The sequence below is a fragment of the Dyadobacter ginsengisoli DSM 21015 genome (genome assembly GCF_059568735.1).
In genome coordinates this window covers 345,328-402,998 of sequence record NZ_JCANTY010000008.1, presented here as the reverse complement: position 1 = coordinate 402,998, position 57,671 = coordinate 345,328, and the positions used below count along the sequence as shown (strand labels likewise).

Genomic DNA, 57,671 nt, shown 5'->3' with positions numbered 1-57,671 from the left:
GTGAACAAACACCGGTCGTATGAAAATTGGTATATCGCAGTCCGTTATGGGCCAGACTGTCGATGTTGGGCGTCGGGATCAACCCTCCAAAAGCGGACGACGCGCCATATCCGATGTCATCGATCAGAATGTAAATGACATTGGGAGCGTCTTTCGGGGCAAAAACCTGATGCTCCGTGAAAGATGTCTGTGTTTCAGCGATCGTCTTCCCGATTTTCCCCTGCCAGGTTTTTTGGGGAGTATACTGGGCATGGGCCTGCTGCACATTCAGAACACCGGCGACAACGGTTGCCGCGAGGAAGTTTAATCCGAGTTTAGTTTTCATGGGAACTACTGTTTCCGGTGGGTTATATTTTTTCAATTACAATATCTCTGAGCCGGCCGGTGAAGTTGAAAGGTGCTTTGTAGGCAGGCGTCACCGTAGTGCCAACATCACGGCCGACCTCCAATCCCTCATAGCCACTGGCGGCATTGGCGATTTTGCCCAGATTCAGCGTTCCGGCCTTTTCGTTGTTGATGTACAACGTTACCGCCTTGTCCTTTTTATCACTACTATTCACCACCTCCGCTCTCAGGGTAATATTCCCTGCGGGTACCGCCTTTTCCGAGGCGAGTTCGAGTACTTTTCCCTCTGCGTTGTAGGCGAAAACAAGCTTGTTGTTTTTTACATAAAGACTTAATCCGGACAAAGTATTCCCATAGGACAACAAAACCCCCTCGGCGCCTTTGGCAGGTATCACGGCCCGGGCAGTGATCGTATAGGACGAGTTCGCGAAACGGAAAGCCGAGCTGCTGGTGTAATGCGTTTCAGGGTACAAAGTCACCTTCTTTTTGCCGTCATAAATACTCTGACTGGCTGTTTCCCATTTATCCTTCAATGGATAGACATTGTATTTCCACGCCTCCTGGTCGAACACCTCCGCGAGTTCTTTCACTTTTTCGGGATGCTTGTCCGCCAGGTCGTTCAATTCATTGAAATCCTCTTTGAGATTATACAAATGCCACTTTTCCTCGCTCTGCGGAATGCGCTTGGAGCGGTCGCGCGGGAAAGAGGCTTTCCAGCCGTCCTTGTAGATGGCGTAAGAACCTGTCATTTCATGATACTGCACGTTGTGGCGTTCGGCCACATTATGATCCTGCGCATCGATCGAATAGGCCAGGCTTATCCCTTCAACCGGCTGTTGCGCATATCCGTTGATGACAGCCGGTACCTTCGCACCCGCCAGTTCGAGCGTTGTAGGCAGAATGTCGCTTACATAGGAATACAGGTGACGGATGCCGCCTTTTTCCCTGATTTTATTCGGATAAAAAAGGATCAGCGGATCGTGCGTTCCTCCTTCGAAATTGCCGTAGCTTTTGTAAAAACGAAACGGTGTGTTGGTGGCGGCTGCCCAGCCATCCGGATAAAGTACGGATGAGTTTTCTGTCCCGAGCAGATCGAGGTTTTTGACATACCTGGCCACTGTTTGTGCCTCGGTTTCATCGGGCTTGTTGGCTAAAAAACGGCCGATCTCCCGCCCTGCACCTTCTGCCCCGTTGTCCCCGACCAGCACCACGACCAGTGTGTTGTCCAGCTGCCCGATTTCTTCGATGTGATCGATGATCCGTCCGATCTCATGGTCGGTATGCGAAACAAAACCGGCGTAGACTTCGATGTACCGTTCAAAAAGTTTCTTCTCGTTCGCCGAAAGCGCATTCCAGTCTTTCACACCGGGATTCTTCGGGGGCAGTTTGATATTCGCCGGAACTACACCCAGTGCCTTTTGATTCTTCAACACGATCTCCCGGTACTGGTCCCAGCCGATGCTGAACTTACCCTTGTACTTGTCGATCCATTCCTTGCCCACCTGCAACGGAGCGTGAACCGCCCCGGGAGCAAAATACAGGAAGAAAGGCTTGTCTGGCGCCGCTGCTTTCTGGCCGGAGATATAGTGAATGGCCTCATTCGCAAGCAGTTCGGTAACGTGTCGCCCTTGCGGGTCTTCTGGTTCACGTTGCGTGTCACGGTACAGGGTCGGGTGCCATTGATCGGTGGCCGCGACTTCCGGCGAGAATCCGAAATAATGGTCGAATCCCCGGCCGGTAGGCCAGCGATTAAATGGCCCTGCCTGGGTGGCGTCCGCGGGATGCGTGAGATGGTATTTGCCCAGTGCAAACGTATTATACCCATTTTCCCTCAGAATTTCGGCTATCGTAGCCTTTTCAAATGGAAGGTAACCATCATAGCCGGGCGTATTATAGGAGTTGCTGGCAAAGAAGCCAAAATGCACCGAATGCTGGTTCCGCCCTGTCAACAGCGCCGCTCTGGTGGGCGCGCAAAAGGCCGTCGTATGGAAGTTGGTATACCGTAAGCCCTGCTTGGCCAGGCGATCAATGTTAGGTGTTTCTATCAATCCTCCGAATGCAGATATCGCCCCGTAACCAATGTCGTCGATCTGGATCCAGACAATGTTGGGAGCGCCTGCCGGTGCCTTGGGGTTGTTATTGGGGGCTGATTCGGTAGTGGCTTCAATGGCCTTTCCTATCTTTCCCTGAAAAGCGGGCGTCGGACTATGCTGCGCTAATGCAGTGCCCGTCAGTAAAACTGCTAAATACAAAAATGCACTTTTCCCTGTGGTGATAATTCGATTCATATAGACAGTTGTTGGTTGAAATACCGGAATAAAACTTGATCCCCTGCTACGCATTCGGGCATGCGAACACGAGGGACGCCCTGTCGTTATGCCGTGTCGCTTTGCGCGCGGAGCCATGGACCGGCCGGACAGGTGTAACGATAAAATATATACGTAACTATTCCCGACAAATAATGCCCGGGCTCACAGCTTTGGAAATAATATGGTCATCCGGCGACGCCCCAACGGCCAGGGCACAAGCCTTTCCGGGTGTATCAACCGAACAGAATCCGGGGATGAAGAGCGCCTTAACAACTACAACAACGTCGCCGAGGCGTAAAGAGAAGAACATCGAGACCGCCCCTGGAAGGCGACTTTGCGTGGAGTAGCGTAATCAAATTCATGTAAGAATGGTATTTGGATTATACTCAGCCTCGGGTGGTTCGGTGCTATTTGAATTTATCTATTAAACTTATAGACAAAGTAAGCTAATAAGTTTTGTATTCCCAAACGATCGGAAACAACTTTGCGCATTGGAATTAATCGCCCGGAATGAGCGATAGTTTAATCCTATCGGGTCCTGGGATCAAAATCTGTATCACATTCGTAACCACACCAGCGACTACTTCCTGAGTAGCCCATCTGCATTCACCTTCTGAAAATAGACCTGTTCTTTATCCTCTGCTGTCTTGCTGCCGGAATACGCGATAATCAGATCGCCGTTAATCAATTTGATCACGGGAAAAGATGCAAAACCTGTTTCGGATGCCAAATAGGCTGTTTTGCGCTTTTCTCCCGTCGACGACCGGATTTCAAGTCCTATCATGCTTCCGTTTTCGGTTCTTTCGTCCCAGACGATAGCCTGGTTGCCTTCTTTCAAACGCTGGATTTGCGGATGTTTGCCAGCGGTGCTGTTGCCTACCGCATTCTTTCCGGAGAATGTCTTCCCATTGTCTTTGGAGGAAGCATAGAAAACCCCTTTTCCCGTACCCATTGTGTACCATACGAACGACAGTCCGGCATTAGTCTGCGCAATGGCCGGGCCGGTGTGCGGGCATCCGTTGATCATCCAGTTGTCGGGACTGATGCGAACGGGCGATGAAAAACTTTTTCCTTTATCTACCGAAACAATGTGCACCATGTCCCTGATCGAATCGTTCAGGATCTTCCGGTAAGCTACATGCAGATCGCCTTTACTGTCGGCGAACAGGTCGGTGCGGCAGCATTGGCAGACGGTTTCGTCAATGGCCTTTTCTCCTTCGAAAGTATTACTCTTGCCGAACCTGGCGAAATAAAGCGACGAGCCTTCCTGCTTTGTGCCTTTCCGGCTATCGAGCCACACGACACCTATGCTTCCGTCGGCAAGGATTTCCAGGTCGAAATAGCGCTGGTCGATGCTGTTCTTATCGGGGCTCAGTGGAGCCGGCTTGGTCCAGGTTTTGCCTCCGTCCGCCGACGAACTGTAAAAAATGAGTCCGGAATATGGGTTCTGCGGGCCGGGATTCGCGGCGCCCCAGGCGGCCAGGATCCTGCCATCCGGCGCAATGACCACCTTGGGCAGGTTTTCTCCATGAGGCTTTACATTACCACTGCCCGGCACCGTCACAGTTTTAGTGAATCCATTTCCACGAGACACCTTATAACATAACATGGCCTCGGAATCGGAGACCGTGCGCACCCAGCTGAAAACTACCATTGTATCGCCGCTTTCGAACAGGTGGGGACAAGCGCCACTAAATGAACTATCCGCCGTACTTTCCTGGCCTGCAACCACATTTTCGGGGGATTTCCTTCGGGCGAAACACGACACCAAAAGAAGCAGCGACATACTATAAATAAAACTTTTCATCCGGTTTTAGTTGAGTTTTTGTACGCATTCCGACATGAATGCTCGGCAGCTGCCCCGGGCCGCAGATGTTCGCAAATGTACCCCAGACAATAATAGCGTAGCTTTCATACGCAATATTCATGCAATTTCTTCAAACTTCAATGGTTTTAGGTGATAACCGGCCTTTGCATCAAAACAGGAAGGCCCTTGTGCTACCCGGCCTGTGTCGGATTTGTGCAGAGCCGGATGGAAACTAATAGTCTTTAACCGATAGGTTTTATAGATTATTTTCCCATATTGGGTTTATCGTCAATGTTACACGAGCACCTCCTTATGAAAATCAAAGCTTTGTTTCTCTTCACCCTGGGTTGCGGTTGGCTGTCAGCCGATCCTGCCATAGCACAAACCCGTATTAAACCGAATGTGCTTTTTATCATGGTGGATGATCTGCGGCCCGCATTGGGCTGCTATGGCGACAAGTTCGCCCACACGCCCAATATCGATGCGCTTGCCAAAACCGGCATACTTTTCCGCCGCGCATATTGCCAGCAGGCTGTGTGCGCTCCCTCCCGTACGTCCATTCTCACCGGCCTCAGGCCTGACGCAACGCAGATATGGGGCCTGAAAAAGCCTTTCCGTGAAACATCGCCCAATGTGGTAACGATGCCACAGCATTTCAGGAACAATGGGTATGTAACAGCTCAGATCGGCAAGATTTTCCATGATCCGGCTACGCATCAGGACAGTGCTTCGTGGTCGGGACCCGTTTTATATAATGTGACCGGCAACAAAAAAGGCCACAAGTACTTGCTGAACGAAAATCTCACAGCCGGTAAGGGCGCGTCTACCGAGCGGCAGGTTGTGGAAGATAGTGCCTACATCGATGGTAAAGTAGCCGAGGCATCCATTCAGGTATTACGACAGATTGCAAAGCAGCCGTTTTTCCTGGCAGTAGGTTTCCGGCGACCGCATTTGCCATTTACCGCTCCCGACCAATACTGGCGGCTTTTCGACAAAACCCATTTCCCGATCCCGCGCAATGCCCGTCCTGCCCATGCGCCCGACATAGCGTTCCACAACTCGCAGGAGCTGCGCGGCTACCGGGACATTCCACAGGAAGAATCCATATCGGAACAGCTCGCGCAGCATTTGTGGCAAGGGTATTATGCGGCTGTGAGCTATACCGACGCCCAGATCGGCAAAGTGCTGGCAGAGCTCGACCGGTTGAAGCTCCGGCAGAATACCATTGTAGTACTCCTGGCCGACCACGGCTATCATCTCGGCGAGCAGGATCAATGGGCTAAATCGACCAATTTTGAAAATGCGGTACGTGTACCGCTGATTATCTCCGCTCCCGGCCTGGGGATATCGGCCAGCTCCCAGGCGATCGTAGAGCTGCTCGACCTCTACCCGACGCTATCCGAGCTTTGCGGACTGCCGCCCCGACCGGAATTGCAGGGCAAAAGTCTTTCAAAATTGCTTAAAAATCCCACTGCACCCTATAAAGGCGTTGCATTGAGCCAATTTATCCGCCCATATTCGGCTTTGCAGAATGAAAGTACAATCCATACCATGGGCTACACGATCCGCACGGACCGCTACCGCTATACGGAGTGGTACCCTTTCAAAACGGATTCGGTCATCGCCCGGGAATTATATGACCATCGCATCGATTCAGAGGAATCCCGAAACACCGTGGTACAGGCACCAGGGCCATTACTCGATTCGCTGCATGAACAATTGAGAGCGCTGCGCGTCCGGCAGTAGCGGGATAGCAGCTATGTTGCTATTTTTGATATTGATAAACCAATAACTGAATTCAGAATATGCGGCACCATTGCATTTTCGCGATACTATTCCTGGCTTTTGCCATGAGAACATTTGCCCAGCAGCCGGTTAACATCATTTTCATCATAGGAGACGATATCAGTTGGGACGATATCGGTGCATACGGCAATACCAAAGTCAAGACACCCAACCTGGATCGACTGGCTAAGGAAGGTTTGAAGTTCACCAATATGTTCCTCACTGCCAGCTCCTGCAGTCCCAGCCGCGCCAGTATCCTCACAGGCCGCTATCCGCATAACACCGGCGCCGCAGAACTGCATTCGCCGTTACCCGCCCATTTGAAATTTTTCCCTGAACTGCTTCGGCAAAAAGGATACTTCACAGCACTGGCAGGCAAATGGCACGAGGGACCCGCCACGAAACGTGCGTATGATACTTTATTGGTAAATCAGACGCTGAATGGAGAAGGAGGTGAAGAACAGTGGGTAAATCTGCTGAAATCCCGTCCGAAGCAGAAGCCATTCTTTCTCTGGCTCTCCCCCTACGACGCACACAGGCCCTGGTCAAAAACGACCAGCGGCCCACAACACGATCCCGACCGTGATATACAAGTGCCCCCAACCCTGATCGATGACCGCGAGACGCGGCAGGACCTGGTATCCTATTACAATGAAATTGCCCGCCTCGACCATTATGTTGGGCTGCTTGAAAAAGAACTGGCCGCCCAGGGATTGTCGCAACACACACTCCTCATTTTTACCGCGGACAATGGACGCCCCTTTCCGGGTAGCAAGACGAGGCTTACCGACGCGGGCATTAAAACACCTTTCCTCGTCAAATGGCCCGCCGGCATCAGACCGGGTCAAACATCGCAAGGCCTGGTAAGCGCCATCGATATCGCCCCAACTCTGCTGGAACTGGCTGGTGTTCAAACCGGCGAGACCTTTCAGGGACGCAGCTTTGCCAAATTATTCAAAAATCCAGGCCAGGAATTTCGAAAGTATGTTTTCGCCGAACATAACTGGCACGACTATGAAGCCTACGAACGGGCTGTACGCACAAAAGACTTTTTATATATCACCAATAAAAGAACGCACTTCGACAACGGCGGCCCCATCGACGCCAATCAGAGCCCCGCCGCCAAGGCATTGAAAGCCGCCCGGCAAAATGGTAAACTTACCCCTTTGCAAAACGACGCGTTCAGAGTGCCCCGACCAGCGGAAGAGTTTTTCGATAATTTCAAAAACCCGCTGCAAGCCTTGAACCTCGTAGGGAATCAGGCATACGCCAGTCAGATCCAATCCCTAAAAAAGGTCCTGAACCAGTGGACCCGGGAAACTGGTGACACCGTCCCGAAGGAGCTTACACCCGACTGGTACGACCGTGCGACAGGCGCACCATTACCAGCGAAGGACAAACGGGGCGAGATGCCGGGAGCCGCGAAACACGCCGACCGCATCCATGCAAAGGGCCCATTTTAACGGGGTACATTCAGGCGTGCCGCGTGATCAGCCTATTTCACCAATACCAGTTCCACGGCACGTATGTCGGCAAATTGCGTTCCCTTGATATTCGTGGCGCACAATGTCAGCGCTCCCCGGCCCTTTTGCAGTTGAATATACCCCACTTCCAGGGTTTTAAACTCCTTTTCGTAGGATTCGGCCTGCCGTTTAACCCGGTCGGGACTGGCAATGAGCGGAGGATCAAATGCATCCAAGATCTTTCCGGAAATATGGCTCTCGTTGAACGCGATGGAAAAAGCATCACCCGGCCGTGGACTGGTATACCGGATGCTCACGCGGTATCTCCCGGTTGTATTGACATCCACATTCCAGCTCACATATGAATCGGTGTCGTTCCAGTTAGCGATCCACGAGGAGTTCGGCGCAGCGGCACTGAATGAAAGCGTCCCCCTCGCAGACTTGTGAAGAATTACGTCCTGCGCGGGCAGGATCGTGGTCGGGAATTGGGCATAACCTACCGGCAACCAGCGAACGGAGTCGATGTTTTTGTACACTTCGTTATACCAGTTGTCAAATGCATGGCGGAGGCTGTCTACCAGGGCCGGATGTTGTGCAGCAATGTTATTTTGCTGTGTTGAATCTTTGGAAAGATCGTATAAATCATCCCCCTGATACAGATAATGCCCTTTTCTAACACTGTTATTTTTATTAATGGACAAAAATAAGGTCCGTTCCTGCACACCAGCTGCTTTTCCCGTCAATACGGGTTTCAGGCTGAGCCCGTCCAGAGGTTTGGTCCCTTTTACCGATATACCCGTCAGGTCGGCAAGCGTAGGCAGCAGGTCTATGTAAGCGGCGTTACCTTCCACCACTTTTCCGGCGGGAATCGCGCCTGGCCAGCGGATCAGGAATGGTACCCGTACACCGCCTTCGCCATTGACACCCTTTCGTCCCTTCATTCCGCCATTCCACCGCCGGGAGTTGGGGCCGTTATCGCTGAGGTAGATCACGATCGTATTCCGGGCCAGTTGAAGGTCGTCCAGCTTTTTCAGGATCCGTCCCACGTTGTCATCCATGTTTTCGGTCATTGCCAATGCAGAAATGGTCACTTCCTCATCCTCTCCTTTTTTATGATGGCCGATCTGCCTGATACCTCTTGCCTTCACACGGTTATAGTATGCATCGGGCACCTGGAAAGGAGAATGCGGCGTATTATACGGGATGTAGCAGAGGAAAGGTTTGTCTTTATTCTTTTCGATAAATCCGATCGCCTGGCTCGTCAGATCGTCGGCGATATAGCCTTTACTTTTCACCGGTTGCCCGTTGTGATCGACAGTGGTGTTGAAATAATTGGCATAATGCCCGCTAAGCATGCCGTAAAACTCATCAAAGCCGCGGCCATTCGGGTGATAAGGGTATTGACTTCCATTATGCCATTTTCCAAAACACCCGGTGGCATAATCCGCCCTTTTGAACAGGTCGGCCAGCGTCACCTCGTCCAGGTTCATAAATTCCCGCGAATTGGAAACACCCCACACGCCGGTGCGGTAGTGGTACCGCCCTGTAAGCAGGCCTGCACGCGTGGGCGCACAAAGCGGCGATACATAAAAACGCGAAAAACGCGCTCCTTCCCGCCCGATCTTGTCGATATTCGGTGTCCGGACGTTGTTATTCCCGTTCAGGCTCAAATCACCCCAGCCCTGATCGTCCGCGAGTATGAGCACGACATTGGGGCGGGACTGCGCGCACGAAAAGTAGCCCATAAACGAAAGGCAGATAAACAGCCATGTCCGGGCGGCCGGAATGTTCAGATTCAGCATAAATTACTTCTTGTAGCCGGTTTAGCGGTGAAAACGGTGCTTTAAAGCGTGACCGCTATTCTCCCCGCCGTCTTCAAAGAAAATCAAAAATTAAATTAATCCATAGACCTTATAGGTAATATAATCTGACCGTGTATAAATGGATAGATATACATTATAAAGGCATTAAACCGAAGGAATTATGTAACTTCAATGGGTACTGCCGGTTCAACAAGCGTATTTTGAAATGGGTACACCTGCCCTACAATACCCATCGTTCCAATTTTCTTCTCCGGATTCAAAGATCTTTATGTCGGCATTGATAAAACTTCACCACAAAACTGTTTACAGCTACGACCGCAGCGTCTTCCTTTCCACACATCTGTTCAGGCTCAGGCCAGCCGCCCATTCACCCGCTCAGATTGAACATTACAGCCTGGTTGTTGAACCCGCAACCCATGTGATGTACTGGCAGCAGGATGTATTTGGTAATTTCATCGCACGCGTCGATTTTGACGGACCTATGCACGGTATGAGCGTGGAGGTGAATTTAACCGCAACCCTGAACACCTATGACCCGTTCAATGTCCGCATTGACGACTACGCGCAGACATTTCCGTTCAGTTACCTGCCCAATGTTCTGAAAGACCTTCATTCCTATCTCGAAATCGTGGACCAGGGCCCCGGAGTCGCCGCATTCGCAGCGATGGTCAATAGTCCGGGTCAGGACATTCTCGGGTTTCTTGTCAGGCTCAACAACACCGTTTACCAACAAATCAGGTATCTTCAAAGAATGCAGGAAGGAGTCCATACTTCCGAGCAGACCCTGGAATATGGTACCGGCTCGTGCAGGGATTCGGCGTGGCTACTGGTTCAGGTAATGCGCCATCTGGGACTGGCCAGTCGATTCGTATCCGGTTACCTGGTACAAATAGCAAACAATACCGGGCCAGCGTCCGTGGATTTGCATGCCTGGGCTGAGGTGTTTATCCCGGGGGCAGGCTGGATTGGCCTCGACACCACTTCCGGACTGTTTACGAGTGAGGGGCATATTCCGCTTGCCGCCACACCCCGCCCGACAGACGCAGCCCCGGTCACCGGTACAACCAGCCCCTGTATATCGTCCCTTCATTATGAAAATACAGTTATTGTAGGCTGATATACGCAAATGCAGTATTACCCCGATCTGATCCGGGATAATACTGCATTTAATTTCTCCGGCTACGGACAGGCAATGTAAAAACAGGTAAGACAGCTTGTCTCTTTGACGAACCACTTACCATGATCGATATCGAAGTGACACCGGACCAGTTGAAAGCTATACTTCCGGAGAGATTTCCTTTTCGAAGTACGCATACTCCGTTTCTGTTCCGTCGGTGGATCTGCAATAATAGATCCTGTCATAGTAACGTCTGATGATCAGCCGTTGATTCGGATTGATTTTGGCATATACCCGCTGACCATCAATGTACTTACTATCTAAACTGGGCGCTTTCATGTCTTTGAATTTAAAAGTCGGGTGAAATTGGCTTCAATTTCACAGGCATTACCTGTTATGCGGTACCGGAAGCTTGGCGGGTTGCATTGCAGCAAGTTTTTTCTCGTCGTCTTCGATACTGGCTTTCAGTGAACTAATGTCCTTTTCAAGTTTTTCAAAATTGTAATTGGCCTTTCTTGCTTTCTTGGCATCGGCCTGAGCTGAGCCGGCGCTGTTATTCGCTCTCCTGGCTAACTTGCGGTCCTGAGACTGCTCGCCGAGCTTGTTGGCCGCCTCCTTATTGGCATTAGCTGATTTTTGCGCATTGTCAGATGTTTCCGAAACAGCCACTGCCTTTCCCTCCCGTTGGTTTTCAAGTTTCGCCAGCTCCATTTTGTTGTCATTCAGCCTTTTACCGATTTCCAACATCTGCCTCTGCTCCTTTAAAACTGTAAGGGAATCCTTCGTAACCACCTGGGCGGTTAATGTCACCGAGATTACCAGTAAGCTCAGTAATGCTGCTATACGGTTAATTTTCATGATAGTGCCTTTAAATACAACTTGCATTATAAACTCAACCCTCATCGGTCTGTATAGCAAGGCATTAATAGTTGCCCTCTGTCCCACATCCTTCTGATGATACGGGGGCCGTGTTCCGCCCCGAACAGAATTCCGAGAACCATGCACATAAATGCTCCCAATACGGACCCAAGCAATACTTTTTCAGTTTTCATAAAACTTTAATTTATCAATTTTGAAAATTTGTCTCTTCGTATTTACCTGTTTGACATTCCAGACCTGCAAAGGTCGTCACGGAAAGCGCCTGCTTTGTTACATAAGCAACTCTAAAAGTTACATTCTTCACTGATTCCCGACTCAGCCAACAGGGTGTGGCAATGATCCAATATCCTCTTTCCTGTCCGTTCAATCAACGGGGTCAATAGCAAGCACCTAATGTTTTGACAACCGATCAAAGTGACAAAACCGCCACCTCATATGTTTTCCAGATTGCTATACCGTTTTTGTCTGAGCTTCTTGTAAAATGACGGGGGCAGGCCAGTGACCTTTTTAAACTGATTAGACAAATGCGCGACGCTGCTGTAGTGCATTTTATAAGATATTTCTGTGAGATTAAGGTCCTCATAGAGCAGCAGTTCTTTTACCCTTTCAATTTTGTGATTGATGATAAACTGCTGGATGTTTATCCCTTTCACTTCTGAAAAAATATTGGAGAGATAGGTGTAGTCGTACCCCAGCTTTTCAGCGATGTAATCGGAGTAGTTCGTTTTGGGCATGTCGTCCTGGTAGTGAATCATTTCCACGATGACATTTTTGATTTTTTCAATCAGAATACTTCTCTTATCATCAAGTAGCTCCAATCCGGAATGGAGCAGGTTCTTTTTGAGTACCCGGCGCTGGTCGGCCGTTATATTTTCGAGAATCTCAACGCTGCCTAAATCCACTACTGCATAGTGTAAACCCAGCTTTTTCAATTCTTCTTCCACCATCATTTTGCATCGCAAGCTGACCATGTATTTGATATACAACATCATAAAAAGTATAGTCCGTTTTATATCGACAACCGACGCCAAAAACCGCGGGACTACAATATAGCGGATTGCACGAGACTTACAGCATGAAATCGACCGGTTTATTACATGTTTCCCCGCCAAAATCACAGGCCCGTCATGTTCGGGGCGCTGCCTGACCTACGGCGGCTGCGACATTGCCGGATTAAGAATCGTCACCGATTGGTTGTACTGCCAGGAACTCCGGCGAAGCATTTGAACAGCATCTGCCCCGCCGGGTTCCTGTCGGTAATGGTTAAATGCTCGCTTTGGCCACCGGCAGGCAAACAGGCATCTCATGGTTGTGACCTTGCCTGAAGGTCAGCTTTTTAATCAGCAGCTTCTCGGGTTCGGCGGCTCCTTCCCGAATCCTGATAAACTGATTGACAGCAATGTGCCGCAACTTTTGCACCTTCCCGCTGCCATTCCACCGGATCTCGATTTCGTCGATCATCCGGGCTTGTCCCAGACCAATCTCCCGCTTGAACGGCGCTGACCCAAAGCTTCCGCCCGAAGTGACATTCCGGTAAACGCTTCTGGTCTTGCCGTTTTCAGTGAAAGTGACCTTGATCCCCGAACCGACGGCCGCTTTGTTTGCCGTTACGCCTTCCAGGTCAATGGATATCCAGTTATTTTCGTTTTGTCCCGGGTTCATAAAAAACGAGTTCTGGTATGCATCGCCAATGTAGGCGCCCCCCATTTCGATGTAAATGTCCTGATCACCGTCATTGTCCATATCGGCAAAAGCTACACCGTGCCCCTTCTGCAAGCTGCCCACCTGGGCCGAAGTGGTCACGTCCGCAAAGCCCTTACCTTCAATATTTCTGAACATTTTATTCGGTATCAACGATTTATAGCTCGGATTACCCGTCCCGATGAATATGTCGAGATAACCATCATTGTCGATATCTCCGAAGTTGCCTCCCATGGCAAAACCCGTTTTATCCAATCCCATGGCTTTGGTGACGTTGCTGAATGTACCGTCATGGTTGTTATGATAAAGCACAGGTTGGCCATGAAATTCGGGAGAATTCCCCAGTCGCTCGGCAGCTGCGTAATAGCTCAGGTTATAGTCCATCGTGTAGTCTCCGCAAAGGATGTCCTGCCAGCCGTCGTTGTCATAATCCCAAAACCAGGTCGCAAAACTGCGGTTCTGATCTATATCCAGCGTTGCCCTCTGGGTCATGTCTTCGAAACTGATGCCACGGCCATTATTACCACTTCCTACCCCTTTGTTCCGCAGTAAAAAACGGCGTCCGCTTAATGTGGAAATGAACAGGTCGTTCCAGCCGTCGTTGTCATAGTCGGCTGAATTGACACCCTTTACAAATGCGGCGATATCGGAATTTGTTTGCTTCGCAACTTCGGTGAAGGTCCCGTTTTTATTGTTCAGGTACAGCTCGCAGGGATGGTAGTTCGCGCCGATCGTCGTTTCGTTTCCGATGAATACATCCAGCCACCCGTCGTTGTTGAAGTCGTTCCAGGTAGCTGTCTGGGTCGGGTGCATCGACAGCAAGCCGCTATCGATGGTCACGTCGGTGAACGTGCCGTCCCCGTTGTTCCGGAGCAACGAATTCGGCTGCTCGCCATACGGACCGCTTAACCAGGCGCCGCGTAGTACGAAAATGTCCTTGTTACCATCGTTGTTGTAATCGGTTTGCATCATATGCAACCCACCCGTGAACTTGCTCAAACGCGACTGTTCCGACCTGTCCGTAAATGTTCCGTCACCATTGTTTTTGAAATAATGCATCGGTTCGCTGAGATCCCAGCCCGACATGGCCAGATCCAGAAACCCGTCGTTATCGAAATCCTCGGAGATCACACCGCCGGCCATATTCTTTACGTCCAGTTTCAAATCGGGCGCAATGTCCAGGAAGGGCTTTACGGCATTGGGATCCGGGGCGTCCATGGCGGGGATCAGCATTGTCTTAGGCACGCGTGAAGGATACTGACCCAGGGTCATATACGCAATATTCAGCAGCCACAATGCCTCAAAATCGTCTGCCTTTTCGGACAGCATTCTCTTATAAATGTCAACTGCGCCCCTGGAACCCTTGGTATTCTGATGGACGCCGCCATTTTTGATCGGCAGGATACACGCATCCACGGAATGGTTGTTGATACAGTTGATCTGCTCACCAAAGCGCAGGTAAGCTACCGCCATGTCATCACTCACTTTGCGTAATACCCCTGGCAAGGCCACGAAAGGCCCCGGGTTGCGTTCCAGGTTTTTCAGGATACCGATCGCATCGTCGGGCTTACCGAGCTGTAACAACACGTTGGCCTTGAAATGCTTGATCCTGAACCGCTGTGCCACTTCGTTTTCCGGTATTGCTTTCAGCAGTGAATCGAGGTACAGCAGCTGTGCGTCCGGGCAAAAGTTGTTCTGGTAGTTGAAAGCTCTTTGCTTCGACTCCTGCAACAAACTCAGCATTTTATCCTCCGATGTCGGCTTCGTGCACAGGCTTATTGCCATCGCACTCAAAAGCACGACAATAAACAGTAAAAGTTTTTGCTTCATTTTCTTAGCGTTACTCTGATTTTTTGAACAAAACAGCATGTACACGCAGCATCCCCTATCTGCCGGTAGGAGCAGAAAGGAGTGTCATGTACAGGAATATTTCCAAAAAATCACCTCGGAGGTGGAGAGGCAATGTATAGAAACAATGAAGGAAAAGTCAACAAAATGCTTTTGAAGCTGGTCTGCTTCTCGATCCAGTCGATCACAAAAAAACAGTGCTTTCTATTGAAGGTCAGGTAATCTTTTAAAAAGTTTTTGAGCAATTGCGGGGTCTTGCCCTTGCCATCCGCGACACCACCTTTTACGTGCTTGTCCACGTGCGACACCAGGTCGAGGTACCGGTCCTTCGCGGTTATATCGAGCTTGCATTTCACGTACAGCGTGTCATTCCGGAGTTGCTGTTCGATGATCTGATAAAAATCATCCCCTTTTCGCAAGCGCCCTTCTGCCGGCTCGGCGACCTGCCAGTCGGTTTGGTAAGGGATCATGATGGGAATCTTAAGGATCAACAAATCCCCGGCCGATACCGGTGCTGGTGAAATATCCCCGCTTTCTCCCATTGCCCAATACTCTCCTACCCAATACACAAGCGGGAAGCCCATGATATTGTAGAGGAGTAATCCGCACAGGAGTATGGAGAAAACCTTTTTCAACCGGTTCGTTTTACTCAAATGTAGGGTTTTAAAAACATTAAGTCATATATATTCTACTAATATTTCCACTCAGCAGTAGCCGTTATATGCAGAATGCCAAAGCAGTGGCGGCAGTTTTTCTGCCAGGAAGCGGCGCCCCTGGCCGGATGACAATACCTATTCTAATTGAAGCCTCCGAACGACGCCGATCACACCATCGGGATATACACCGAGCCAGATCAGCGCGAAAGTGAGGACGGACAGGACAACCATGCTGATGCCCAGAAAAACAGGGTATTTCGCACGGGGCTCGCGCACATCGCCTCGGGTTCCGGAGAACATGCTCGTGATAACCCGGAGGTAATAGTACAGTCCGACGACGCTGCTGAGTACGAGCACAACGGCCAGTAACCAGAAACCCTGCCCGATACCCGTAGTCAATACGTAAAATTTGCCGGTAAAACCCGCTGTGAGTGGTATGCCTGCCAGCGAGAACATCGCTACGCTCAATATAGCGGCCAGTGCGGGATGCTTCCAGAACAATCCCTGGTAACGACTAAGCTCCTCAGCGTCCGACTCAGCACGCGAAAGGATCGTAACCACTCCGAACGCGGCAAAAGTGGTGGTAAAATAGGTGAGCAGATAGAAGCTGACCGCCTGCGGCACCACATAGCTTCCCGGTATAAACGCCACAAGTAAGTAGCCCAGGTGCGCAATGGACGAATAAGCGAGCAGCCGCTTAATATTTGTTTGCCTCAGTGCCAGCAGGTTACCTACAACCATCGAGGCAATGGCGATGGTGATCAGGACTACCTGCAGTTGTTCGGAGCGAAAGCCGTCGATGGCCACAAAAAAACGCAGCAGTGCCGCCACCACTCCGCCCTTCGAGGCGGTGGCGATAAATGCGGTAACCGGTACAGGGGCACCCTGATACACATCGGCAGTCCACATGTGAAAAGGTACCACGGCGAGTTTGAAACCCAATCCGACAAGCATCAGCCCCAATCCGGTGATCAGTAACGGCGGGGCGCTTTGTATCGCCAGCACGTCTGCCATCCCTGCAAACGACATGGTACCCGTCTGCAAATAGACCAGGGCCATTCCAAACAACAGGAATGCGGATGAAAACGCGGCCAGAACCAGATATTTGATCCCGGCCTCTATGCTGTGATTCCTTTTCCGCAGGTAGGCAATAAGCGCATACAGTCCCACCGTCAGGATCTCCAGACCCAGGAAAACCGAGACAAAATGATCGCTCACTGCCAGCACGCACGCGCCCAGCGTACACAGGAACAGCAGTACATAATACTCCCTGGGCCCTTCCTCTTTTTCCTGAAAATAGATGTAGGAGAATACATTGACCACCAACCCAGAAAATATGATCAGTCCGATCATGAAAGCGCCGAAACTATCCACTATAAACAGCGGGGCTATCCGGTAGGGAAACATACCACGAATATTGACCAGCGAAGCAAACGCTACCAAAAATAGCAATAAGCTCACGATCTGGATCACGCGGTGGCTCAACCGCGCCACGATCAGCAACATCACCAAAACCGATGCGCCGGCCAGCACCAATAGCGGCATCAGCGCGTAAAAATCATTATTTGACATAAGACTGGTCGTGTGAGGTCTCATTTTGAATATGCATTAAGCGGACGAGTTCCGTAATGGCAGGCCTGGCGGTATCGATCACTGGTTGCGGAAACAAACCCAGCCAAACCACGGAAACCGTGAGCGAGGCCATGATCAACATCTCCCGAAAAGAAAGATCGGGGACAGCTTCCGTTGCTTCGCGGCGACCCAGAAAAATTTTCGCCACAATGCGCAGGGAGTAGACAGCCGAGAATATCAATCCGGACGCAGCAACTACGGTGATCCAGGGTTGTGCCTGAAAAACACCCAGCAGGATCAGAAATTCGGCGACGAAGTTTCCTAACCCGGGCAATCCAAGTGACGCCATCGCAAACACCAGCCCAATGGCACCCATCCGGGGCATCGAACTCCAGAGTCCGCCCATCTGTTCGATATCGCGGGTATGCAGCCGTTCCTTAATCATACCGGCCATTAAAAACAGTGCTCCGGTGCTCAGGGCATGGGTGACAAGCTGCATCACGACGCCTTGCAGCGCAAGTTCATTCAATGCAAAAATCCCGGTGATTACAAAACCCATATGGCTGACGCTCGTAAATGCAACCAGCCTTTTCAGATCGGTTTGCGAATAGGCCATCACGGCACCGTAAATAATCCCGGCCACACCCAACACCATAGCCGGAACGGCCGCCTCTTGGACCACCTCCGGAAACAATGGTACTACAAACCGGAGCATACCATACGCGCCGGTCTTCAAAAGCAGTCCGGCCAGGATCAGGCTTCCGGCAGTGGGTGCTTCGCCGTGCGCGTCGGGCAACCAGGTGTGGAATGGGAACACGGGCAGTTTGACGGCAAAGGCAATCATAAAACCCGACATCAGCCAGACAGCGGCTTTGAAAGGAATAACAGTATTGACCAGCTCAAAATACCCGAACGTGTACACCCCTGTGTTGCGCCCGTGAATAAAATACAGACCCAGTATCGCCAGGAACATCAGCAGGCCGCTTGCCTGTGTAAAAATAAAGAACTTATATGCCGCATAAACCCTGTTTTCACTTCCCCATATCCCGATCAGAAAGTACATGGGAATGAGCATCACCTCCCAGAAAAAATAGAACAGGAATAAGTCCATTGCCATAAAAACCCCGGCCACACCGGCCAGAATCCAGAGCAGATTGAAATAGTAAAAACCGGTCCTCTGCCGGATTTCCTCCCAGGAACACAGCACAGCCAGAATACCCAGAAAAAATGTCAGCGCTAATAAAAGCAAACTCAGGCCATCCACAGCCAGGTGAAAGGTAATGCCAAAGGTAGGGATCCACTCTTTCCGAAACTGCATCAGCCATTGCTCTCCGGTGACAGAAAAGCCGGGACGGGAAGGATCAGCCCACAAAAACAGGACCATAAACAGGCCGGTAGCACAGGCCGTCAATGCGATCCAGCGGGGAACGTTCCTATTCCATTCCCCGGCTAGGACTGCCAGCACAGCGCCAGCCATTAAAACCGTGATCATCAGGACCAGTATCATAACATTATCTGAATACCCAGTATGAGAATTGCACCAATCACCAGACCCATGATGTACCACCGGAGCGAACCGGATTGCGTTCGTGAAAGCAGCTGGTACATTTCCCCGGTCATGGAACCTATGCCGGTATAAAGCTTATCCGTAATATCCGCTTTGTTGATCCTGGCCATAAAAATGAATGGCCTTACCAGTATACGGTCGTATAGTGCATCGAAGCCCCAGCCCGAGAACCAGAACCGGTATAGTTTGACCAGCAAACCATTTTGCCGGAGACTTTCGATCCGCGCTGGTTGCCGGTAATAGTAAAAGTATCCGAGCATGATGCCCCCCAACGTCGCCAATGCAGCCAAAAGCTGAAACAGCCATTCCGAACCGGCATTGTCCCGCAACACCGTTTCAGGCATTGCAGGATGTAGCAGATCTGAAAAGAGGGTGAGATGCCCGAAATTATGTGGTAGCTCCACAAAGCCGGCAAAAACCGAAAATAAGGCGAGTATTACCAACGGAATGGTCATGCGTTTGCCCGGGTGGTGCCCGACCGGCGTATGCGGTTCACCCCAGAATGTCAGGATCATCATGCGGGTGGTATAGGCAGCGGTGATCAGTGCACCTGATAAGGCCACGGCCCAAAGTATTGGGCTGCCTCCATCCGCCGCCCAGGTATACCAAAGGATCTGATCCTTACTGTAAAACCCTCCGCTGATCAGCGGCACAGCGGCAAGTGATATGGCACCCGCCAGAAACGTCCAGAAAACAACCGGCATTTTATCTTTCAGTCCGCCCATTCGGAACATATTATGCTCATGATGAAGCGCTTCTATAATCACCCCTGCGGCCAGGAAGAGCAATGCCTTAAAAAATGCATGGATCATAAAGTGGAACACGGCTGCCGTCCAGGCACCAACGCCGAGCGCGAGGAACATGTACCCGATCTGGCTGATCGTCGAATAAGCCAGTACCCGCTTAATGTCGTATTGGGTAAGCGCCGTCAACCCGGCGAGCAACAGGGTCGCCGCTCCGATGATCGCCACCACCAGGAGGGCCGTCTCGGAAAGGGCAAAAACCGCATGCATACGAGCAACCAGATACACCCCCGCGGTTACCATTGTGGCTGCGTGGATGAGTGCGCTCACGGGGGAAGGCCCCGCCATCGCATCCGGCAGCCAGGTTTGCAACGGAAGCTGGGCCGATTTGCCGATGCCGCCCGCCAAAAGCAGCAGCGCGATCACGGTGACGACGGTGCTGTTCTGCTGCCAGGTCTCCGCCGCCCCTGTTGCAATATCCGAAATGACAAGAGTACCCGACTGCTGAAAGATCATAAAAAGCCCGATAGCCATGGCCATATCCCCTATCCGGGTCACCGTAAAGGCCTTTCGGGCCGCATTGCCATTAGTGGGTTGTTCATACCAAAAGCCGATCAGCAGGTAACTACACAACCCCACACCTTCCCAACCCAGGTACATCAGCAAAAGATTGTCTGCCAGCACCAGCACGAGCATGGAAAAGACAAACAGGTTCATACTCGCAAAAAAGCGGGCATAATCCCTGTCCTCTTCCATAAAAGCAGTTGAGTAGATATGAATCAGCGCCCCTATGAATGTGATTACAAAGACGAAAACCAGTGAAAGGGCGTCAAGCGTCAGGGTAATCTTCGCGTTGAAGCCATCTACCTCGAACCAAGTCCATAAAGTTTGTGAATATGCGCCGCTCACGGGCATGTTGGACAGCAATGCGGCGCTCACGACAAATGCGGCCAGCGCGGAAAGGCAGATACTGCCTGCTCCCACAAGGGCTACCCATTTCCGTGGCAGGTAACCTCCCGCGAATGCGAGGATCAGGAATCCGCCAAGCGGAAGGGCGGGTATGAGCCATAGATACTTGTCCATGTGCTTTCAGTTAACGGGTTACCTACCCATTCATTTCTTTCAGTTTATCTATATCCAGGGATTTGTGCTGGTGATAGATTTGCAGGATCAGCGCCAGGCCGATCGAAACTTCCGCCGCGGCCATGGCCAGAATGAACACGAACATCACCTGCCCGTCGGGCTGTCCCCACCGGGAACCTGCCGCAATAAATGCCAGGCCGGATGCATTGAGCATGATCTCAACAGACAAGAGCATGAAAACGATGTTCTTCCGGATGATGACGCCGACGATCCCCAGTGCAAACAGGAGACCTGCCAGCAGAACGACCATTTCAACGGATATTGATGATTTCATAGCACCGGTTCTTCTTGTTTCTCTTCTTCTCTCTCCTTTTCTTCCTTCAAAAACCGGTGTAATACCAGTCTCTTGTGGCGGCCGATATGCGCAGCGCCCACAACAGCCGCCATAAGCAGCATAGCCGCCAGCTCGACGCCGATCAGATATTGCCGGAACAACGCAATGGCCACTTCTCTGGGTGGTACCGTTGCCGGACTGTAGGTACTTTGCTCCGACGATAAAACAAGCACCAGAAATTCGGCAAACAATATGGCTGCCAGCAACGACGGACCCGCCCATACTTTCGTCCTGAGCCATTTACGCTCCTGCTCTGCCGTCTCTTTTCCCAGGTTCAAAAGCATCACAACAAAAATGAAAAGCACCATGATCGCTCCTGCATAAATAATGATCTCCAGCAAAGCCGCAAAAGATGCACCGAGCAAATAAAAGAGCATGGCGTGCGCCAGCAGCGATACATTCAGGTACAGCAGCGCATGAACGGGGTTATGCCGTGTAATGACCATCAACGTGGCAACCAGGGCAACAGCGGCGGCGATGTAAAAAGCGATTTCCATCATCTAAGGGATCAAACTGCGTATATCCACCGGCGGCTCTTCGTTCTCCCCTTCTCCCTTTCCTTTCACTCCCGCAGCCAGCCCGGCCACCTTGTAGTAGTTGTAGCCCGGATATTTCCCCTGACTGTCGATCAGCAGATCTTCCTTCTCGTATACCAGATTCTGCCGGTTGTATTCCCCCATTTCAAAGTCAGGAATAAGCTGAATGGCATAGGTCGGGCAGGCTTCTTCGCAATACCCGCAGAATATGCATCTCGAAAAATTGATCCTGAAAAAGGCGGGATACCTTCTGCCATGCTCGTCCTCGGTAGCCTGCAGGGAAATACAGTCCACAGGGCAGGCGGCGGCACAGAGGTAACAGCCCACGCATCGCTCGCCCATATCGGGGTCGCGGGTGAGCACGATCCGCCCTCGCCAGCGCGGGTGCAGCACCACTTTTTCTTCAGGGTACTGGATTGTCTCACGTTTTCTGAACATGTGCAAAAAAGTGAGTCCTATGGATCTGAGTAAGCTGATCATGACGCATTGGGTTAATGGTTAGTCTTTCAGCAATGTAAATGCACCGGTTATGAGCAGGTTGAGCAAAGCAATGGGCAGGATGATTTTCCAGCCGTATTCCATCAGCTGATCGTACCGCGGCCTCGGGAGCGAAGCCCGCAGCAGGATAAAGAACACAATGAAAACAAACGTTTTGAGCGTAAACCACACCAATGGCGGCAGAACCGGCCCCAGCCATCCTCCAAAAAAAATGGTGACCACCATCGCGGAAATCAGGATGATACCGAGATATTCCCCAATGAAGAACATGCCAAACTTCATACCCGAGTATTCCGAGTGGAACCCGGCCACGAGCTCGCTTTCCGCCTCCGGGATATCAAAAGGTAGTCTGTGCGTTTCGGCTATTCCGGCTGTCAGAAAGAGCACAAAACCAACGGGCTGCGTCACCACAAACCATAAGTCCTTTTGTGCCAGCACGATATCTGTCAGCCGGAATGAACCCGAAAGCATCACCACACCCATCAGAGAAAGTCCCATAAAAACTTCATAGCTGATCATCTGGGAAGCACCGCGCAATGCTCCGAGCAGCGAATATTTGTTATTGGAAGCCCACCCGCCCAGCACGATGCTGTACACGCCGAGCGACGACATGGCCAGAAAGAACAGCAAACCTATATCCAGATCGGCTACCAATATGTCTGGCGTAAAAGGCACGACTACAAAACTCAATAATACGGACGCCGCTACGATTGCGGGAGCAAAAACAAAAACTGCCTTCTCAGCGAACGGCGGTATCCAGTCTTCCTTAAAAAACAGCTTGATGGTGTCGGCCGCGACAATGAACAAACCGAAAGGTCCCGCCCGGTTTGGGCCGTAGCGATCCTGCCATAGCGCCAGCATGCGACGTTCCAGCCAGATCAGCCAGGCCGCAATCGTGGTCAGCGTAAAGAGGAGGATCACGATCATCAGTACATATTTCAGAATCTCGTTCATAACATTGCTTTGGTTAAAATCCCTTTCGCAGGCCAGGAGATGCCCGACATCAGGGGCAGATTGTACGGTAATCCGGCAAGGCCTTCGGGAAGCTCGTCCTTCCTCATTACCGGCAGGTCATAAACCAGTTCGCCTATCCGTATTTGCAACACATCTCCTTCGGCAGCCTGCAAGCGCTCCGCATCCAGGCTGTTGAGCGCAATATAGGGACGTGGTGAACGGCTTTCCACAGAAGGAGAATGCGCACTCAGCTCATCAGAGCCGTAAATGTGAGGTAACGGCACCAGGGTCATTTCATTGGGATTTCGTTTGAAAGCAGGCGGGATAGTTCCCTGAAAGCCGTTCTCAAAAAATAATCCTTGTCCCGACAGCCTCACACCGGGATCTCCCCCCTTTAATGATCCACCGGTCTCGCTCTGGTATTTATGAACAGACTGTCCCGAATTCCATCCGGGCGACCAGTAAAACGGTGTCAAAGGCGCAGGCGGGATGCCACGGTAGCCTTCCATGGTAAAAGAAAATGGTGAATCCGTGTCTTCCGGCGGTTTGGGTTCGCTCACGGCCACATTCGCGAGCATGGCGGTCCGGCCGCTAAACCGGTGCGGTTCCCTGGGTATGCGCTGTCCGTGGATCCGAAAGTCACTGGGAGGCGCTGCGGTTTCGATTCCTTTAAATTGCGGCATGTCGGCAACCAACTCTTCCAACAGGTTGTCCAGCTCCCGCAGGTTTTCAGGCTTAGTCCCGTCACGGAATTGTCCGAGCTCGTCGAGCCACCGCCAGCTTTCCCTGACATTTTCATTTTTAGGCATAAAAACCTGGAAAAACCGCTGTGCCCGGCCTTCGTTGTTGACGAGTGTTCCTTCTCCTTCGGCGAAGGTGGCGGCCGGTAGCAGCACTGTCGCTGCACGGGCAGTATCATGTGCCAGGTGATCCAGTACAATAATGTGCTTGAACATACCTAAAAAATGATCGGTTTCAGCCCTGTCCGCCCGACGGTAAAGGTCGTTCTCCAGAATAACCGCCGTAGTGAATTCGCCGCTTTCCTCAGCTTTCATCGCCGTCGCAATGGAAGGTGCCTGCATCATCGCCAGCCCTGCGGAATTGCATTCGGGCAACACAAAACACAAGCTGGCCTTTTCATCCTCTTTTTCCAATGCCAGCCCAATCTGATAGGCCGCCCGGATAATGTCTTCATTGAAAAGCGTTGTGCCCGACAAAATCAGCGGTCGCCTGGCCTTTTGCAGGAGATCCGCGAGCTGCCGGGCCAATTCCAGCGTTTCCGTATCCATGTCTTCCGGCTGGGGTAAATGGCTATCCAGGTAGTGGGCAATCGCAAAACCGAAACGCGCAATGTCTTCCGGGGCGGCGTGAAGCGTACCGGATGCCACTTCGTCCAGTTTGGTCCGCACGGGATATGCGACAAAAAGTGCTCCTTTCTCGTCCTGGATCATTTCCCGGACAGCAGCATCGTGCCAAAGCGGGATATTCGACCCGGCCATATTTTCCAATGGCTGGCTCCGTACCGCCTGCCGCAATGACAGAGCGAGCCGTGGGGCCGAATTGGTGGGGTCTTCGCCCAACACAAGTACCACATCCGCAAATTCAGTTTCCTTTAACGATGGCGTATACACATGCCCGCTATACTGTATCTCGAGTATTTTGCTGATCAGCCGGGTTTCATTTTCCGGAACACCCTGGTAAAACTGTTGTTCCCCAACCAGCCGTCGCAAAGCGAAGTTCGCTTCAAGCGATGCCCTCGGGGAGCCTATGCCGATCATGCTGCCCTGCGTAAGGATGGAACTAAGGGTCTCGAACAGGTTTTCCCCTCCATTTTCCATTCTCACGACCGGTTGCCTGACCCTGTCCGGGTCATTGACGAACTCATAGCCATATCGACCCCGGTCGCAAATAAAATAACCGTTTACTGCGCCGTTGAACCGGTTGGAGATCTGCCGCAGCTCTCCATACCGCTCACCGGCAATGATATTGCAGCCCAGGCTGCAATGCTGACACACCGAAGGGGCCATGGTCATGTCCCATTTCCGGGTGTAATGCTCTTTCAGGGTTTTATCTGTAAAAACACCGGTCGGACATACTTCGGCCAGGTTGCCACTAAATTCGTTCTCAAGAATACCATCCTTTTCCCTTCCGAAATAAACATGGTTGTGGGCAGCAAATACATCCAGGTCTTTCCCGCCTGCATAATCCTTGTAAAACCGAACGCAACGGTAACACTGGATACAGCGGTTCATTTCATGGTGAAGGAACGGCCCCAGGTACTGGTTCCTATAGGTTCTTTTCGGAAACCTGAAACGCCGGTACGCGTGCCCCGTCATGACAGTCATGTCCTGCAAATGGCAGGAGCCGCCTTCATCGCACACCGCGCAGTCGTGCGGGTGGTTGCTCATCAGCCATTCCACATTCTGCGAACGGAAATCATGCGCAGTGGCATCATTCACAGATACATACATATTGTCCCGGACGCCTTCCATGCAAGCCATCACGAGACGCCCCGTGCTGTCGTTTTCGTCCTTGAAAAGCTTCACGGCGCATTGGCGACACGCCCCGACCGATCCCATGGCGGGATGCCAGCAGAAATAAGGCAGGTCAAGACCCAGCGTGAGGCATGTTTCGAGCAGGTTTTTACCCGGCTTTACGTCATAAGGCTTCTGATCGATGTAAATGCGTACCATGATAATTTACCGCCAGGGGCATTTTTTTTGATCGATATGCTTTTCAAAATCCTCTCTGAAATATTTCAGTGCGCTTTGCAATGGCTCCATCGCACCAGGTGCGAGCGCGCAGAACGTATTGCCCGGTCCCAAAAAGCGCGTGTGCATTTCGAGCAGTTCCAAATCGCCCTGCCGACCTTCGCCGCGCTCCATCGAAAGCAGTATTTTCTCCGTCCACGGCAGTCCTTCCCGGCAAGGTGTACACCACCCGCACGACTCTTGCGCAAAGAAATGTTCAAGATTATGAACAAACCCGACGGGGCACGTATGATCATCCAGAATGATCATCGTACCGGTGCCCAGCCGGCTTCCCGCAGCGGCAACGGACTTGTAATCAAGATTTATATCCAGATGTTCCTTCACCAGGAAGTCGGTGGAGGCGCCTCCCGGCAATGCCCCCCGGAAACCATATCCGTTAGCCATGCCCCCGGCATGGTCCTCGATCAGCTCGCGCATGGAAACGCCCATTGGCAATTCCCAGAGACCCGGTTTTTTGACCCTGCCGCTCACGCCGTATATTTTGGTCCCGGCATCGCTCCCTTTCCCCAGGCTTTTGAACCAGTCGGGGCCATTATTGATGATGTGCGGAATATTGCAAAGCGTTTCCACATTGTTGACGATGGTAGGTTTGCCAAACAAACCGCTTACCTGCGGAAAGGGTGGTTTGGCCCTGGGCGTGGCCCTCTTTCCTTCCAATGCATTGAGCAAAGCAGTTTCCTCTCCGCAGATATAGCGGCCTACACCGGTATGCAGGTACATTTCGAGGTTAAAGCCCGTGCCCAGGATATTTTTTCCCAGATAACCGGCCGCGTAAGCCTCGTCGATAGCATGCCGGAGCAATCTGCCTGCTTTTTTATAGGCCCAACGAAGGAAAATATAAGATATGTTGGCCTGGATCGCGAATGCCGAGATGATCATCCCCTCGATCAGTTGGTGGGGGTTCCCCTCCATCAGCATACGGTCTTTGAATGTCCCCGGCTCCATTTCGTCGGCATTCGCGATCAGATATTTGACTGGAAAATGACCCTTCATCGGCACAAAGCTCCATTTCATCCCCGTGTTGAAACCTGCTCCTCCCCGGCCCTTGAGATCCGAATCCTGCACCGTTTTGGTGATGGTTTCGGGTGACAGCAGGAGCGATTTCCGCAAGGCCTGATAGCCACCGTTCTTTTCATAATCCCGGAGGTTATAACAGGGGCGGTCAAAGCTGATATGCTGGGTAAGAGGAGTTTCCATATCGTCAGTGGTATCGGTCCAGAATTTCATCCAGGTTTTCTTCCGTCAGGTCCCGGAACAACTCGTTGTTGATCATCAGGGCCGGCGCGTGATCGCAGGTGCCGAGGCAGGCGTTGGGCAGGAGCGTAAATCGGCCGTCAGGGGTCGTCTGCCCGAAACCGATGTTTAACCGGCTCCGGATCTGCTCGTATATTTTCTCATATCCCATTACATAGCAGCTGATGCTGTCACACAGGAGGATAATATTCCTTCCCACTGGTTTCCTGAAAACCAGGTTATAGAACGTGGCTACGCTGTCCAGTTCTTCCTGCGATACTTCAAGATAGTGTGCAATGGCACTCAGGCTGTCATCTGAGATCCAGCCCCGGTGCTGCTGCACGATTTTCAATGCCTCGATAGCTGCCGCCCGTCGAACAGGCACCAATGCGATCTCATGGTCAATCTCGGCCATTTCTTCGGGTGTAAGTGTCTCCTGGGCGGTCATGACAGAACTTTTTTGTTGGTTATCGGTCTATATCAGCCAAAACATAATCGATACTGCCGAGAATGGACAGCAGGTCTGCAACCGTGTAACCCTTACTGATATACGGAAGCATTTGCATGTGTGGAAACGACGGGGTCCGGATCCTGACCCGGTATGCCGATGTGCTGCCGTCGCTGGTCAGGTAGTAGCTGTTGGCACCTTTGGTCGCCTCGATGCAGCTCATCGCCTCGCCCGCGGGGATCACCGGCCCCCAGCTGACATTGAGAAAATGGGTAATAAGCGTTTCGATGTCTTGCATCGTGTTTTTCTTGATGGGCGGGGTCGTAAGCGGGTGATCCGACTTGTAAGGCCCTTCCGGCATATTTTCCAGGCATTGCGAAATGATTTTCAGGCTCTGCCGCATTTCCTCGACCCGTACCAACGCGCGGTCGAAGCAATCGCCGTTTTTCGCGGTAGGAATTTCGAAGTCAAAGTTTTCGTACCCCGAATAGGGCTGTCTTTTTCTGAAATCCCAGTCAAACCCGCACGCCCTTAGTCCAGGGCCGGTTACGCCCCATTCGATCGCTTCTTCGAGTGTGTATATGCCAATACCCACCGTCCGTGCTTGAAAAATACTGTTGCGAATGACCATCTGGTCGTATTCCCGAAGCCTTTTTGGAAAATAATTGACAAAATCCCGCACCAGCTTGTCCCAGCCGTTAGGCAGATCCTGCGCTACCCCGCCGATACGGAACCAGTTGGGATGCATCCGTGCCCCGCAAATGGCTTCAATAATATCAAAGATCTTTTCCCTGTCGGTAAACATGTAGAATACCGGCGAGAGTTGCCCCAGATCCTGGGCAAATGTGCCATACCAAACCAGGTGACTGGCTATGCGGAAAAGCTCGCATAACATCACCCGTATCACCTCGACGCGTGCGGGTACCCGGATGCCCGCCAGCTTTTCTACTGCGAGCAGATAGGCCAGGTTGTTCATCACGCCACCCAGGTAATCCACCCGGTCGGTATAGGGTATGTAGGTGTGCCAGGACTGCCTTTCGCCCATTTTCTCGGCCCCACGATGGTGGAAACCGATATCGGGCACTGCATCGACTATATCTTCGCCGTCGAGCTGCAAAATAATACGGAGCACGCCGTGTGTGCCCGGATGCTGCGGCCCCAGGTTGAGGAACATAAAATCCGCATCATCGCTATGCCGCTGAAGCCCCCATTCCTCCGGATTGAACTGCAGCGCTTCCTGCTCCCGGTCCTGCTTTTCCTCCCATAGCCGGAAGGGCCCCATTTCCGTCGCCCGTGCAGGATGTTCTTTTCTTAAAGGATGGCCGATCCAAGTTAACGGCATCAATATACGCCGGAGGTGCGGATGACCTTCAAACCGGATACCAAACATATCGAAGACCTCCCTTTCATACCAGTTCGCATTTTTCCAAAGGGAACAAATGGATGGAATGGAAGGATACTCGCCGTGCAATGCCACCTTGATGCGGATGAACCGGTTACGGCTAAATGAAAGTAAATGGTATACGACCGTAAAATCCGGAGGTACAGCGCCGTTCAGCCCGGCCTTTGTCCTACTGCGCTCATCGATGGCGCTGAGATCAAAGAGCATGCTGTACGGACGGACAATCGCCGTTTTCAGGTGCGTCAGTAGGGCCACTATTTGTTCTTTCCCGACGCGCAGTGTGGTTACCCCGTCTGTGGTAACTTGTATTTTAAACGCTGTTTCGCCCAATGCGGCTCTCAGCTCATTTTCGAGACCGGAATCGATATCATCCATGTCAAACATTGTCAGGCGTACGAAAATCAACGATCTTCTTCCTCTCCTCTCTCTTTTCTATCCGCATTACAGGCTTTTCGGGCCTGATAACGCCCTGGGGACCAATAGCCCAGCTCAACGGCCTCTGCTCCTTCCCTACCGAATCGGCCAGGAGCATCAATCCTTGCATAAAAGCATCCGGCCGCGGCGGGCAGCCCGGAACATACACATCCACGGGAAGAAACTTATCCACACCCTGCACCACGCTGTAGATATCGTACATCCCCCCGGAATTGGCACAGGAACCCATGGAGATGACCCATTTGGGCTCCATCATCTGCTCGTGAAGCCGTTTGATGATCGGCGCCATTTTCACAAAAACAGTACCTGCAATCACCATTACGTCGGCCTCCCGGGGCGTTCCCCGGATCACCTCCGCACCAAACCGCGCTACATCGTATTTGCTCGTCAGGCTGGTCGCCATTTCCACAAAACAACACGACAGACCGAAGTGAAACGGCCACATGGAATTCCGTCGCCCCCATGCAAGCAGGCCCTGCACGGTCGTAAGCATCACACTCTGCCCCACTGCCTCTTCGAATGACCCTGTTCCCTGCGTTGACGCGGTGGGATCCGACGGTTTACTAAGCCACCAGTTCATGGTACGGTTTGTCTTTCGGACAGTTTACGATATGCTTTGAGAATCTTCTTTCCGTCCGGTCCAAAGTTCAGCGCGCCGATACTCCATTCGTAGATCAGCACGGCAAACAGCAGTCCGATAAAAACACAAATGCCGAGGTATCCTGGCCATCCGAGTTCTCGGAACGCCAGGGCCCACAGCACGATAAATACAACCTCGATGTCGAAAATGACAAACATCATCGCGATCAGATAGAACTGCGCAGAAAACCGCAACCTTGCCGAGCCCGTTTCGAGGATCCCCGATTCGTATGGTTGGTCGGACGCTGTTGTGCGGTGACGTTGCCCTAAAAAGTAAGAAAGCGAAATAATCAGTGTCAGTAATGCAAAAACCAGTAAGGTATAGAGCCAAAACGGCCATCCTGGCGTGCCAGACGCATTTAAACGATCCATAAGCAATCCTATTAAAGAAAACGGGAACAGCTAAAAACTGTATTTTCTCAGATCGGCGTGATCAAAATGGTAAGATGATGGAAACGTGGAAGCTGCTTAGATGCCGGTGATGTAATGTTTCAGGTTGCCTATAATATACTCCTGATCTTCGATGATGTACTTCACAACGTCACCAATAGAGATGATACCTGTGAGTTTTTCGTCATCGATAACGGGGAGGTGCCTGATAAATTTGTCAGTCATGCAAGCCATGCAATCTTCAATAGATGTATCCGAAGATACCGTCAGGGGGTTGCTTGTCATGATTTCCCCCACCATTAAATCTCTAGAGGCCTTCCCTCTCAGGATAACTTTTCGTGCATAATCCCTTTCTGTGAAGATTCCGACAACCTGCTGTTCTTCCATGACCAGCAACGCGCCGATATTTTTTTCAGCCATCAGTTCCAAAGCTTCAAAAACAGTGTTGTCCGGCCGAATAGACACTGGTCCTGTTTTCTTTGTTTCGAGAATATTTCTGACTTTTCCCATAATTAACTCCTTCTCTTGACAGATTCAGTGATAAATTTTGGTTAATATAAATGTATCTATCAATCCGATAAAAAGCTAATATTCAAGCATTTTTTTATACTTTATATAGAAAAGCGCCACTGAGTACCCAATGGGCACTCAGTGGCGCTTTTGCGAATCCGACGTATGTGCTGCTCCGGCGGGAAAACCGGCACGAACATCGGTGTCCAGACCGAATCACAGCAGTCTCTTACCGGGAAGTAATGCGATGCGCATTCAATATGCGCTCATTTAAAACATGCCCCAAACCAGGCTGGTCGGGTACCCGGATATGCCCGTTCTGAAAATGCTCAGCGGGTGAAAGCAGCTCCGCGCGCCAGGGCACCTCCCCGTAAGCGTATTCCAGGATCGAAAAATTGGGTATCGACGCGCACACCTGCACGCTTGCGGCCGTGGAAACAGGACCACTGGGATTATGCGGTGCAATAGCCATGTTACCCGCTGTTTCAGCCTGGGCTGCGATAAAGCGTAGCTCCTGGATACCGCCGCAATGCTTTACATCCGGCATGATCACATCCAGGGCCCGGGTTGCGATGAGCGCGGCGAACCCCTGCCTGCCGAAAATGGATTCCCCGCCGGCCGACGTCTGCCCGATGGCCTCCGTAATCGCGCGGGTTTCGGCGGGATACTGTTCCGGGTTAATGGCTTCTTCGTACCAATACAGATTCGCCTTTTCCAGACGTTGCGCGGTGGAAATGGCCAGGTCTTTGTTCAAATGGCTGTGCACATCGATCAGCAGGTCAATATCCGGTCCAATGGTCTTGCGAACGGTCTCAATGCAATTCACAGCGTAGTCGATATCTGACTCGATTTGCTTTTGATCCGCAGTTTTCAAGGGTTTCATATCGTCGAACGGAGCCAACTTGACAGCCCTGAAACCACTTTTCAAGGCATTTTCCGCATTCGCCAGGAATGCAGGGATCAGGCGGCGGCCGTTGGCGTCACGCTCGTTGGTGGCGCGGTTGATATTGGCATACACTTTCAGCTCATTGCGCAATTTACCGCCGAGCAGGTCGTAAACCGGCACGCCCAAAGCCTTCCCTTTCAAGTCCCATAACGCGTGCTCGATGGCACTGAAAGCGGTAATGGCAATTTTGCCTCTTTTAAAGGCCTTTTGAAAGCCTCGCTGGCGGTATTGCTCCACCGCAAACGGGGATTCGCCTTTAACGAGTTGAAACAGGTTTTGCAGCTCGGCATGCAACTGGCTTCTTCCGTCTTTCACAGCAGCGGAAAAACCGTGGGATGCTTCGCCCAGACCCGTTAGACCTTTGTTGGTTTTGAGCTCCACAAAATGCCAGTTGCCCCGCTGATTGACCTTTACCTCATGAATGCGGATGTCGGTCACCAGCAACTTTGTGTCCGCAGGCGTGGAACGCGGCGTGAATGCGGGAAAAAAGGCTGAACTTTTGAGAAATTGACGGCGGTACATAAGGAAATAGGAGGTTAACTTTCGGGAATTTGAGATACCGGGGACTGTGGTGGCCGACAGTTGTTGGTAAGGATACCAACAACGGCGTTCGTTGGTAAGGATACCAACAACGGCGTTCGTTGGTAAGGATACCAGCAACGGCGTTCGTTGGTAAGGATACCAACAACGGCGTTCGTTGGTAAGGATACCAGCAACGGCGTTCGTTGGTAAGGATACCAACAACGGCGTTCGTTGGTAGGGATACCAGCAACGGCGTTCGTTGGTAAGGATACCAACAACGGCGTTCGTTGGTAAGGATACCAGCAACGGCGTTCGTTGGTAAGGATACCAACAACGGCGTTCGTTGGTAGGGATACCAGCAACGGCGTTCGTTGGTAAGGATACAACAACAGCGTTAGTTGGTAAGGATACCGACAACGGCGTTCGTTGATGAGGATATCAGCAATGGCGTTAGTTGGTAAGGATACCGATAACGGCGTTTGTTGGGAGAGGTACCAGCGACGGCGTTAGTTGGTAAGGATACCGATAACGGCGTTTGTTGAGAGAGGTACCAGCAACGGCGTTACCGGCAACGGCTTACGGGATCACTTCCTTTGCAGGGCGTTTGTATTGCCCCTTTTCATCCAGTGGCCGGGGATCGGCATAAGCCGGGTTTACGTAACCCGTGGCTTTTTCCTGTTTTCCCAGCTCACCCAGAAGCTGCTTTTTCAGCTTTTCACCGTTTTTTGCATGATAAAGGTTAATAGTCTCGCCTGGATCGCCCGAGAGGTCATAAAGTTCAGACCATCCTTCCTCACCCGGGTATTGGATCAGCTTGCCGGTTTCGGTGCGTACGGCCTTGATCGTCGGCGTATTGAAGCTGTTTTCATAAAAATACTCGTACAGAAACGACGTCCGCCAGTTTTTGTCTTTGTCTTCGATCAGCGGTACCCAGCTTTTGCCCTGAAACGACGCCGGGGCTCGAACACCCGCCAGATCCAGCAGCGCGGGTGCATTGTCCAGGTTCAGCACCATCTGGTCGATTTTTTTGCCTTTGGGAAAACGGGCTGGATAACGTACCAGCAGCGGAATGCGGATCGACTCCTCATACGCAGCACGCTTATCGCCCAGGCCATGTTCGCCAAAAAAGAAGCCATTATCGCTCGAAAATATCACAACCGTGTTCTGATCCAGCCGCAGCGAGTCGAGCGTATGGAGGATACGGCCGATATTGTCATCGACTCCCTTCAATGCACCAAAGTAGTTGCGAATCTTCTGGTCGTTGTTTTCGGTCCAGGAAGCACCTGCATTCGCTGCAGCATTGGTACCGGGGCGTTTGCCGGTGTCGATCTGGCCTTTGTAGGGTGACGACAGGTTTTCGGTTACCGGACGGGTCAGTACTACCTTCGCAAACGTGTCCTGATGACGCGCGGGTGGCTGAAATGGCCCATGCCCGGATTTGAATGCCAGCGTTACCAGAAAGGTATGATCCTGATGTTGTTTGATGTATTCAATTGCATGGGTCGTGGAAACATCGTCCACCCAACCCTTGCTTGGCTCCGCCTTCCCGTTAATTTCTATCGGGCAATCGAAATACTGGCCCTGACCGACAAAACTGGCCGAATAGTCGAAGCCCGGGCGCTTGCCGGTCTCCTTACCCATATGCCATTTACCAAAAAAGGCCGTCAGATACCCCGCCTTACGCAATTCGGTTGCATAGGTCACGGTTGTGTCCGACAGCCCGGTGTGATTGTTGGCGATTCCGTTCAAATGATTGTACCGCCCGTTGAGCATCGTCGAGCGGCTCGGCGAGCAAAGTGAGTTGATCACAAACGCATTCCGGAAACGAACCCCGTCGCTGGCCAGGCGGTCGAGGTGAGGGGTATTGAACCAGGGAAACCGGGCCTTCTCGCCCTGCTCCCGCTGTACGACGCTCAATGCATCGTACCGCTGGTCGTCGGTGTAGATCAGGATAATGTTAGGATGCGTCAGTGGCTTGGGTTGCTGAGCGAACACCAGCGTGGCATTTACAAACAGCAGGGTCGTGAATAGGGATTTCATTTTTGTTTCAATTTGGTAGTTTGAAGTACTTCGGCGGTCGGCTATCGGCCGCCGGTCCATTTTTGGTTCGGAACTTCCCAATAGCCAACTGCTGATTGCCGATTGCCAACAGCCCCCTACTTCGGGTCGATAGGTAACGGAACATAATCCCGGTTCAGGATCATCCATTCCTGCAAACGGGATTTCAGATCGTGTTCCGCTTCGCGCACTGCCTCGGTACCGGCCAGGTTGTTCGTTTCGTCGGGGTCCTTTTCTTCATCGTATAGCTCGAACATGGGTCGGCGGTCGGCGAAAAGCAGTTTATCATATTTTTCGGAGAGCTGGCCGTCTGCATGCTGCTGTTCGAGTTCCAGCCAGAAGGGTTGCGTCGCGAAGTCGACAGGATGGTAAGGAATTTGCCAGATCGCGTTGTAGATCAGCTTATATTTTTTGTTAAAAATCGTCCGCCCCAAGTCAAAATTCGAGGAATTGGTGGGTAGTCCCTGGCCATGCGCCCCTCGAACAGCAAAAATGTAGTCGTGTCCTGCATATTGCGGGTTGCTAAATGCGGGCGTCAGGCTCGCACCTGTAATATCTTTGGGGATCGGAACACCTGCAACCGTCAGAAAAGTCGGCGCAAGGTCGATACCCGAAACCAGCGCCTCACTCACCTGGCCTGGCTTGATCAGCGCGGGATGCCGCATGATCAGCGGGACGTGGATACCCAGGTCGTACAAGGTACCTTTCCCCCGCAACAGCGCTCCGCCGTTGTCGCCTATGAACACCACCAGCGTGTTTTCATCCAGGCCCCGCTTTTTCAGATCGTCCAGAACCCGGCCCACGTCGCCGTCAAGTCGCTGGATTTCGCCCAGATAGGATGCAAAATCGGCCCTGACACCCTTTGTGTCGGGCCAATGCCCCGGGAGGGAAAGTGTCCGGGGATCCGGTTCGAAATTCTTTGCATTGAAAACCCGGTGTGGGTCGCTGTACCCGACCTGCACGAAAAAAGGTTTGCTTTTCGGGGCATTGTCCAGAAACTCAGTGTACTGCTGGAAAATACTATCCCGGTTACCCGTGACGTTCAGGTAATCGACCCGGTTTTTGAAAGTCTCCAGACCATACTTTTCCAGGACCGTCACGGTTTCGGGAACGCGGCGGTTGCCGTCCAGGTGAAAGTTACGGCCCAGGATTCCGGTATGGTAGCCACCCTTGCGGAGCAGTTCGGGATAAGCCGTCACCGAGGCGTCGAGTGGTGCCGAAAAGCGGGTCATCTGCACATCCAGCGTGTTGCGGCCTGTCATGATCGCCGCCCGCGACAGTACGCATTGAGGCGCTGTGGTATACGCCCGGTTGAACCGGATACCTTCCAGCGCCAGCCTGTCGATGTTAGGTGTTTTGATCTGTGGATAGCCATAACTGCCCAGAAAAGGTGCGCTATGGTCATCCGAGACGATGAGCACGATATTGGGCGGTTGCTGTTTCTTCTTTTGGGCATACCCATCCCATTGCCCCAGCGCGATCAGCAGTGCGGCGAAAATTACCTTTTTTATCATAAAACATTATTTACAGATAAACACTTTTCAAAACCTCTTCAGCGGTGCTCCGCGACCAGCCCTCTCCGCCATGCCGCCAATTTCGCTTTCAACTCCACGACCTTTTGCGGTTGACCAGCCGCCAGATCGGTTTGCTCGGAAATATCATTTTTAAGATTGTACAGTTCCACCGTGCCGGTGTCGAAAAACTCGATCAGCTTGAAGTCACCGCTGCGAATAGCCCCCGCCGAGCGTCCGCCCAGGAAATGCGGTTTTGGTAACGGATAATGCCAATAGAGATTTCTTGGCTTTCGATTTTCTTTTCCCAGCAGCGCCGGCAAAAAACTGATACTTTCATCGGCAGCCCTGGCAACCGGCTGCCCAGCCAGTTCGGAAAATGTAGGGAACACATCCAGCGCACTCACTGGCGTGTCGGTCGTCGCCCCCGCTTTAATTTCTCCGGGCCAGCAGGCGATCAGCGGCACGCGGATTCCGCCTTCATAAAGCTGCGATTTGCCGCCCCGCAAAGGAGCATTGGAGGTTACCCTGGTTTCGCCTCCATTGTCGGAAGTAAAAAAGATCAGCGTATTCTTTTCCAGGCCCAGCGCGCGCAGTTCCCGAACGATCCGGCCGACTCCGTCATCGATGCTTTCCAGCATTGCGGCGAGTTCGGGATTGTTGTGATCCGTACCGGCTTCCGGACGGTTCTGATAACGGGCGAGCTTGTCGGGTTTACCTTTCAGTTTGGTATGGACCGAGTAATGCGAGAGATACAGGAAGAACCTTTTATCCTTGTTCCTGCGTATAAAATCGACTGCCTCGGTATTGAGCCGGTCGGTGAGGTATTCTTTTTCGCTTTTAGCGGCGAGTTCGGGCATGAAAAAATAGGGGTGGTAATAGGCCCCGCCGGCGATGTACCGTGTTTCGGAGCAAAGCACCTCGTCCCAGCCATGCTTTTCGGGAGAGCCCCGCTTTTTGTCGTAATCCCCGGTGAGATGCCATTTGCCGATCAGGCCGGTATGATAGCCCGCTTTACTGAGCTGCTCGTTCAGCGTGAGATAATCCGGGGAGAGGAATTTCTCATCTTTCGCGTCCAGGTAATCCGTGATGCCCACGCGCGCCGGATGCAGGCCTGTCATAAGCGCCACGCGTGTAGGCGAGCATACGGGCGCGGGCGCATATGCCTGCGTAAAGCGTATACCTCGGCGCGCCAGGTCGTCGAGCTCGGGTGTGTGGTTAAACCGGTTCCCGTAACTGCCCAATTCCGCCCAGCCGAGGTCATCGGCCATGATGTAAACGACGTTCGGCTTTTGAAAACCCTGCGCCGTCGCTTTCCCCAGGATCAGCAATAGTATTACCCAAACCTTTGCACTATAAGAGTTTGCCATTACTTCCCTGATTTTGCCTGACTGATTTCCAAATAGTACGGTCCCGTCACGCCGCCCTGTCCCTCAAACCAGGATTCGACCACATAATCCCCTTTTTTGAGCCAGACCCGCGAGATCGTAACCGCGTGTTCGTCTCCTTTGGCAACCGCACTCCGCTGCACCTGTCCCAGCCGCACCAGGCTGCGGGTTCCCCTCGCGATCGGGCCGATGTGAACAGACCGCAGGTCATAATGCCCGTCGCGTGCGATGGTAATGTTCCAGTAGCCCGTGGCTTTCTCGGCCAGCCAGTTGCTCATGGCCGTGCCGTTCAGGTCCTGGCGGGTGAGGACAGAAACCGGTTCATGGGTGGAACCGACAATAATGCGGCGCTGCGCGAGTTGAGGACTTGCCGCAATGTCGGTGAAAATGCTGTCGAGCCCCTTTTTCAATTTTTTGGCGAGTTCCGGCTCCGCGTGCACCAGGTTTTCCTGCTCGAAAGGGTCTTTTTCCAGATCAAACAATCCGAATGAACTCAGGTCCTGCTCATCGGCGTTGTAGGCGACAAACTTGTGTTTGCCTCTGTAAAAAGCGGCATTCCGGTAAGGCTCCGGCCAACCCCGGTTCCAGGCGTTATAGAAAATGCGCGGCGCCGCCGGTTGCTTTCCCTGAATGACTTTCAATGCTGGCTTTCCATCCGCTTTGACAGTCACCGGCAAGGATATCTTCACCGCTTCCAGCAATGTCGGCAGCACGTCGATATGCGCCAGCAATGCGTTCACTTCCCGCCCCGGTTCGAAAAGATTCGCTCCTGAAATCAGAAAGGGCACCCGGGTACCGCCCTCATAAGCCGAACCCTTCAATCCCCGGAAACCCGCGTTATAGCGGAGCTGCTGGTTTCCATTGTCGGTCAGGAAAATCACGATTGTATTATCTTCCAGTCGCTGCTTTTTGAGCTCGCCAAGAATGCGGCCCACGTTATCATCGATGTTGGTCGCCATCCCGTATACTTTCCTGGCATCGGCTTTATCCTTTTCCGTCATCGACGCCCAGGCCTTCCCCGGCTGTCGGTCCGCGTCGGTATCAAAGCGGAGGTCTTTATACATATCCTCATACTTTTTCGGCACTTGCAGTGGTGTGTGCGGCGCGTTGTACGACACATACAGGAAGAAGGGAACCGTCTTGCTTTCACGTAGAAATTGAACGGCCTGATCCGTAAAAACATCGGTACAATAGCCCTGCCGGGTCACTTTACGGTCGTTCTCCGATAAAGTGGTGTTGAAATAGCTGCTGTCCGTACGCACGAAATTTTCATAGAAATCCCCCGGCTGCCCTACTCCGCCACCACCATGTACCAGGCTATACTGAAAACCCTGATCCGACGGCCTGAACGGGTAATTATCTCCCAGATGCCATTTACCGACCATACCGGTTCTGTACCCATTTTTACCCAGGATTTCGGCCAACGTAGTTTCCTCCGCCGCCATGATGGCCCCGCCATTGTAGGTATCATGCACGCCCGTACGCTGGTGGTAACGCCCCGTGAGCAGGCTCGCACGCGTAGGTGCGCATACGGGAGAATTATGATAGTTGGTCAAACGCGTCGAACGGACGGCGAGCTGGTCGATATGCGGCGTTTTCACATGCGGGTTGCCGGTAAAACCGAAATCGCCGTAACCCTGGTCGTCGGTCATGATCAGCAGGATGTTCGGACGGGTTTTCTGCTGGCTGTAAGCAGGTACGATACAAGATGCACAAAGCATCAACAAGGCGAAAACACGCTGTTTCATCTGGCCTCCTGTTTTCTGGTATATACCCGATCGATGGAAGCGCCTTCGTCCCCTTGCTGCTTCATCCAGGCTTGGAGTTCTTTTTTCATGGAGGCAATGCGCGCGGCGTATTTCGGGTCGGCCGCCAGGTTAGCGAGCTCAAACGGGTCTTTTTCGATGTCGTAAAACTCAATGGCCGGACGGTTTACGAAGCGGTCGGTGATCTTTCTGGCCTGCGCATCGGCGGTATCGTCCACCCACGAGAACCAGACCGTATTGCGATCCTTACGCTCACGGTTCATCATAAAGCGATTGTAATACTGTTTGTCAGGCGTCAGGTTCACAATCAGCTTGTAGCGGTGGTCGCGGATGCTGCGGATCGGATAAGGGTCGCCTTCCGGAATGTTGTTGTGAATGCCGTAAACATAGTTCCTGGCTTCCCTGCTTTTGCCCGAAATGACCGGCAGAAAGCTTCTGCCATCCAGACCGGCAATGGGTTTGCCTCCCGCGATGTCGATCAGCGTCGGGGTAATGTCTTCATATTGTACCAGTGCATTGGTTTCCGACGATGCTTTTACCTTCCCCGGCCATTTGACGAGCATCGAACTCCGCTGACCGGTGTCGTACAGATTCCATTTAGCGCCCGGGAATTGCGCTCCCTGCTCCCCGAGAAAGATCAGGATGGTGTTCTGGTCCTGACCGGTTTCTTTCAGCAATGCGGCTATGTCGCCCACCTGGTTATCGAGTCTCCGCACTTCCGCGAGGTATTTTACATATTGCCGACGGGTAATCGGCGTATCCACCCAGTCGGCAGGTAATTTCAATTTTTGAGGATCAAATTCAGTGGTATCCCCTACCGTCCACGGCGCATGAGGATTGATACTCATCACGAAAAGGCAATACGGCTTGTCACTGCCAGTGATGTATTTTTTAACGTCATCGAGCCGGTAGGCGTCGGTAGGCGCAACGCAATTCGGCTCAAAACCATCGACGATATCGAACGGAAAGACATTCTTCGGCTTCGTCACATGGTCCTTGCCCGTCAGCCCCACACGATATCCCAGGTCACCCAGATAATGCGCGATGCTTTTCAGATGGTCGTATACCGGCTTGTGATTCTGGAACGAACCATGCCGGACCGGGTACAGACCCGTGAAAAGCGACGCCCGGGTAGGCACGCACATAGCTTCCGACGTGTAGAGATGGTTGAACTTCAACCCGTCCTTTGCCAGCGCATCGATATGCCTCGTTTGCAGGTTCCGGCCGCCATAACAGCTGAGTTGCCGGCTATCCAGGTCATCCGCCATGATCATCACGATGTTCAGTCGGGCTGTGTTCGGACGGGCCGCGTTCGGACGGGCCGCGTTCAGTCGGGTTCCATGCAATTGTGCTCCGACGGGCTTTGCCGGACGCTGGCGGCCATTGGATTGATCTTCCCGCAACAAAGTCGCATGAATAGTACCCATGGCGCCGAGCGACAGCAGCACGTTGAGAATAATGCAGATTTTGAAAGTTCTAAGCATGATGATGGGTAGTTTACTTCGGCTTTCGGCAGTCGGCTTTCGGCGGTTGCCTGTTTTTTGATTTTAATAGAAAAATACAAATCACCCTCATCCTACTCCCGAAAGCCGATTGCTGAAAGCCGACCGCCGAAAGCCGACTGCCCTCCTACCATCCCGGATTCTGCTTTCCCTGCAGTTTAGGATTGTTATCGATCTCCTGCTGCGGAATCGGGTACAGGTAATGTTTGGGCTGCACATTGGTTTTACCTGCCGCATGCAGGGACTTAATCAGGTACGCGTCGGGTCCATCGAGCGGTTTGTAGCGGATCAGGTCAAACCAGCGGGAGTACTCGAATACGAATTCGAGCCGACGGTCGATCCTTAACGAGTCACGGAACCGGGCCTGGGAGAGACCGGGTGTCAGATCGTTCAGCCCTGCGCGCCGACGCACCTTATTATAGGAAGCGTAAGCAGTCGCATTCGGTCCGTTCTGCTCATTCTCCGCTTCAGCATGGATCAGCAGCACATCGGAAAAGCGGAGGATCGACACATTGGCTGCCGACTGCGCGAGGTTGCCTGCCTGAGCCGGGTCCCACCATTTATTGAAATGCGGGTTGGGCTTGTTCTGCCCGGTAGCGGGGTCTTTCACGGTCAGTTGGTAGGTTTGCCCGTTAGCCGGGCTCACGATCGACGTGATGAAGGTCACATCCCTCCTTTTGTCTTTGGCAGCATACAATTCATACACGCGCGGCATCGGTTGTTCCGCGAAATTGCCATTCAAACCGGGAATGCCCGTAGGCGCCTCTCGCATGGCCTGGTTGTTTCCGTGCGAATCAGCATTAGACTCAAACTGAGCTGAAAAAATGTGCTCGACACCATTTTTATAGGCGGGCAAAAAAGCGTGCGAGTAATCCGCAAACAAGTCATATCCGAAAGCGCCGTCGATGACCTCCCGGCTTTTCTGAATTGCATTGACGTAGTCATATCGGGTCAGGTATACCTTTGCCAGCAGGGACCGCGCCGCGCCGCCGGTGGCACGTCCGGCATCGCCCGCGGCATACTTCGGACCCGATTTGGCAAATGGATCATGAGGCAACGCTTCTGCATCTTTCAGGTCCCGGATGATCTGCTGGTAAACCTGCTCGGCAGGCGTACGCTCCACATACAGGTCGGACGGACTCAGCGAATTCGTTTCATGCAGGATCAGGGGAACATCGCCATAGAGCCGTACGAGGTTGAAATAAAACAATGCCCGCAGGAATTTTGCTTCCAGCACCAATCGCCCGCGCAGGGTTTCATCCATTTCAATGGCTGGGATCCGGTCAATAGCGATGTTGGCCCGGTTGACAGCGTCATAATGCTGCTGCCAGATTTCACGCACACGCTGGCCCGTGGATGAATGCGAGAGTACCGACTGCGAGCGCACATCCGCGTTGGTCGCACCCGGACCGGGCTGCACATCGTCGCTCATCATATCCATTCCGGTCGAGAAAAGAACATGATATGGTGTCTGTCCCGTCGAATTAAGCCGGAAATAAATACTGTTGACGCCCGCCACGGCATCGGCCTGTGTCTTGAAAAACTGGTCGGAAGATACAAACGATTTCGGCGCTTCGTCCAGGTCGACGCAGCCTGTCATCGTGACGGCGAACAATGCGACCAGCAGACTCTTTTTCAGGTTATATTTCAATTTGTTCATGATCATCTCCGGGTAAATGCGTTGTTTCAGAATGTGAGGGTCAAACCGCCCAGGAAAGTCTTACTGGCCGGGTATACGCCATTGTCGACACCCTGGGTCAGCGTGGTCTGCTCGTTGCGGCTTACTTCCGGATCGTAGCCGGTATACTTCGTCCATGTGATCCAGTTTTGAGCCGTCACATAAAACCGGAGCTGGCTGATTCTGCAATGCGAAAGTACCGACGCAGGCAGCGAATAGCCCAGGCTCAGATTTTTAAGGCGCAGGCAAGATCCGTTTTCGATAAAGCGGTCGGATACGGTCACTGCCGGATTTTCTATAGCACGGTGGATTACGTTGCTCGGATTGGCCGGCGTCCAGCGGTCGAGCATGGTCGTGGAAGCATTGATATACCCCGTTCCCAGTTCGAGGTTGGCCTGGTTAGCATTGTACACCTTGTTACCGGACTGGCCTTGCAGCAGTATATTCAGGTCGAAGTTTTTGTAAGAAAAATTATTGGTAAGACCGAAAATGAACTTCGGTTGCGCATTGCCGACGATCACGCGGTCGTAAGCCTGGGTAATGGTGCCGTCGGGCTTGCCATCTGCCCCGCTCACATCCACATACCGCTGACTTCCCGCTTTGTCGTTCGCGTTGAATTTGGGCAGTTTGGCGATATCGTCGCCGTTCTGAAAAATACCATCGGTTTTCAACACCAGGAAAGAACCCAGTGGATAGCCCACCTGCGCGATCGACACGCCCGAAATGACCGACGACACACCGGGGCCGAGGCTCGTTACCTTGTTGCGGTTGGTCGAGAACACCAGGTCCGTCGTCCACCCGAATGCCCCTTCCGAGTTGATGGAGTTGACCGAGAGTTCCACGCCCTTATTGGTTACGCTGCCATAGTTCTGGAATGCATTGGGGTAACCGCTGGTATAAGGAAGTGGCACGTCGAGCAGCAGGTCGGTTGTTTTCTTGTAATAGGCATCCAGGGTAACAGTGATCCGGTTTTTGAACAATCCCAGGTCGATGCCGGCATCGTACTGGGCCGTCTGCTCCCAGCCGAGGTTGGGGTTGGCAATACCATTGGGTGCGTAACCCGCCACCAGTTTTCTGCCGAACAGGTAGCTGTAATATGCCTCCTGCGCGAGCGAGGTGTAAGGGGCGATTTCCTGGTTGCCCGTTACGCCACCACTCAGTCGCAGTTTGAGATTGCTGATTTCCTGAATGTTACGAATAAACTCTTCCCGGCCAAGATTCCAGGAGAATGCCGCAGAAGGGAAAAAGCCCCATTTATTGTCCTCACCCAATCGCGACGAACCGTCGGCACGGGCGGTCAGGGTAAGATTGTATTTATTCCGGAACGTATAATTGACACGGCCGAGATAGGATAGCAAAGTCCATTTGAAATAATTGGAAGAGGCATTCTGAAATGTGGTACCGCCGCCCAGGTTGTGATAACCAAACTCATCGGTAACGAAGGTCGCAGCGCGCGCCACGGTGTTTTCGGTTGTAGAAGCCTGTTGGGTGATCCCGATCACGACATCCAGCGCATGATCCGGATTAAAGGTTTTGTTGTAGCTCAATGTGTTTTCATTCAGCCAGCCGATCGTGTTCTTGTTCCCGATAATACCCTGCCCCCCGAGCCCGCTTCCCTCCTGCAAGGTCGCGGGCAGATAACGGTTTTGTTTATTGAGCAAAATGTCGGTACCCAGCGAAACCTTGGCTTTCAGTCCGTCGGCGATCTGGTACTCCCCATAGGCGTTGCCGAACCCGCGGAAGATGTGCGTTTCATTCACTTGCAGGAACAGCGTGGCGACCGGATTTGCCAGGGGGCTGTCGTAGATACTCCGCAACGTAAAACCATTGGCGCTCGTGGGATCATGCACCGGCATCGTGGGCGGCATTTGCAACAGGTTGGGGACAACGTTTTCCGGGGCTACCTGTGCCGAGGATTTGCTGCCCGAGAAGTTGAAACCCAACTTAAAACGCTTGCTCATATCGCGATCGATATTGATACGGAAAGAATAGCGCTCGAAATCGGTATTGTGCAGGATTCCGTTCTGTTTGAAATAATTGCCCGACAATGCGAAACGCGTTTTGTCATCACCGCCTGAAAACGAAAGGCTGTGGTTCTGGATCGAAGCTTGCCGGAATGCCTCATCCTGCCAGTCGGTGCCTACGCCCGGCCGTCCCAGGCTGTCGATTTCCGCCTGACTGAATGCCGGTGCTTTTTTTGAATCGGCCATCGCGTCATTTTTCAGTAAGGCCCATTGCTGCGCATTCAGGAGCGGGAGCCTTTTAAGCACTTTCTGAACGCCATAGTAACCGTCGTAGGTGATCACATTCTTACCTGCCTTCCCTTTTTTGGTTGTGATGATCACCACCCCATTGGCTCCCCTGGAACCATAAATGGCCGTTGCCGAAGCATCTTTGAGGATGTCGATCGATTCGATGTCCCCGGGATTCAGGGTTGATAATGCATTGATCGCAGGCCCATTGGTGACGCCGGCGTCGGCATAGCTGTTATTGTTATAAACCGGAAAACCGTCGATCACGTAGAGCGGCTCGTTGGCGCCATTGATGGAATTTCCACCCCGGATTTTGATGCTGACCGAACTCCCCGGCTGCCCCGAGGATTGGGTTACCTGCACGCCTGCCGCACGTCCCTGCAAGGCCCGGTCAAGCGAGCTGATGGGTACGCCTTTGAGGTCACCGGTCGAAATGGACGATACCGAGCCGGTCAGGTCACCTTTTTTCTGGGTACCATAACCGATCACCACCACCTGATCGAGTACATTGGAGGTTTTCAGATGCACTTCAATGGCCGCGGTGCTCAGTTCATATATTTCGACTTCCTGCTGCTGGTAGCCGGTGAGGCTGATCTGAAGTGTAAACGGGAATTCCTTTCCCGCAGGAATGCTGAACAGGCCATCCGGGTCGGTTACGGCGTTTCGTGAGGTACCTTTCTGCACGACGGTAGCACCGGGGAGCGTTTGTCCGGCATCGTCGCGTACGACACCGTGCACCAGCTCCTGTGCGTACAGGGAGCCGGTCAGCCATATGAGAATGGCTGACATGATCAGTTTTTTCATGCCAAAGTATTTTTTAGATGAGTAGTTGAAGGTCGGATCCAAGCAGTCCGCCCCGGAGGGAGAGCGAACTTCCCGCATTATACGTATCCCGGGTAACTAGCGGGTGTTGCTTCTGGCATTTGCCTGTCGCGCTGCCGACTGCCCTGCCGGCGCGCCGAACGGGTTAGCCGGTTTGATCTTTTCATAATCCACCACACCGGTACGCTCTGCCCAGCGGAAATACTCAGCCGAAAGTTCATTGACGATATCGGTTCGGGAGGCTGCGAGGTCGGCGGTTTCACCCCGGTCCTTTTCCAGGTCATACAGCTCCCATTTATAGGATGGATAGGTTGACACTATTTTCCATTTACCCTTTCTGACTGCCCGGTTACCCGCACGTTCCCAGAAGATCGGCTCACTGCGATCCACTTCCTGTATTTTGCCAGTCAGCACGGGAAGCAGGCTTCTGCCGGGTAATACATTGGTTTTGACTCCGTTAAAAGTAACAGGATAGGTGGCTTGGGCAAGATCATAGAAAGTCGGGGCGAGGTCGATCAGGTGACCGGTACCTTTCACGATCCCACCGGCTTTGATCTGTTTGGGAAACCAGGCGATAAACGGTGCGCTGATCCCGCCCTCATGCATATTGTTTTTGTAATGCGAATGCGGTGTGTTGGAAACATAAGCCCAGTTCTGGTCCTGGTAGCTGTACGATCCCGCCGTCCCCACCGGACCAGTGTTCCGCTGCGGCTTACGGCGTGATGTACCCGAGTAACCTCCCTGCGCCCCGTTGTCGGAAATGAAGACGATCAGGGTGTTTTCTTCCTTCCGGAGTGCTTTCAGCTTTTCGCGGAGTTTGCCCACATTCTGGTCTACCCGGTCCACCATGGCTGCATAAACTTCCATTTTAGTCTGCCAAAGCTGTTTTTCATCGTAAGGGACATTGTCCCAGGCAGGCACCTCCGGGTCGCGAACAGCCACGGCCTGATGAGGATCTGCGATACCCAGTGTTTTCTGACGCGCAATGCGCTCATTCCGTAGTGAATCCCAGCCGAGGGCATACCGGCCCTTGTATTTGGCAATATCCTCCGGCAGTGCCTGCAACGGCCAGTGCGGGGCATTGAATGCGAGGTAGAGAAAGAATGGTTTGGCGGTTTTACTCTGCTCATCCAGGAACTGCAGCGCGTGGTCGGTGATCTCGTTTGTCAGGTATTTGTCTTTGGGCAAACGAATCCTCTTGTTATCCTCGACGAGTTCCACCTGCGGCGCCTGACCGTATTCACCAATATCGAAATAGTTGCTGGCACCACCGATAAAACCGTAAAAACGGTCGAATCCGCGCTGATTGGGCCAGGCGAGACTGTCGTCGCCCACATGCCATTTGCCACTCAGAAGCGTGCTGTATCCTGCGTTGCGCAACACCTCCCCAAAAGTGAGTGATTCTTTATTGAGATAACCCTGGTAAGGCGGCAGCCCGAGATTGACGTTGAAATAACCAACGCCTGCCTTGTGCGGATACTGGCCTGTAATCAGCGACGCACGGGTGGGTGCGCAGATGGAATTGTTGTAAAACTGTCTGAAACGAATCCCTTCGGCGGCAAGCTGGTCGAGATTAGGGGTTTTGATCTCCGAACCGAATGCCCCGATATCGGAGTAACCCAGGTCGTCGACCATGATGAGGATGATATTCGGACGGGTGTCGGGAGCGGCTTTTTTCTGAGCAATGGCGTCGGGCACGAACACCGCTGAAAAGCCGGTCAGAAGTCCCAGGGTGAGGGTAGAAACTTTCATAAATAACTGGATGGCCGGTCAATACAATTGTGCCGGGGCTTATGATATGGTGAAATGGTTGAGATTCGCGAGTGGGTTGTTGGTGACAACACCAACAGCAGTAACACAGGACGCGATGAGTTGTCGGCTGTCAGTCCTGCGGTGATCGCGATACTAACAACAGCTTGAACAGTACCGGCAAAAGGCGGAAGAATATACCACGCGAAGGTTCAACAAGATAACCTGTTCTGAATACGGATTCATCTTAAATGTTATGTTGAATATGAAACAAACTATCCGTCGGTGGTTAACAAATAGTTAATCTATCAATTAGATAGGCAAATATAGTCACATCCCATTCCCGAAAACAAGAATACAGGCTCTTTTTTTTGACAGAATTCAAAACTTACCCGGATACCGGCAAAAATCCATCCCTTCCTATGGACTAATCCGTTGTGTAAGTTGAAGGTTTCGGGTCCAATTTGCGGACCGGAAATTTGGAATGGTCAATCGATAATAAAGCTATCGGGGTCAGCGACTGCGGGCTCCGGCGTGGGTTGTCCCGTCATTTCGAGTAATGTGATTTCAATCATTCTGCTTAGGGCATTCAACGAAAGGTCATTCGGTTCGGTACCAAATGGTTCTTCAAGCTCATCGGCGATGGCCTCAAAAGCGACAAATGTGTAACCGATGAAAACCGTGATCAGCGGGGTAATCCAGCCGAGGCTGTCGACCAGGCCAAAAGGTAGCAGGAAACAATACAGGTAGACGGTCCGGTGAAGCAACACCTGGTAGGTGTAGGGGATCGGCGTCGAGGCAATGCGTTCGCAGCCACCGACGATATCGGAGAGTTTGTTCAGGTTCTCGTCCATAGCGGCCTGACAAATCGGATCAATGAAGTCCTTTTCGCGAGCCTCTTTTACCCAGCTGCCCATTTCCAGCATCAGGATCACGGGCTTATAACGGGCACCGATTAATTTTTGAGCCAGTTCACTCGGCAACCTGCTCTGAATATCGTGTGAAGGGTCGGTTTTCCTGAGCTGATGTTTCAAACAATAAGTAAAGACGATCAGCATCCGGACAAAATCATCGACCTCCTTGCTTCGGGCATCATATCCCGTGAGTGTTATTGCCTGACGTGCAAGTGACCTGGTGTCGTTCAGCAGCGCGCCCCAGAGTTTTCTGCCCTCCCAGAACCTGTCATAGCTGGCGTTGTTGCGGAATCCCAGAAACAGGGCCATTGCTACTCCGAAGATGGTAAAGGGAGCAGGACTTAAAGGAATTTTGTAATGATATAAGGTCCCATTGAGATAGACGATCGCGACCGACATGAACAACAGCAACAACAGCCTCGGCAAGAGCTGGGGCAGCACCGAGCCCTGCCAGACAAAAAGCATTTTAAACCAGTGTTCTTTCTTTCGTTGGATCATTTCAAACGCCCGACTGCTGCCGAAGAAACGTATAAACTGTATGCAAATACAGCCCTGGCGTCAAAAGTGGTGCTTATCCCCCAGAATACAAAATCTGCCTCTGCTTCCTGACAATTTTCATGTTCATCGCTCCGCCATTTTTTTAACGGCACCCGGATCGCGGCACGGTGTCAGGTGGATGCTTAACCCCGGTAATTTTAATTTTTCAAGGTTTTTTGTTTTTATTTGCGGAAGCACTGAACTTTTGAAAACGGATACCGGACATACAGACGATGAGGCGCTCTGGGCGTCCATGAGGCAAGGTGACGAACCCGCTTTCGAATTGCTGTATAACCGTTACTTCCAGGTTTTGTTTAGCTATGGTAAAAGACTGGCACCGGAAGATATTGTTTCAGACGCTATTCAGGATCTTTTCGTCGCGATCTGGCGCAACCGTCTCACTGTGGGACAGGCCGTTTCGGTAAAGTTTTATCTGCTGCGTTCCCTGCGCCGGGAAATTGTAAAGACGCTGAAAACTGACCAGCATGCGGACTGGGAGGAGCTCGATGAAAAGCAATTACCGGTACAAATGTCACCGGAATCAGTTTATGCAAGCCATGAAGAAGTTTTCGAGCAAACCGAGCAGCTCCGTATCTGGCTCAGCCGGTTGCCGCCCCGCCAGAACGAAGCATTGCTGCTGCGTTACTATCATAACCTCGAATACGCCGAGGTAGCGCAGGTGCTTAATATCAAGGAACAAACCGCCCGCAACCTGGTGCAAAAGGCTATCGCTATCCTAAAAAAGATCGCTATCCTGTTGATTTTCAGCCTTATAAAATTACTTTAATTTTTTCGATAAAAAATAGTGCTTTGGGGAGGTTAAAACAGGCCTGCCCCCACTCTGTATTAAAAATGGGAGTAACCAATTTCCCAGTACAGATATGAAGTACGCAAACCATTCGGTCACTGATTTTTTGGAAGATGCCGATTTTCGCAATTGGGTGCAAAATCCGACATCCGATTCCAATGCTTTCTGGCAGCAGTTTCTCAGTGAATATCCTCAAAAGGCAGCGGCGGTTTCAAGGGCTCGTGAGCTGCTGCTTGCTCTGGATGAGCAGGTTAATGCTGGCTTTGGCACTCAGCAGCGCCGGGATCAGGTTTTCCGACAGATTAAAACACAGATCACCGGACGAGAACAGCGCCCGGTGAGAAGGTTGCCTGCCTGGCCTTACTGGGCCGTGGCTGCTTCAGTTATCCTGTTGCTCGGTTTGTGGTTTATCAATAATCCCCGCCGCAAGACGCTTACCTACGAATCCAATGTGGCGGACGCAAGGCAGCGCCTGGTCGAAAAAGTAAATACCGGCAATGTCCCCATGTCCATTCTGCTGTCCGACGGCAGCAAAATCCGACTCGCCCCCGCGAGCCGTTTGTCATTCCCGGAGCAGTTCAATGAAGGCGGCACCAGAGCGGTGTACCTGAGCGGGGAGGCTTATTTTGATGTAGCCAGAAATCCGGACCGGCCTTTCCTGGTGTATTCCAATGAGCTGATTACAAAAGTACTAGGTACGAGCTTCAATATCCGGGCCTACGAGCGCGACCAGGATGTCGTCGTGAATGTTACCTCCGGAAAAGTGGCGGTTTCGATCTCCGATGAACTGGGTTCAGCGGCCACGCAAAATAGCAAAGTGCGGGATCTGCTTCTTTTGCCGAACCAGCAGGCAACGCTGTCACGCAAGGATGTGGAGCTGGTCCGGTCTGTGGTGAAAGAGCCTGTTCTCGTGAAGGGCGCTGCCTTGCCGAAGCAGTTTGTCTTCACCAGATCTGCTGTTCCCGAAGTGTTCGACATGCTTGAAACAGCCTACGGTGTGCCCATTGTTTACGACGCGGCGCGATTCGCACAATGCGAGCTGACCGCCGACCTAAGCATGGAATCCCTTTACGAAAAACTGGATGTGATCTGCAAATCAATCGAGGCAGAATACAAGAGTACCGACGGCCGGATCATCATCAGCGGAAACGGCTGCCATTAATTTTAACCCTAACCTTCCCGCTATGCTATAAAAGTACATTAATCCCCAAAATGAAAAGCCGGTGATGCAGGAACATCACCGGCTCTGAAATCCCCACTCATGTTGCCATGACATCGCTTGAGACCCGATGCGGGGTGCTTTGCTTCAATGTTGGTTAAACCAAAACAATCAAAATTATGAAAATAATTGACACTATCCCTTTGGGGGTAGTCAAAACCATGCGATGGACTATTCTACAATGTTGTCTTGCCGCTCTTTTTGCCAATATCTCCTTTGCCGCTGACGTCCGCGCGCAGGAACTGTTGAACAGGAAGGTATCGGTAAGAGCGTCAAATCAGCAGATCTTTGCCGTGCTTAGTTCAATAGAAAAAAGCGCTGACGTGAAGTTTTCATACAGCCCTAACCTGATTCAGGCCACGCGCAAGGTGTCCCTGCAACTCTCGAATGAGAAACTTTCTGTGGTACTCGAAAAGCTGCTCGGCCCTTACGAGCTCACCTACGAAGTGGTAGGCCGGCAGATTATCCTCAAACGCAATTTACCCGAAGAAAAAGAAGATAGCCCTGAAAAAGAGAAGGTTGAAACAAAGTCCCTTCTTAAGGTCACCGGTGCGGTGACCGATCCGGCGGGAATGGGCCTGCCGGGTGTTAATATCCTGATCAAAGGGACACAGAGCGGCACCACCACGGATGAAAACGGGAAATATGTTCTCGAAATCCCGGACGCGGGTGCGACCCTGGTATTCTCTTTTGTCGGCTATGTCTCGCAGGAGGTCGCCGCCGGCACGGGTACGATCGTTAATGTGATTCTTAAACAAGATGACAAGATTCTCAGTGAAGTGGTGGTGGTCGGATATGGGGTTGTCAAGAAGCGGGACCTGACCGGATCCGTGTCTTCTATTGGTGCAACAGAGCTGAAAGAGCAGCCCGTCAGCTCCTTCAATCAGGCCTTGCAGGGCCGGGTGGCGGGCGTACAGGTTACCAACTCATCCAACGCGCCAGGCGGCGGGATCACGATCCGTGTGAGAGGCGGCAACTCGATTTCCGCCAGCAACGATCCGCTTTACGTGATCGACGGTTTCCCGATGACCAGTCCCGATCCCGCGAGCGGGGCAAACAATTCGGCCGCCTATCCGAACCCGCTGTCGGCCGTCAATCCCAATGACATCGAATCCATTGAAATACTTAAAGATGCGTCTGCAACAGCCATTTACGGTTCAAGGGGCGCCAATGGCGTAGTGCTTGTCACGACGAAGCGTGGGAAAGAAGGCCAGGCCAGTGTCGATTTTGAAACCTATTACGGCGTCCAGCAAATCACCAGAATGCTGGACATGGCCACGGCTGCGGAACATACAGCCGCGAAAAATGAACAATTGCGTAACCTGAATTTTGCAGAGCGGTACGGGAATCCCAACGGCGCGTACCCCAAGCCTCCCGCCGAATATGGGGAAGGCACCAACTGGCAAAAGGAAATATTCCGCAGCGCACCAATCCAGAATTATCAAATATCCATATCCGGGGGTTCCGACAAGATCCGCTACCTGGTCAGCGGCAACTATTTCAACCAGGACGGGATTGTCATCACTTCCAATTTCAAACGGTTCACCGCGCGGGTCAACCTCGACGCCAATGTCAGCAAGCGGGTCAAAGTCGGTACCAACTTTACCATTAGCCGGAGCAACAACAACAGCGTGAACGAAACCGGCGGGGCAAGTCTGGTTGGATTGACATTGCGTGCCTCGCCGGCCAGTCCGATTTTCGACGCTAACGGCAACTACCAGCTACTGAACGTCGGATCGGGTTCGGGATTCAACTCCATCGCCAATCCGGTGGCTGTTGCCAGGACTTCGACCAACAACCTTCTGTCGGATCGTATATTGGGCAACGTTTTTACCGAAATCGTGCTCGCCGAGGGGCTGAGTGCCCGTATCAGCCTCGGGGCGGACGTGCTTAATACGCGCCGTAATATTTTTTACACACCCGAGACATTGATCGGCAATACCCTGAACGGATTTGGCAGTAACGGATCGGCCAACAATCTGAATTTGCTCAATGAAAACGTCCTGACCTATTCCCGTTCGAGTGGCATACACGGCTTCGATGTCGTGGCGGGGATCACTTTCCAGAGCAACCGGGAAGAACGGGCCTATGCCGAAGCGCAGGATTTCCCCAGCTACTCACTGGGTGCCAACAACATCGGGTTGGGGAATAAGCCGCTCCCGCCCAGAGGCGCATTGAACAAATGGGGCCTGAACTCGTACCTGGGACGTGTCAATTACCGTCTTTCCGGCCGGTACCTGTTCACTTTGACCGGCCGCATCGACGGGTCGTCACGTTTTGGCGCCAACAACAAGTATGGCTTTTTTCCCTCGGGCGCATTCGCATGGCGTGTGTCCGACGAGGCATTCATGAAAAGCATCAGGGCTGTCAGCGACCTGAAATTCCGCCTGAGCTACGGCGTAACCGGCAACGATGGGATTGGTCTGTATAATTCGCTCTCTCAGTACGCTACTTCGCGTACCGTTTTCGGTGACGCGGAAGTTCTCGCCAACCAGGCTTCCCGCATCGCAAACCCGGACCTGCGCTGGGAAAAAACGGCGCAGTTCGATGCCGGTTTTGATCTGGGGCTGCTTGGCAACCGGATACTGATCACGGCCGACTATTATATCAAAACCACCACGGACCTGCTACTGCCGGTCGAGCTGCCTGCTACTACCGGTTTTACTACGGTAACCCGAAACATCGGAAGCCTGGCTAACCGGGGTTTTGAGCTGGGGATCAATACGGTGAATACAGATGGTATGGTGAAATGGAAAACCAATGCCAACTTCTCCCTGAACCGCAACAAGGTATTGCGGCTCAATACGTCGGATCAGATTTTCACGGCCAACTCCATCGTGAAGGTGGGCGAATCGGTGGGATCATTTTACGGCAATGTTTTTAACGGGATCTGGCAGACAGCCGATGAAATCAAGGCAGCCGGCAACCTGGCCCGGGCCGGCGATTTACCCGGGGCGATCCGCTACAAGGATGTCAACGGCGACGGTGTTTTCAATGAGGCAACCGACCGGCAGATCCTCGGCAATGGCCTTCCCAAATTCATTTTCGGCATGACCAACCACGTATCTTTCAAGGGTTTTGACCTGTCTGTCTTTATCCAGGGCGTGCAGGGAAACAAAATCCTGAATGAGACGCGGAAGTCTATGGAGCAATCGGACCCGAGCGATAACCTGTTGAAAACGGTCATCGAAGGTGCCTGGCGGGCAGATAAGCCATCCAATACCCTGCCGTCGATCCGGCAATGGAGGAGTACCAATACAGATTCCTTTTATATCGAAGACGGCTCCTTTGTGCGGCTTAAAAACGTTTCGCTCGGATATGTAATACCATTGAAACCGGGATGGATCAAGCGCGTGCGTGCCTATGTAAGCGGGCAAAACCTGGTGACATTGACCCAATACCACGGTTTCGACCCGGAAGTCAATTCCAATTTCACCAGCAACACCCAATACGGACTCGACAGTTACGCCTACCCGGCGGCACGGACCTACACCCTCGGCGCTTCCTTGTCCTTTTAACCCGTTCAAACTTTTTGGAAATGAAAACAAAATACCTTCTGACGCTCATCGTCGCACTGATGTTCTCGGTGTCCTGCGAAGACAACCTGAGAGAAGAACCCCTCAGCTTTCTGGAAGAGTCCAATTCTTTTAAAACCGCCTCGGACGCAACATCGGCACTGAATGCCGTCTACGACCGGCTGCGGGGCGTGTACGGAATGACCATGATCGATCTCGCGGACCTGAACGGGGATGAATGTGAAGTGCGGGAAGAAAACGGCGGCGGCAGCGAAATACATAAGAACCTGTTCAATAGCGGGTCCGGCGTTTTTGATACATTCTACACCGCCAGCTACACACTGATCGATCGGGCCAACCGCGTCATTGCCAACGTTCCCGGTATCAGCATGGACAGCAAGCTCCGCGATCAGATCGTGGGCGAAGCCAAATTCCTGCGTGCATTGTCCTACTTCAACCTGGTACGGGCATTCGGCGATGTGCCGCTGGTAACGGCGGTGAGCAACGACGTGGTCAACGTGGAAATGGCCCGCGATCCTGCGGACAAGATTTATGCCCAGATCATTTCAGATTTGCAGGAAGCGGAAAACACCATCCCGGCCAAATACACGCTTGCTTCCGAAACCGGCCGGGCTACCTCCGGAGCAGCCAAAAGCATTCTGGCGAAGGTGTACCTTACCCGTAAGGATTGGGCCAATGCGGCAGCAAAGGCCCGGGAAGTGATCGGATCAGGTACATACAGCCTGGTACCCGACTACCGCGACGTGTTTACCCCTGAAAAGGAAAACGGTCCCGAGCATATCTTCTCCGTACAATACAGCTGCGTGCTGCCGCAATACGGAAGTCCGATGGCAGAGAATTTCGCAATCTATTTCAGCTACCCGATCAATCTCACCGGCGGCACCTACCAAGTGGTACCGACCCACGCCAGCTCCTACACCGAAGGGGATTACCGCCGGGAGGTGACGGTGATTGAAGAGAAAAAGACAGCAAACGGAACGGTTGTGAAGTCGCGTACAGGGCCGCATACCGACAAATACTGGGACCCGCTGGCGTGCGGTGCAGGTCGCGCACGCAACAATTTCATGGTGATACGATACGCGGATGTGCTGCTGATGTACGCCGAAGCCCTCAATGAGGCGGGTGGGCCCACAGCAGATGCCTACGCGGCCGTTAACCAGGTGCGGGCGCGGGCCAGAAACGGCAGGCAATCCACGGTACTCCCCGATCTTAAAAATCTTACTCAGGATCAATTTCGTGAAAGTGTTTATCAGGAACGCAGCTGGGAACTCTGCTTCGAAGGCCATCGCCGGTGGGATCTGCTCCGAACGGGCCGGTACATCGCCCGTATGCAGAAGCTGGGTATCGTCGCCGAACAACGCCATTTGCTATACCCTATTCCGGTACAGGAAATAGACGTCAACCCGGCATTGGAGCAAAATCCAGGTTATTAATCCACTGAAATAGCAATCATCGTCCGGCAAGGCCTTCCTGGTGAAGCCCTTGCCGGCTTATCCCGATATTTATGAAATATTTTCTTATCATACTCATTTTGCTTAAAGGCCTCACGGGCATTGCCCAGGAGAAATACGATGTTATTGTATACGGAGGTACCCCCGGTGGTGTCATAGCGGCTGTCGCAGCGGCGCGGGAGGGTGCAAAAGTACTGCTCATTGAACAAACAGGCCATGTCGGCGGATTGAATACGAGCGGCATCGGCACAGCGGAGTCGGAACACATGATCGAGGAAACGATTTCGGGTCTTCCCTTGGAATTCTATGCGCGCATGAGCAAGTTTTATGGAAAGGACAAAACCCAGTTCTATTTTGAATCGCATGTCGCTGAAAAGACCTTCAAAGATCTGCTGTCTGAGGCGGGCGTGAAGGTCACATTCCATGGGTATGTTCAGAAAGTAAATAAAAAAGCAGCTGCCATCACCTCGATCCGGCTCACGGATGGGAACGATTATGCAGCACGCGTGTTTCTGGACTGCACCTATGAGGGCGACCTGATGGCGCGGTCAGGGGTATCGTATACGTACGGTCGGGAGAGCAAAGACACTTATGGTGAATCCTACGCGGGCGTCCGGTTTATGGACGAGCCCATCGATGCTTCGCCCTACGATGATTCGGGGAAGTTGTTACCGGGTTTCGTCGAGCGAAGCACTTTGACGGAAGGCCAGGCGGATAAGCGTGTCATGAACTACAATTTCCGGGTCATGATGTCGACATTGGATAACAGGGTACCTTTTCCAAAACCCGGGCAATACACCCCTGAACGGTTCGTCTTGCTCAGGCGTCTTCTGAAAAACAAACCCGAAACCAAATTCCGGGATATCATCGACCTGTATGCCTGGAACTATCCGGCGGGGAAGTTCGAAACCAACAACAAACAGAAATCGGTCATTTCGCTCGGGCATTTTGGTGGCAATACCGAATATCCCGATGCAGATTACAAGAAACAAAAAGCCATTTACAACGATCACAAAAACTGGACGCTCGGCCTGCTCTACTTTCTGGCCAACGACCCCTCAGTACCAAAGGCTCTACATGATGAGGTCAACAGGTACGGTCTCACGGCGGATGAATTTCAGGATAATGGCAACTTCCCCTATTACCTGTATGTCCGGGAGGCCAGAAGAATGAAGGGGGAATTGGTCCAGACACAGCATGATATCCTCGAACAACGTTCCAAACCCGACGCGATTTGCCTCGGCTCGCATTGGATCGACAGCCATCATGTGCAGCGTGTGGCCGTTTCCAAAACACAATTTGTCAATGAGGGCCGGATCTGGCATCCGACCACCGCGCCTTATGAATTTTCCTACGGCACCATTACCCCCAAGGCTTCGGAATGCATCAACCTGCTTGTGCCGGTATGTCTCTCGGTATCGCATGTGGCATTCTGCTCGGCACGGGTGGAATCCACCTGGATGCAGCTCGGGAATAGCGCCGGAATTGCGGCAGCGATGGCTGCATCACAGCAAAAAAGTGTACAGGCGATCGATATCCCCGCATTGCAGTCCAGGTTGAAAGATAGGGCGGTCATCATCAGTATCGATCAGCAGCCATGGGATGGTGACAAAGACGTACGTAAAAAATAGGCATATGAAACAATGCATTCACGCATTATTACTATTCGGGATCTCGCTGACTGCGTATAGCCAGCCCCAATTCGATGTGGTGGTTTACGGGGGCACGGCAGCGGGCTTTGCCTCGGCGATACAGGTGGCCCGGATGGGTAAAACCGTCGCGCTGCTCGAACCTTCGGCGCATATCGGCGGGAATGTGGTGGAAGGACTTGGAGGAACCGATATCGACAATCACAGCGAGTTCCAAAACAGTCCGGCCGTGGGTGGGATTGCGCTCGAATTTTACCGGCGTATCGCCAGCGCTTACCACCGCCGGGAAGCCTTCGAACAAATGTTGCGGGAGCAGCGGAAAGACCCCGCTCTGTGGCGCATGGAGTCCAAAATGGCGGAAAAGGTGATCTCCGACTGGCTTGCGGAGCATAAAATATCCGTTTTTCTGAACATACGCCTGGCCGAACCGGCTGATGCAGTGCGAAAGTCCAAAA

At 52.2% G+C, this 57,671-nt stretch carries 42 protein-coding genes (2 of these 42 only partly in view); 9 read left to right on the top strand and 33 right to left on the bottom strand.

From position 1 onward, the window contains the following. The 3 genes from BP71_RS29255 to BP71_RS29245 all read right to left on the bottom strand — a co-directional run. Positions 1-325 carry the beginning of a sulfatase-like hydrolase/transferase gene (locus tag BP71_RS29255; protein ID WP_496385149.1) on the bottom strand. Its footprint begins 1,949 nt before the window's first position, so 325 of the gene's 2,274 nt are visible here — the first part of the coding sequence; it begins with the start codon at positions 323-325; the stop codon falls past the left edge of the window. A gap of 22 nt (positions 326-347) precedes the next feature. Beyond that, positions 348-2,633 carry an arylsulfatase gene (locus tag BP71_RS29250; RefSeq protein ID WP_496385148.1) on the bottom strand — a complete coding sequence of 762 codons (2,286 nt, stop codon included), beginning with the start codon at positions 2,631-2,633 and terminating at the stop codon, positions 348-350. Between the two features lie 601 nt (positions 2,634-3,234). Beyond that, positions 3,235-4,461 (bottom strand): sialidase family protein, encoded by a 1,227-nt coding sequence (locus tag BP71_RS29245; protein WP_496385147.1) that lies wholly within the window; start codon positions 4,459-4,461, stop codon positions 3,235-3,237. 312 nt (positions 4,462-4,773) lie between these two features. On the opposite strand from BP71_RS29245, the gene BP71_RS29240 reads away from it, so the two are divergent. Further along, positions 4,774-6,207, top strand: a complete 1,434-nt coding sequence (locus BP71_RS29240) for a sulfatase (RefSeq protein WP_496385146.1) — start codon at positions 4,774-4,776, stop codon at positions 6,205-6,207. Positions 6,208-6,311: 104 nt separating this feature from the next. Then, entirely contained in the window at positions 6,312-7,709 is a 1,398-nt protein-coding gene (locus tag BP71_RS29235) for a sulfatase family protein (protein WP_496385145.1), read from the top strand. 32 nt (positions 7,710-7,741) lie between these two features. On the opposite strand, the gene BP71_RS29230 is transcribed toward BP71_RS29235, so the two are convergent. After that, entirely contained in the window at positions 7,742-9,511 is a 1,770-nt protein-coding gene (locus BP71_RS29230) for a sulfatase-like hydrolase/transferase (RefSeq protein ID WP_496385144.1), read from the bottom strand. Positions 9,512-9,800: 289 nt separating this feature from the next. Between BP71_RS29230 and BP71_RS29225 the strand changes: the two genes are divergently transcribed. Then, positions 9,801-10,649 (top strand): transglutaminase family protein, encoded by an 849-nt coding sequence (locus BP71_RS29225; protein WP_496385143.1) that lies wholly within the window; start codon positions 9,801-9,803, stop codon positions 10,647-10,649. A gap of 159 nt (positions 10,650-10,808) precedes the next feature. Here the strand turns inward: BP71_RS29225 and BP71_RS29220 are convergent, their stop codons facing one another. The 29 genes from BP71_RS29220 to BP71_RS29080 form a co-directional block, all read right to left on the bottom strand. Beyond that, positions 10,809-10,988 (bottom strand): hypothetical protein, encoded by a 180-nt coding sequence (locus tag BP71_RS29220; protein ID WP_496385142.1) that lies wholly within the window; start codon positions 10,986-10,988, stop codon positions 10,809-10,811. 48 nt (positions 10,989-11,036) lie between these two features. Then, positions 11,037-11,507, bottom strand: coding sequence for a hypothetical protein (locus BP71_RS29215; RefSeq protein WP_496385141.1), 471 nt, complete (start codon positions 11,505-11,507; stop codon positions 11,037-11,039). 452 nt (positions 11,508-11,959) lie between these two features. Continuing rightward, positions 11,960-12,520, bottom strand: a complete 561-nt coding sequence (locus BP71_RS29210; RefSeq protein ID WP_496385140.1) for a helix-turn-helix domain-containing protein — start codon at positions 12,518-12,520, stop codon at positions 11,960-11,962. Positions 12,521-12,791: 271 nt separating this feature from the next. Continuing rightward, a complete protein-coding gene (locus BP71_RS29205; protein ID WP_496385139.1) occupies positions 12,792-15,059 on the bottom strand; it encodes a CRTAC1 family protein in 2,268 nt (755 codons plus the stop codon). Between the two features lie 110 nt (positions 15,060-15,169). Further along, positions 15,170-15,730 (bottom strand): hypothetical protein, encoded by a 561-nt coding sequence (locus BP71_RS29200; RefSeq protein ID WP_496385138.1) that lies wholly within the window; start codon positions 15,728-15,730, stop codon positions 15,170-15,172. Positions 15,731-15,868: 138 nt separating this feature from the next. Then, entirely contained in the window at positions 15,869-17,305 is a 1,437-nt protein-coding gene (locus tag BP71_RS29195) for an NADH-quinone oxidoreductase subunit N (protein ID WP_496385137.1), read from the bottom strand. Beyond that, positions 17,295-18,812 (bottom strand): complex I subunit 4 family protein, encoded by a 1,518-nt coding sequence (locus tag BP71_RS29190; protein ID WP_496385136.1) that lies wholly within the window; start codon positions 18,810-18,812, stop codon positions 17,295-17,297. Before BP71_RS29190 ends, BP71_RS29195 begins: the two co-directional genes overlap by 11 nt. Then, on the bottom strand, positions 18,809-20,698 hold the full coding sequence (gene nuoL, locus BP71_RS29185; protein WP_496385135.1) for an NADH-quinone oxidoreductase subunit L: 1,890 nt from the start codon (positions 20,696-20,698) through the stop codon (positions 18,809-18,811). The genes BP71_RS29190 and nuoL overlap by 4 nt, the downstream gene beginning before the upstream one ends. Before the next feature lie 22 nt (positions 20,699-20,720). Beyond that, positions 20,721-21,032: an NADH-quinone oxidoreductase subunit NuoK gene (gene nuoK, locus BP71_RS29180; protein WP_496385134.1), complete on the bottom strand. Its 312-nt coding sequence runs from the start codon at positions 21,030-21,032 to the stop codon at positions 20,721-20,723. Continuing rightward, positions 21,029-21,589: an NADH-quinone oxidoreductase subunit J gene (gene nuoJ, locus BP71_RS29175; RefSeq protein ID WP_496385133.1), complete on the bottom strand. Its 561-nt coding sequence runs from the start codon at positions 21,587-21,589 to the stop codon at positions 21,029-21,031. Before nuoJ ends, nuoK begins: the two co-directional genes overlap by 4 nt. A gap of 3 nt (positions 21,590-21,592) precedes the next feature. Next, positions 21,593-22,108: an NADH-quinone oxidoreductase subunit NuoI gene (nuoI, locus tag BP71_RS29170; RefSeq protein WP_496385132.1), complete on the bottom strand. Its 516-nt coding sequence runs from the start codon at positions 22,106-22,108 to the stop codon at positions 21,593-21,595. An 18-nt stretch (positions 22,109-22,126) separates the two neighbouring features. Beyond that, entirely contained in the window at positions 22,127-23,080 is a 954-nt protein-coding gene (gene nuoH / locus BP71_RS29165) for an NADH-quinone oxidoreductase subunit NuoH (protein WP_496385131.1), read from the bottom strand. Continuing rightward, positions 23,077-25,773 (bottom strand): NADH-quinone oxidoreductase subunit NuoG, encoded by a 2,697-nt coding sequence (gene nuoG / locus BP71_RS29160; protein WP_496385130.1) that lies wholly within the window; start codon positions 25,771-25,773, stop codon positions 23,077-23,079. Before nuoG ends, nuoH begins: the two co-directional genes overlap by 4 nt. Before the next feature lie 6 nt (positions 25,774-25,779). Then, complete coding sequence (nuoF, locus tag BP71_RS29155) at positions 25,780-27,078, bottom strand: NADH-quinone oxidoreductase subunit NuoF (RefSeq protein ID WP_496385129.1); 1,299 nt, start codon at positions 27,076-27,078, stop codon at positions 25,780-25,782. Then, entirely contained in the window at positions 27,053-27,532 is a 480-nt protein-coding gene (gene nuoE, locus BP71_RS29150) for an NADH-quinone oxidoreductase subunit NuoE (RefSeq protein WP_496385128.1), read from the bottom strand. Before nuoE ends, nuoF begins: the two co-directional genes overlap by 26 nt. A 19-nt stretch (positions 27,533-27,551) precedes the next feature. Continuing rightward, positions 27,552-29,309, bottom strand: a complete 1,758-nt coding sequence (gene nuoC / locus BP71_RS29145; RefSeq protein ID WP_496385127.1) for an NADH-quinone oxidoreductase subunit C/D — start codon at positions 29,307-29,309, stop codon at positions 27,552-27,554. 1 nt (position 29,310) lies between these two features. Then, positions 29,311-29,949: an NADH-quinone oxidoreductase subunit B gene (locus BP71_RS29140; protein ID WP_496385126.1), complete on the bottom strand. Its 639-nt coding sequence runs from the start codon at positions 29,947-29,949 to the stop codon at positions 29,311-29,313. After that, complete coding sequence (locus tag BP71_RS29135; protein ID WP_496385125.1) at positions 29,946-30,380, bottom strand: NADH-quinone oxidoreductase subunit A; 435 nt, start codon at positions 30,378-30,380, stop codon at positions 29,946-29,948. Before BP71_RS29135 ends, BP71_RS29140 begins: the two co-directional genes overlap by 4 nt. 96 nt (positions 30,381-30,476) lie before the next feature. Next, positions 30,477-30,908: a CBS domain-containing protein gene (locus BP71_RS29130; protein ID WP_496385124.1), complete on the bottom strand. Its 432-nt coding sequence runs from the start codon at positions 30,906-30,908 to the stop codon at positions 30,477-30,479. A gap of 229 nt (positions 30,909-31,137) precedes the next feature. After that, on the bottom strand, positions 31,138-32,376 hold the full coding sequence (locus tag BP71_RS29125) for a mandelate racemase/muconate lactonizing enzyme family protein (RefSeq protein WP_496385123.1): 1,239 nt from the start codon (positions 32,374-32,376) through the stop codon (positions 31,138-31,140). A 576-nt stretch (positions 32,377-32,952) separates the two neighbouring features. Then, positions 32,953-34,416 (bottom strand): sulfatase family protein, encoded by a 1,464-nt coding sequence (locus BP71_RS29120; RefSeq protein ID WP_496385122.1) that lies wholly within the window; start codon positions 34,414-34,416, stop codon positions 32,953-32,955. A gap of 116 nt (positions 34,417-34,532) precedes the next feature. Beyond that, positions 34,533-35,948 (bottom strand): sulfatase family protein, encoded by a 1,416-nt coding sequence (locus tag BP71_RS29115; RefSeq protein WP_496385121.1) that lies wholly within the window; start codon positions 35,946-35,948, stop codon positions 34,533-34,535. A 38-nt stretch (positions 35,949-35,986) separates the two neighbouring features. After that, the gene (locus BP71_RS29110) at positions 35,987-37,315 is read right to left on the bottom strand and encodes a sulfatase (RefSeq protein ID WP_496385120.1); all 1,329 of its coding nucleotides are present in this window, start codon (positions 37,313-37,315) and stop codon (positions 35,987-35,989) included. Beyond that, positions 37,315-39,081, bottom strand: coding sequence for an arylsulfatase (locus BP71_RS29105; protein ID WP_496385119.1), 1,767 nt, complete (start codon positions 39,079-39,081; stop codon positions 37,315-37,317). The genes BP71_RS29110 and BP71_RS29105 overlap by 1 nt, the downstream gene beginning before the upstream one ends. Continuing rightward, positions 39,078-40,583 carry a sulfatase family protein gene (locus BP71_RS29100; protein WP_496385118.1) on the bottom strand — a complete coding sequence of 502 codons (1,506 nt, stop codon included), beginning with the start codon at positions 40,581-40,583 and terminating at the stop codon, positions 39,078-39,080. The genes BP71_RS29105 and BP71_RS29100 overlap by 4 nt, the downstream gene beginning before the upstream one ends. 145 nt (positions 40,584-40,728) lie before the next feature. After that, entirely contained in the window at positions 40,729-42,261 is a 1,533-nt protein-coding gene (locus BP71_RS29095) for a RagB/SusD family nutrient uptake outer membrane protein (protein ID WP_496385117.1), read from the bottom strand. Between the two features lie 26 nt (positions 42,262-42,287). Then, complete coding sequence (locus BP71_RS29090) at positions 42,288-45,335, bottom strand: SusC/RagA family TonB-linked outer membrane protein (protein WP_496385115.1); 3,048 nt, start codon at positions 45,333-45,335, stop codon at positions 42,288-42,290. A 96-nt stretch (positions 45,336-45,431) separates the two neighbouring features. After that, positions 45,432-47,105, bottom strand: a complete 1,674-nt coding sequence (locus BP71_RS29085; protein WP_496385114.1) for an arylsulfatase — start codon at positions 47,103-47,105, stop codon at positions 45,432-45,434. A 485-nt stretch (positions 47,106-47,590) separates the two neighbouring features. Beyond that, a complete protein-coding gene (locus BP71_RS29080; RefSeq protein ID WP_496385113.1) occupies positions 47,591-48,514 on the bottom strand; it encodes a bestrophin family protein in 924 nt (307 codons plus the stop codon). Positions 48,515-48,758: 244 nt separating this feature from the next. On the opposite strand from BP71_RS29080, the gene BP71_RS29075 reads away from it, so the two are divergent. The 6 genes from BP71_RS29075 to BP71_RS29050 form a co-directional block, all read left to right on the top strand. Continuing rightward, positions 48,759-49,340, top strand: a complete 582-nt coding sequence (locus tag BP71_RS29075; protein WP_496385112.1) for an RNA polymerase sigma factor — start codon at positions 48,759-48,761, stop codon at positions 49,338-49,340. A 94-nt stretch (positions 49,341-49,434) separates the two neighbouring features. Beyond that, positions 49,435-50,523, top strand: a complete 1,089-nt coding sequence (locus BP71_RS29070; protein WP_496385110.1) for a FecR domain-containing protein — start codon at positions 49,435-49,437, stop codon at positions 50,521-50,523. Between the two features lie 176 nt (positions 50,524-50,699). Beyond that, entirely contained in the window at positions 50,700-54,098 is a 3,399-nt protein-coding gene (locus BP71_RS29065; RefSeq protein ID WP_496385108.1) for a TonB-dependent receptor, read from the top strand. Positions 54,099-54,118: 20 nt separating this feature from the next. Further along, a complete protein-coding gene (locus tag BP71_RS29060; protein ID WP_496385107.1) occupies positions 54,119-55,549 on the top strand; it encodes a RagB/SusD family nutrient uptake outer membrane protein in 1,431 nt (476 codons plus the stop codon). A 71-nt stretch (positions 55,550-55,620) separates the two neighbouring features. Then, complete coding sequence (locus tag BP71_RS29055; RefSeq protein ID WP_496385106.1) at positions 55,621-57,198, top strand: FAD-dependent oxidoreductase; 1,578 nt, start codon at positions 55,621-55,623, stop codon at positions 57,196-57,198. Between the two features lie 4 nt (positions 57,199-57,202). Then, positions 57,203-57,671 carry the beginning of an FAD-dependent oxidoreductase gene (locus BP71_RS29050; RefSeq protein WP_496385105.1) on the top strand. 1,175 nt of this gene lie beyond the right edge of the window, so only the first 469 of its 1,644 coding nucleotides appear in the window; its start codon is at positions 57,203-57,205; its stop codon lies off the right edge, out of view.

What these genes read in the sequence shown, in the direction of transcription:
- BP71_RS29250 (WP_496385148.1), bottom strand. Translation starts at nt 2,633, where the DNA reads ATGAATCGAATTATCACCACAGGGAAAAGTGCATTTTTGTATTTAGCA.
- BP71_RS29245 (WP_496385147.1), bottom strand. Translation starts at nt 4,461, where the DNA reads ATGAAAAGTTTTATTTATAGTATGTCGCTGCTTCTTTTGGTGTCGTGT.
- BP71_RS29240 (WP_496385146.1), top strand. Translation starts at nt 4,774, where the DNA reads ATGAAAATCAAAGCTTTGTTTCTCTTCACCCTGGGTTGCGGTTGGCTG.
- BP71_RS29235 (WP_496385145.1), top strand. Translation starts at nt 6,312, where the DNA reads ATGAGAACATTTGCCCAGCAGCCGGTTAACATCATTTTCATCATAGGA.
- BP71_RS29230 (WP_496385144.1), bottom strand. Translation starts at nt 9,511, where the DNA reads ATGCTGAATCTGAACATTCCGGCCGCCCGGACATGGCTGTTTATCTGC.
- BP71_RS29225 (WP_496385143.1), top strand. Translation starts at nt 9,801, where the DNA reads ATGTCGGCATTGATAAAACTTCACCACAAAACTGTTTACAGCTACGAC.
- BP71_RS29220 (WP_496385142.1), bottom strand. Translation starts at nt 10,988, where the DNA reads ATGAAAGCGCCCAGTTTAGATAGTAAGTACATTGATGGTCAGCGGGTA.
- BP71_RS29215 (WP_496385141.1), bottom strand. Translation starts at nt 11,507, where the DNA reads ATGAAAATTAACCGTATAGCAGCATTACTGAGCTTACTGGTAATCTCG.
- BP71_RS29210 (WP_496385140.1), bottom strand. Translation starts at nt 12,520, where the DNA reads ATGATGTTGTATATCAAATACATGGTCAGCTTGCGATGCAAAATGATG.
- BP71_RS29205 (WP_496385139.1), bottom strand. Translation starts at nt 15,059, where the DNA reads ATGAAGCAAAAACTTTTACTGTTTATTGTCGTGCTTTTGAGTGCGATG.
- BP71_RS29195 (WP_496385137.1), bottom strand. Translation starts at nt 17,305, where the DNA reads ATGTCAAATAATGATTTTTACGCGCTGATGCCGCTATTGGTGCTGGCC.
- BP71_RS29190 (WP_496385136.1), bottom strand. Translation starts at nt 18,812, where the DNA reads ATGATACTGGTCCTGATGATCACGGTTTTAATGGCTGGCGCTGTGCTG.
- nuoL (WP_496385135.1), bottom strand. Translation starts at nt 20,698, where the DNA reads ATGGACAAGTATCTATGGCTCATACCCGCCCTTCCGCTTGGCGGATTC.
- nuoK (WP_496385134.1), bottom strand. Translation starts at nt 21,032, where the DNA reads ATGAAATCATCAATATCCGTTGAAATGGTCGTTCTGCTGGCAGGTCTC.
- nuoJ (WP_496385133.1), bottom strand. Translation starts at nt 21,589, where the DNA reads ATGGAAATCGCTTTTTACATCGCCGCCGCTGTTGCCCTGGTTGCCACG.
- nuoI (WP_496385132.1), bottom strand. Translation starts at nt 22,108, where the DNA reads ATGATCAGCTTACTCAGATCCATAGGACTCACTTTTTTGCACATGTTC.
- nuoH (WP_496385131.1), bottom strand. Translation starts at nt 23,080, where the DNA reads ATGAACGAGATTCTGAAATATGTACTGATGATCGTGATCCTCCTCTTT.
- nuoG (WP_496385130.1), bottom strand. Translation starts at nt 25,773, where the DNA reads ATGGTACGCATTTACATCGATCAGAAGCCTTATGACGTAAAGCCGGGT.
- nuoF (WP_496385129.1), bottom strand. Translation starts at nt 27,078, where the DNA reads ATGAAATTCTGGACCGATACCACTGACGATATGGAAACTCCTCTTACC.
- nuoE (WP_496385128.1), bottom strand. Translation starts at nt 27,532, where the DNA reads ATGACCGCCCAGGAGACACTTACACCCGAAGAAATGGCCGAGATTGAC.
- nuoC (WP_496385127.1), bottom strand. Translation starts at nt 29,309, where the DNA reads ATGGATGATATCGATTCCGGTCTCGAAAATGAGCTGAGAGCCGCATTG.
- BP71_RS29140 (WP_496385126.1), bottom strand. Translation starts at nt 29,949, where the DNA reads ATGAACTGGTGGCTTAGTAAACCGTCGGATCCCACCGCGTCAACGCAG.
- BP71_RS29135 (WP_496385125.1), bottom strand. Translation starts at nt 30,380, where the DNA reads ATGGATCGTTTAAATGCGTCTGGCACGCCAGGATGGCCGTTTTGGCTC.
- BP71_RS29130 (WP_496385124.1), bottom strand. Translation starts at nt 30,908, where the DNA reads ATGGGAAAAGTCAGAAATATTCTCGAAACAAAGAAAACAGGACCAGTG.
- BP71_RS29125 (WP_496385123.1), bottom strand. Translation starts at nt 32,376, where the DNA reads ATGTACCGCCGTCAATTTCTCAAAAGTTCAGCCTTTTTTCCCGCATTC.
- BP71_RS29120 (WP_496385122.1), bottom strand. Translation starts at nt 34,416, where the DNA reads ATGAAATCCCTATTCACGACCCTGCTGTTTGTAAATGCCACGCTGGTG.
- BP71_RS29115 (WP_496385121.1), bottom strand. Translation starts at nt 35,948, where the DNA reads ATGATAAAAAAGGTAATTTTCGCCGCACTGCTGATCGCGCTGGGGCAA.
- BP71_RS29110 (WP_496385120.1), bottom strand. Translation starts at nt 37,315, where the DNA reads ATGGCAAACTCTTATAGTGCAAAGGTTTGGGTAATACTATTGCTGATC.
- BP71_RS29105 (WP_496385119.1), bottom strand. Translation starts at nt 39,081, where the DNA reads ATGAAACAGCGTGTTTTCGCCTTGTTGATGCTTTGTGCATCTTGTATC.
- BP71_RS29100 (WP_496385118.1), bottom strand. Translation starts at nt 40,583, where the DNA reads ATGCTTAGAACTTTCAAAATCTGCATTATTCTCAACGTGCTGCTGTCG.
- BP71_RS29095 (WP_496385117.1), bottom strand. Translation starts at nt 42,261, where the DNA reads ATGAACAAATTGAAATATAACCTGAAAAAGAGTCTGCTGGTCGCATTG.
- BP71_RS29090 (WP_496385115.1), bottom strand. Translation starts at nt 45,335, where the DNA reads ATGAAAAAACTGATCATGTCAGCCATTCTCATATGGCTGACCGGCTCC.
- BP71_RS29085 (WP_496385114.1), bottom strand. Translation starts at nt 47,105, where the DNA reads ATGAAAGTTTCTACCCTCACCCTGGGACTTCTGACCGGCTTTTCAGCG.
- BP71_RS29080 (WP_496385113.1), bottom strand. Translation starts at nt 48,514, where the DNA reads ATGATCCAACGAAAGAAAGAACACTGGTTTAAAATGCTTTTTGTCTGG.
- BP71_RS29070 (WP_496385110.1), top strand. Translation starts at nt 49,435, where the DNA reads ATGAAGTACGCAAACCATTCGGTCACTGATTTTTTGGAAGATGCCGAT.
- BP71_RS29065 (WP_496385108.1), top strand. Translation starts at nt 50,700, where the DNA reads ATGAAAATAATTGACACTATCCCTTTGGGGGTAGTCAAAACCATGCGA.
- BP71_RS29060 (WP_496385107.1), top strand. Translation starts at nt 54,119, where the DNA reads ATGAAAACAAAATACCTTCTGACGCTCATCGTCGCACTGATGTTCTCG.
- BP71_RS29055 (WP_496385106.1), top strand. Translation starts at nt 55,621, where the DNA reads ATGAAATATTTTCTTATCATACTCATTTTGCTTAAAGGCCTCACGGGC.